Here is a 57,671-nt window from a genome sequence, read left to right on the forward strand (position 1 = left end):
TCGAGAGAGCCGGGCCACCGCCGTTTTCCGGTGATCGTGCGCCGGTACGCTCGGGGCCGCCCTGATCTGGCACCGAAGGCGGAGGTGGTCGCTTCATGAGTCTCCTGGTTCCGAGCGCCGACCACGCCCGGCGGGTGGCTGCTGTGGTGCTGGCCCTGGCCGCGCTGCTGGCGGCCGCCTGCTCCGGGGCGGGGGAGGGGCTTGACGCGGAGGCCACCGGGGGGAGTAGCGGGTCGCCTATCCGGTTCACGGAAGTGGCCGAGCGGGTGGGGATCACCCACGTCCAGCAGCCGCTGGCCTTCACCCCCGACACCTGCTTGTACCCCGCCCCGCCCGAGGTCGGCTACGGCAACTGCGTGGAGGAGCGCATGAGTGGCGGGGTGGCGGCCGGGGACTACGACGGCGACGGGGATGTCGATCTGTACTTCACCCGGCTCCGCTCAGCCGGGGTGCTCTACCGCAACGACGGCACCGGTCAGTTCACCGACGTGAGCGCCGAGGCCGGCCTCGACCGCCAGCCCCTCAACGGCAACGGGGCGGCGTGGGCCGACATCGACAACGACGGCTGGGTCGATCTCTACGTCACCACCCTGGCCGAGGAACGCTTCTACCTGTTCCACAACAACGGCGACGGCACCTTCACCGAGCAGGCCCTCGAGCGAGGCGCCGCCCTCGCCGACGAAGCACCCCGGGGTGGCACGAGCGTGGCGGTGGGCGACTTCGACAACGACGGGTGGGTCGACCTGCACATCTGCGAGTGGCTGAACAGCTTCCGCATGCCCTCGGGACCGAGCACCCACGCCCGCCTGCTGCGCAACCTCGGCCCCGGGAACCCCGGGCACTTCGAGGACGTGACGGAGCGGGCAGGGGTGGGCCTCGGCCAGCCTGGGGTGATCCGACCCCTGTCGCTCATCCCGCCGCGGCTGCAGGGCCAGTGGCTGACGCTCGCCTTCGGCTCCACCTTCGTCGACCTCGACGGCGACGGCTGGCAGGACCTGGCGGTGGCCTCGGACTTCCGCACCTCGCAGCTGTTCTGGAACAACGGCGACGGCACCTTCACCGAGGGCACCCAGGCCGCGGCGGTGGCCACCGAGGGCAACGCCATGGGCTCCACCTTCGGTGACATCGACGGCGACGGCGATCTGGACTGGTTCGTCACCGCCATCCAGGAGCACGACCAGGGCTCGCCCGACCGTCCGGCCATGCCGGTGGAGGGTTACGACGGCAACCGGCTCTACCGCAACGACGGCAACCGGCACTTCACCGACGTCACCGACGAATACGGGGTGCGCGACGGGGCCTGGGGCTGGGGGGCCGCCTTCGCCGACTTCGACGACGACGGACTGCTCGACCTGGTCATGGAGAACGGCATGGACCTCGGCTACTACGACCAGCTCAACAAGGAGGAGTTCCGCCAGACCCCGATGCGGCTCTGGCGCGGCAGCCGCGAGCTCCCCTGGGCCGAGATCGCCGCCCAGGCGGGCCTGGTCACGCTGGCCGAGGGCAAGGGTCTGGCGGTGGCCGACCTCGACGGTGACGGAGACCTCGACGTGGTGGTGGCCAATACCGGTGCTCGGCCGTCGATCCTGCGCAACGAATCACCCGGCGCCGGCCGGGCGGTGCGCATCGACGTGTCGGGCACCACCTCGGCCCGCGACGCCCCTGGCGCGGTGGTGACCGTCACTCTGCCGGGCGGCGCCACCCAGACCTACCAGGTGGGGGTGGGCACCCACTTCCTGGGCCAGAGCGAGCACACGGTCCACGCCGGGATCGGCGATGTGCAGGCGGTGGACGTGTCGGTCCGCTGGCCGGTGACCGGCCGGACCCTGACCCTGACGGGGGTGGCGGTGGGCTCCCGGGTGCGAGCGGTCGAGCCGCCGGCCTAGCTCGCCGCCGGGAGAGGCCCGGGGGCGGAGCTGGTGGTGGCGCCCCTCACCGGCGCACTGGCCCCACCGGAACGTGGGGTGGCTAAGCTGTCCGGTCCGCGGGCCGTTAGCTCAGTTGGCTAGAGCACTTGCATGACGCGCAAGGGGTCGGGGGTTCGAATCCCTCACGGCCCACCCCGCCACCTCCCGGTACCCTCCCCCGCCCGCGCTCAGCGGGCCGCGAGCTGGCTGAGCAGCAATCGCACCGCGGCCACGATCCGCTCGCAGGAGACCCCGAGCGGCTCCACGCCGGTCACCCAGGTCATCATCGGCTGGTACAGCAGCATGCCCATGATCGCCACCGCGGTGGCCTCGAGGTCGAGGTCGGCTCGCAGCCGGCCCTCGGCCTGGTAGTGGCGCAGCCAGTCCACGACGAGCTGCTGGCCCCGGCGGAACCACTCCCGCTCGGCCCGGGTCATGAGCTGGGGGAACTGAGGGAGGTCGCGCAGGATGATCGCCAGGAGTGGCATCTCGGCCGCGAGCTGTTCGACGGCGCCGCGGGCCAGCGCCTCGGCCGCTTCGCCCAGCTCGGCGGGGGGTGGTCCCACCGGGGTGGTGGCGGCGCGGCTCTCGGCGATCGCCTGGTCCACCACCGCCTCGAGGATCGCGTACTTGGAGCTGAAGTGGCGGTAGAGCCCACCCGCACCGGGTGACAGGCCCGCCGCCTTCTCGATGGCGGTCACCGGGGTGCGGTCGTAGCCCTCGGCGGCGAAGAGGCGGGTTGCGCACTGGATGATCCGCTGGCGGGTGCTGGTCGCGTTCGGGGACGCGCCCGGGGGAGCGTCCCTGCCCCGGCGCTGTTCGCTTCGCACGCCCGTGGTGCTCACGGTGCCGTGCCCGCGGGCTCGCCGTCGCCCCACCCGTTAGCGGGCGGGGTGGTGACCTCGACCTCGGCGGGCTCGCCGTGGCCGATGAAGAGGAACGCCGCGGCGACCCGGACCGTGCACCGCACCGAGGGGGTGCCGCACCACAGGGTCCGGCTGGTCCCTCCGATCTGTTCGCTCTCGATCGCGAAGCTCTCGCCGCCGTCGCGTGAGATCCAGATCGAGTAGCGTTGAAGGGCCGGGTCCGGGTACATCCCGCGTTCGGGAACCGACCAGGTGACCTCGACGAACCCGGCGCCGTCCCCGGTGAGGGGCGTGGCCGTCAGGTCCCGCACGGGTGAGGGCCGGCCCCGGTCGGTCTCCACGATCGTGAGCTGGTGGTTCCCCCCCTTCACGCTCAGGGCGGGGTCGCCCCAGACCTGCACCTGCAGGTCGAGGGTCTCCAAGAGGGCCTCGACCGTGGTGTCGCCGTGGATCCGCAATGGCAGGTTCCGAGCGGTCTGGCCGGCGGGGATCCAGATCATCTCGGGCCTGGCCACCACGTCGTCGAACGCGACATCTTCGTGGTACGGAGTGGGGGGTACCTCGCGAGGGTACGCGGGCGCCCAGTACACCGAGACGGGCTCCGCCAACGGCGCGGACAGCACCACGGGGACCCACGCCGTGACGGTTCCGGCGTCTCCTTCGACCACCAGCACCCGGCCGACGCTGAGGGTGGGTTGAGCGCCGGGGTCGCGGTCGTCGTCGAGGACGAACAGTTCGCCCGTGAGCCGACCCGGCTCGGCCCCCTCGACCGAGCGCACCCGCACCCAGGCGAGTTCGTCCTCCTCGGGCTCGCGATCACCCAGGATCTCGACCCGCACGTAGGACGAGGTCTTCCCGGCGGGGATGGTGACCGTGCGCGACCGGAGTCGGAAGTCCACCCCCGGCGTGGCCGCCACCTCCGGCGGCCAGCCGGCCTCGACATCGACCCGGACCACGACCGGATGGGTGGCCGGGCGGTCGAGCGTGACCGGGATCCGTGCTCCGTAGCTCCCCACGTTGCCCTCGGCCGTCCAGAGGCTGCCGATGCTCACCATCGGGAGCTCGCCGGCGGCGACGGCGGGGGAGCCGGCCCCGGGCGCGGTGAGGCTCCATGCGCCGGCCAGCGCCAGCGCCAGCACGATCCTGAGCGCCCGGGCCGCCCGCCTGGGGCTGGCCTGCCGTGCACGGTGAAGGTCGTAGGTGCTCATGTCGGCCCCCACCTCCCGAGGTCGCGCCGCAAGTAATGACTTACTTACCTCCTTTTGACTATGCGTGACGCACCCGGTGCTGTCAACCGTTCGCGGTCCCGTCAGGCCCGGTGCTCGGCCAGCCAGGCGTCGCCGGCGGCGAACTCGGCGTCGAGCTGGTCCCGCACCATCCCCTTGGCCCAGTCGGCCAGCTTCCCGCCGATGAGGGGCACCTTCACCTCAACGTGCACGTCAACCCCGTAGGTGGTGCGCTCGCCGGCGGGGGTGAGGGTGGTCGAGGCCGAGATCCTCACCGGCGCACCCGCGGTGTCCACCTGCTGGGTGCCCCTGCAGGAGCCGTCGGGCAGGCGGTGCCAGTCGTCGGTGGTGGTCACGGTGTTGGTCGGCTTGAGCACCCGCCTGGCGAACCCCGGGAGGTCGACGTCGACCACCCGACGGATGACCAGATGGAACGAGTCGTCGCTCGCGCTCGACTCCAGCACCTCGATGTCGCGATGGCCCATGCCCTCGAACTTGCGGAGGTGGGACTGCGGGTCGCGGAACATGGCCCATACCTCGTCGATGGGCGCCTCGAAGGTGTGCTCGTCGTGGAAGTCCATCGGGCCACCCTACGTCCCGGTGCCGGTGCTCGAGCCGAGGGCGGCGGGGTGGGCACGCGGCGGGGCACCGCTCGGGGCAGCGCTGCATGACACCGCTGCGGGCCGGCGGTCGGGATGACATCGCCACCGCGCCGTGCTTCACTAGAACGCGTTCTCGTTTTCCAGCGTCCCCACTGCCAGCCGGAGGCCCGCATGTACATCGGACTGACCCCCGAGCACCAGCGACTCCGCGACGAGTTACGGGCCTACTACGAACGGCTGCTGACCCCCGAGATCCAGGAGGAGATCGCCCGCAGCGAAGGGGTTGGCCCGGTGCCCCGGCGGATCGTGAAGCAGATGGGCGCCGACGGCTGGCTGGGCATCGGCTGGCCGAAGGAGTACGGCGGCCAGGGCCGGGGTCCCATCGAGCAGTTCATCTTCTTCGACGAGTCGATGCGGGCCGGCGCCCCGGTGCCGATGCTCACCATCAACTCGGTGGCCCCCACGATCATGCAGTACGGCAGCCAGGAGCAGAAGGACTTCTACCTCCCCAAGATCCTCGCCGGGGAGATCCATTTCTGCATCGGCTACACCGAACCCGACGCCGGCACCGACCTGGCCTCGCTCACCACCCGGGCGGTGCGCGACGGCGACGAGTACGTCATCAACGGCCAGAAGATCTTCACCAGCCTGGCCACCGACGCCGACTACGTGTGGCTGGCGGTGCGCACCAACCCCGAGGCCAAGAAGCACAAGGGTATCTCGATCATCATCGTCCCCACCGACACCCCCGGGTTCAAGGTCACGCCCATCGTCAACATGGGAGAGTTCAACACCAACCTCACCTTCTACGAGGACGTGCGGGTCCCGGTCGGCAACCTGGTGGGAGAGGAGAACCAGGGCTGGCAGCTCATCACCAACCAGCTCAACCACGAGCGGGTCACCATCTGCAGCTCCGGCATCATCGAGCGCCAGCTCGAAGACGTCACCCGCTGGGCGAAGCAGACCACCCTCCCCGGCGGTGGCCGGGTCATCGACGAGCCCCGGGTGCGCCAGCTGCTCGCCCGGGTGCACGCACGGCTCGAGTTCCTGCGGCTGGTCAACTTCAAGGTCGCCTGGGCCGCCGAGCAGGGCCAGCCACTCGACCCCGCCATGGCTTCGACGGTGAAGGTGTTCGGCACCGAGTTCTACATGGAGGCCGTGCGGCTGCTGATGGAGGTCGTGGGGCCGGCCTCGAGCCTTCGGGGCACGTCACCCGACGCCGTGCTGCGGGGCCGGCTGAACGGACTGCTGCGGGGCCTGCACGTGCTCACCTTCGGCGGGGGCACCAACGAGATGCAGCGCGACCTGATCGCGCTGTTCGGGCTGAACATGCCGCCCTCGCCCCGCTGATCCGACCGACCGCCCGAACCGCCCCGCCCACAGGGAGGAACCTCCGATGGACTTCTCGCTCACCGACGAGCAGACGACCCTGGTCGAGCTCGCCGACCAGATCCTCGGCGACCGCTGCACCCTGGAGCGGTTGAAGGAGGTCGGCGCCGGCGAGCGGCGCACCGATGTCGAGCTGTGGCGGGAGCTGGCCCGAGCGGACCTGGTCGGGGCCGCGCTACCGGCGGACGTCGGCGGGGGAGGGTTCGGGTTCCTCGAAGCCTGCCTGCTGCTGGAGCAGGTCGGGCGCCACGTGGCCCCGGTGCCCTACTGGGCGACGGTGGTGCTCGGCGGCCTGACCATCGCCGAGCACGGCGCCGGCGCGCTACGCCAGGAGCTGCTGGCCGGCGCCGTGGCGGGGGAGGTGATCCTCTCCGCCGCCCTGCAGGAGGAGTTGGCCGACCCCCGCTCGCCTGCCACCATCGCCCGGCCGGAAGGTGCCGGCTGGCGTCTGAACGGCGAGAAGATCCTCGTACCCTCCGCCCCCGACGCGGCGGTGATCGTGGTGCCCGCCCGGGCGGACGCCGGCGTGGGGCTCTTCCTGGTCGAGCCTGGCTCGAGTGGGGTCAGCCTGGTGGCCGAGGAGACGATGGGCCAATGGCCCTTGTACCGCTTGGTGTTCGAGGGGGTGGCCGTCGAGCCGGAGCGGGTGCTGGTGACCCCGGGTGGGGAAGGCCAGCGGGCGCTGGAGCGGCTGGTGGATCTGGCCACCGTCGGCCTGTGTGCCATCTCCGCCGGGGTCTGCGAGCGGGGTCTGCGCATCACCGCCGAGTACGCCAGCGAGCGCAAGCAGTTCGATCGCCCCATCGCCACCTTCCAGGCGGTGGGCCAGCGCCTCGCCGATGCGTTCATCGACACCGAGGCGGTGAGGTTGACGATGCTGAACGCGGCCTCGCTGCTCGACGCGGGCCTGCCCGCAAGCAAGGAGGTCGCCACCGCCAAGTTCTGGGCCAGCGATGGCGCCAGCCGGGTGGCTCATGCGCTGCTGCACGTACACGGCGGTATCAGCATCGATGTGGACTACCCGATCCACCGGTACTTCCTGTGGGCCAAGCAGATCGAGAACGACCTCGGCGCTTCCACCGTGCAGCTCCAGCGCCTCGGCGACCTCATCGCCACCGAGCCCTGAACCCCCCCTCTCTTCCCGTTCTGGCATGTCAAACGCGTGCTCTGGCCCGCGTTTTGCCTGCCGGTTCGGCGAGCGCGGTGCGCCCCGTGCGCCCCTCGCGTTCTGGCATGTCAAACGCGTGCTCTGGCACGCGTTTTGCCTGCCGGTTCGGTGAGCGCGGTGCGCCCCGTGCGCCCCTCGCGTTCTGGCATGTCAAACGCGTGCTCTGGCACGCGTTTTGCCTGCCGGTTCGGTGAGCGCGGTGCGCCCCGGCGCCGAGGACGATCAGCTCTCGCCGGATGCCGGCGGGCGCTCCCGCCGGGCGAACGCGTCGAGCACGTCCGGCAACGAGGGGAAGATCATGTCCTCGCCGATCCGATCGAGGACCCCCGTCGGTTCAAGGTCGTCGCGCAGGTCCTGCTTCAGCCGCGCCAGCCCGAGGCGGATGCCCCGGCGCGCCAGCTCAGCCCGTAGGGCCTCCAGCGCGTCGGCCCCGGTGATGTCCATCTCCACGTTGGCCTCCACGTTGAGCACGAACCACTCCACCGGTTCCGGGCTGGCCTCGATGGCGGCCAGGGCCCGCTGCCGGAAGTCCTCGGCATTGGCGAAGAACAGCGGCGCGTCGTACCGGTAGATCATGAGGCCGGGAACGGTCTGCGCTTGGGGGTAGTCGTCGATGTCGTGGAGGCTGCCCAGCCCCGGCACCTGTCCGAGCACCGCGTCGTGAGGCCGCGCGACCCGGCGCAGCAGGTCGAGCATCGACAGCGCGATCGCCACCAGCACCCCGTAGAGGATGTCGACCGCCAGCACCCCTACCGTGGTGGCCAGCGCCAGCACCAGCTCACTGCGCCGGAACCCCCACAGCCGCCGGAGCCCGTCGAGGTCGATGAGCCGGGTGGCGGCGTACACGATGATCGCTCCCAGCGCGGCAGTCGGGAACTCGGACAGCAGCGGCCGCAGGAACAGCAGTACCAGCACCACCGTGACCAGCGAGATCAGCCCCGCCAGCTGGGTGCGGCCACCGACCGCTTCGCCGAGCACCGTGCGGCTCCCGCTGCTGCTGACGGGGAATCCCTGGAAAAGGCCGGCTCCGGTGTTGGCGGCACCCAGGGCCAGCAGCTCCTGGTTGGCATCGATGACCTCGCCTCGCCGGGCCGCGAACGCCCGCCCGGTGAGGACGTTGTCGGAATAGCCCACCAGGGCGATGCCGAGCGCCGGGCCCACCAGGCCGGCCAGGTCGTCCCAGCTGACCTCGGGCAGCCGGGGCGCGGGTAGGCCGGCCGGGATGGTGCCGACCACGGCGATGCCATCATCGGTCAATCGGAACAGGGCCACCACCAGCGTGGAGGCCAGCACGGCCAGCAGGGGCCCGGGCAGGCGGGGCGCGAACCGCTGGGCCAGCACGAGGAAGGCGAGCACCCCCGCGGCCAGCGTGGTCGTGGGGCCGTCCAGCTCGGTGAGGTTGGCGACGAACGAACCGACCTGGGCGGTGAAGGTGGTGCCGTCGACGGGTACCCCTGTCACCCTGCCGAGCTGGCCGGCGATCATGATCAGCGCCACCCCTGCCAGGTATCCGACGAGGATCGGCTTGGACAGCAGGTCCGCGAGGAAGCCCAACCGGAAGCAGAAGGCGATCAGGCACGCGGCGCCCACCAGCAGCGCCAGGGTCGCCGCCATGGCGGCGTAGGCCGTCGGATCGTCCAGCGCCAGAGGTGCGAGGGCGGTCGCGGTCATCACCGCGGTGGTGGACTCCGGCCCCACCGACAGCTGTCGTGACGAGCCGAGCACCGCGTAGATGGCGAGGGCGGGGAGGATCGCCCACAGGCCCACCACCGCGGGCAGGCCGGCCAGCTCGCCGTAGGCCATGCACTGGGGTACGAGGTAGGCGGCCACGGTGATGCCGGCCACGACATCACCACGCAGCCAGGCTCGCTGGTAGCCCCGGGCGGTGGCCACCGCTGGGACGAAGCGCTCCACGGGGCCTTGCCTAGCACCATCGTCACCCGAGCCGGCGGTGGTCGGGCGCCTCAGGCGCGCTCAACTGCCACGAGCTCGAGGGGAGAGGTCGGACGACAGCGGGGTGACCGTGACAGGGATGCCGTTGAGCACCGCGTTGCCCGACAGCGGGTCGACCACCTCGCCGTCGGTCAGCACGTTCGAGTTCACGCCCGCGTGCTCCGCTGCCACCGACAGACGGCTGCCGGGTACGCCGTGGCCCCAGCCGTGCGGCAGGCTCACCACCCCGGGACGGATGGCGTCGGTGATCTCCACCGGCGCCACCACCGCGCCCACCCGGGACCGGACCTCCGCCGGGTCGCCGTCCCCGAGCCCCAGCCGGGCCGCGTCGTCGGGGTGGATTTGCAATGTGCAGCGAGGCTTGCCCTTGACCAAGGGAGCGACGTTGTGCATCCACGAGTTGTTCGAGCGCAGATGCCGGCGCCCGATGAGCACCAGGCCCGAGCCGTCCACGCCCTCCGAGCCGCCCGCCCCGATCGCTGCCTCGCGACAGGACGCCAGCAGCCGGGGGATGTCGGCGGCGATCGGGTCGGGCACCAGCTCGATGGTGCCGCTCGGCGTGCGCAGCAGCTCGGGCAGGCGAGGCTGGAGCGGCCCGAGGTCGAGGCCGTGTTCGTGGACCGCCAGCGAGGCCAGCGACAGGCCGCCGGGCACCGCGCCGAACCAGTCGCCGTACGGGCCGGTGCGGATCATGGCATCGAGGACTCGATCGACCGCGCTGGGCCCGTCGAGGAGGGAAGCGAGCTCCTCCACCGTGCACCCGGCGATGGGTGAGTCCGCTGCTCCGATCGCGCCTTGCAGGATCCCGTCGACGAGCAGGTGCTCGACCAGCGCCGGGTCCGCCCCGGTTCCCTGACCAGAGGCGATCAAGGCCAGCTTGGCGAGGATCTCGTGCTCGGTGGGGCCGCTGGGTTCGAACAGGGGCGGGGACCACTGGGCCACGTTGCGCACCGACAGCCCGAAGAACGCCAGGTGGTACTCGCTGCGCTCGAGCGCGGAGGGCGGGGGCAGGATGAGGTGGGCGTAGCGGGTGGTCTCGTTGCGGTAGATGTCCACGCTCACCATGAGCTCCAAGCCGGCGAGGGCCCGGTCGAGGCTGGCCGCGTCGGGTGTCGACACCACCGGGTTGCCGGCCACGGTGATCAGCGCCCGAACCTGGCCTTCACCCGGGGTCTCGATCTCCTCCGCGAGGGTGGCCACCGGCAGCTCGCCGTTCACCTCCGGGTAGCCTCGGACCCGGCTGTGGTGGCGCCCGGTGCGGTAGCCCCGCCCGGGCCCGGGGGTCCGGGGTCGCTCGTGGGCCGGAGCCGGGAACATCGCCCCGCCGGGGCGATCGAGGTTCCCGGTGAGCACGTTGAGCACGTCGACGGCCCAGGCGGCGAGGGTGCCGAAGGCCACGGTGTGGGTGCCGATCCGTCCGTACACCGCGGCGGTGGGAGCGGCCGCCAACTCCCGAGCCAGGCGCCGGATGGTGCCGGGGTCAATGCCGCAGGCCGCGCTGGCCGCCTCGGGGGTGATCGGCGCGAGCAACTCCTGCAGCTCGTCCAGGCCGCTGGTGAACGCTCGCAGCCTGCCCGGCTCGGCGAGTCCTTCGCCGAGCAGCACATTGGCCATCGCGGCCAACAGGTGGGCGTCGGTGCCGGGTCGGATGGCCACGTGCTCGTCGGCTTCTTCGGCGGTGCGGGTGCGGCGGGGGTCGACAACCACCACCTTGCCTCCGCGCTGGCGGATGCGCGCCAGTCGGCCCGGGAAGTCCGGCGCGGTGCACAGGCTCCCGTTCGACTCCCAGGGGTTCGCGCCCAGCATGAGGAGATGGTCGGTGCGGTCGAGGTCCGGCACGGGGATGAGGAGAGGGCCGCCGAAGAGCAGCCCGCTGGAGACGTGCTTGGGCATCTGGTCGACGGTGCTGGCCGAGTAGATGTTGCGGGTGCCGAGGGCCCGGGCCAGCGGCCGGTTGTACAGGACCCCGGCCAGCGAGTGGGCGGAGGGGTTGCCGAGGTACAGGGCCACCGCGTCACGCCCGTGGCGCTCGATGATCGGCAGCAGACGCCGCTCCACTTCGGCGAACGCCTCCTCCCAGCCGATCTCCTCGAACACCGCGGTGGCGGGGTCGTCGCCGCGGCGGATCAGCGGCCGGCGGAGGCGGTCGGGGTCGCTGTGGACGTGCTGGAGCACCGACCCCTTGGGGCAGATGAACCCCTGGCTGAAGGGGTTGTCCCGGTCGCCACGGATGCGGTGCACCCGGCCGTCGCGGACCGTGATCTCGAGTCCGCAGGTGGCCTCGCACAGCGGGCACGTGCGGAACTGGACCGTCTCGGTGGTCATCGATCGCACCCCCTTCCCCGGAGCCGATCGTAGGGCGATCGGCCGGCTCGTGACCGGCCCGGATACGCTCCGGTGGTGGCCGATGCCCACAGCGTGCCGCCGGCCTACCCCACCCGCTGGGAGACCGACGCGGTGCTCGCCGATGGTTCGGTGGTGCACGTGCGGCCGGTCCGCCCGGACGACGCGGCACGCATCGACGCGTTCCACGCCCGCCAGTCCCGCGAGAGCATCTACTTCCGCTACTTCACCCCGATGCCGAAGTTGTCGGCCCGTGAGCTCGAGCGGCTGACCAGCATCGACTACGTGACCCGGATGGCCTTCGTTGCTCTCGAGGGTGACGACATCGTGGCCATGGCCAGCTACGACGTGTGGCGGGCCGCCGACGAGGCGGAAGTGGCCTTCATCGTCGATGACGCCCACCAAGGGCGAGGGTTGGCCACCGTGCTGCTCGAGTACCTCATCGTCGCCGCTCGTGAGAACGGCTTGCGGGCGCTCACCGCGCAGGTGCTGCCGAGCAACCGGCGGATGCTGTCGGTGTTCCACAACGCGGGCTTCGCGGTGTCCAGCGAGTTCGACGAGGGCGTGATCAAACTCCGGTTGGGCCTGGAGCCCACGGAGCGGGCCACCGCGCTGATCGAGGAGCGCGAGCGGTTGTCGGAAGCCCGCTCGATCCAGCGGCTGCTGTTCCCCGGATCGGTGGCGGTCATCGGTGCCGGCCGCGAGCCCGGCGGCATCGGGCACGAGGTGTTCCGCAACCTGCTCACCTGTGGCTTCGAGGGTCCCGTCTATCCGGTCAACCCGAGCGGCGGTCACGTGTCGAGCGTGCGCAGCTACCCGAGCGTGCTCGACATCCCCGATGAGGTCGACCTCGCGGTGGTGTGTGTGCCCGCTCAGGCGGTCGAGCGAGCGGTGAAGGAGTGCGCGCGCAAGCGGGTGCGGGGTCTGGTGATCATGAGCGCGGGCTTCGAAGGGCTCGAGATCGAGGGGCGGCCCGCGGAGCGGGTGCTCGCCGAGCGGGCCTTGCGGGCCGGGATGCGCCTGATCGGGCCGGAGTCGATGGGGGTCATCAACACCGCGCCGTCGACCCGGCTGGTGGCGACCTTCGCCGACGTGCGGGTCGACGAAGGTCCGGTGGGGATGCTCACCCAGTCCGGCACGCTCGGCATCGCCGCGCTCCGACGCGCCCACCGGATGGGGATCGGGGTCTCGGTGTTCGTCGACATCGGCAGCCGGCCCGACGTGAGCGGCAACGACCTGCTCCAGTTCTGGAGCAGCGACGACCGCACGAAGCTCGCGCTGCTGTACCTGGAGTCCTTCGGAAACCCGCGCAAGTTCACCCGCATCGCCCGGCGGATGGCCAGGGAGAAGCCCATCGTGGCGGTCAAGGCGGGCCGCACCGGGCGCACCGACCCGGACGCCGACCGCCTGGGGCTCGGTCCCTGGTGGCCGGCCGACGCCACGGTCGATGCGCTGCTGTCGCAGTCGGGGGTGATCCGCGTCGACACTCCCGCCCGGCTGTTCGACGTGGCCCGGGTGCTGGTCAACCAGCCGGTACCCCGGGGCCGGCGGGTGGCGGTGGTCAGCAATTCGCGGGGATCCACGTTGCTGACGGTCGACGCCTGCTTGCACTCGGGACTCGAGCTGGCCCCGATCGACCCCACCACCCAGGCCGCGTTGGCGGCGCTGCTGCCGGCAGGAGCCGAGGTGGCCAACCCCGTCGAGCTGACCTGGCAGGCCGATGCCAGCCACTACGAGGCTGCGGTGCGGGCCGTGCTCCAGGCGGACGGCGTCGACGCGGCCCTGGTGGTGTACGCCCCCGCCGTGGAGGAGCACCGGGCGAAGGTGGCCCGCGCGCTGGGGTTGGCCGCCCGGGCGTCGGCGGGCAAGCCGGTGCTGGCGGCGTTCCTGAGCTCGGAGGTCGGCGTCCCGCTGATCGGCGGTGAGCACCCCATCCCGCTGTTCGAGTTCCCCGACGAGGCGGCAGCGGTACTCGGCACGGTCGTCGACTACGGGGCGTGGTTGGCGGAAGATCCGGGCACGGTCCCGGTGTTCGAGGATCTCGACCTCGACGCGATCCGGGCGTGCACGACCGAACTTCTCGGCGAAGGCGACGGCGGCGGGCGGTGGCTCGATCGTGCCGACGCGATGCGGCTCCTCGCGCTGGCCGGCCTGCCGGTGGCCCGGGAGCGCTCGGTGGGGTCGGTCGAAGAAGCCGTTGCCGCTGCGGCGGAGATCGGGTTCCCGGTGGCGCTCAAGGCCTCCGGGGTGCCTCGCTACCAGCCGGGCGAAGCTGGCGGGGTGGCCCTCGATCTCCACGATGAGGGCGCACTGCGGGCTGCCTACCAGCGCATGTGCGAGCACCTCGGGGAGGCGATGCGCCCGGCGCTGGTCCAGCAGCAGGTGCCGACCGGCGCCGGGGTGATGGTGGGCGGGCACCAGCACGCGGCGTTCGGTGCGGTGATCGCGCTGGGCATCGGCGGCGCGATGTCGGCGGCCCGCAGCGAGGTGTCGGTGCGGGTGCTGCCGCTCACCGACGCGGACGCCGACCGGCTGATCGCCGCGTCGCCCGTGGCCTCGCTGCTCGAGGGCGCACCGGGCGAGGCCGCGGGGTCGCCCGGTGCGAGCTGCCGGGGGTTCCTGCTGCGCCTGGCGGCGGTGCTCGAGGCGGTCCCCGAGATCGCCGACGTGGTGCTCAACCCTCTCATCGTCGGTGCCGAGGGGGCCTGGGTGGTGGACGCCTCGGTGCGGGTGGCGCCGTACCGCTGGGACCCGGCACCGCCGGTGCGGCGGGTCACCTGAGCTGGCCTTCACCCTCGCGCTGCGTGCTTCCCGGGCGGGATGGTCAGTCGAGCTTGTGCAGCAGCGCCCGGGCGTCGCTCACGATGCGGAAGCGCTCGGCGTGGAACGCCTGCACGTCCTCGGGTGCGTGGCGGTGGCGGTCGGGGTGGTGGCGCTTGACCAGTCGCCGGTACTGCGCCTCGACCTGCTCCATCGTCGCGTCGGCGGGCAACTCCAGCGCCGCATACGCTGCGTGGATGTCGGTGGGAGCGGGCCGCTCCAGCGCTGCTTGCTGCTCCACCCGCTTGCTCTCCCGGTACACCTGTGCGGGATCCCAGTAGGAGTGGGTCCGGCCCGGACGGTGGGTGCCGTCGGCTTCGGCGATGGTCTGCCGGGCCGAGCGGCGCTTCTCCCGCAGGCGCTCGGCCCACGCCGAGTACCGTTCGGCGTGCTCGCCATGGGGGTCCGGTCCGCCGAGGACGTCGGCCAGGGAACAGAGCAGATCCTCGTCGCCGGCACCTACCGGCTCGGGGTCTGACCGCGTGGTGCCCGGCCGGTCTGCCTGCTCGGCTGTGCCGGCGCCGTCCGCCGGCCGAGCGCGTCGCCATCGTGGCCGTGACGGCTTCGGCACGGCACCCCTCCCTCCGCCGGGAGCCACCTGTGACGGGGCTCGCCCTCCCGGTGGACCACAGGATAGGGCACAGGGTCGGTGGGGGGTGTTCCCGGCCGCTCAGCGGGACTCGGTGTGCGCGGCCCGCGGTTCGCGCGGCAGCCGGAGGAGGCGTTCGGCGAGGATGTTGCGCAGGATCTGGGTGGTGCCGCCCATGATGGTGTACCCGGGGGCGTAGCACAGGTTGCGGGCCACCCGGCCCCACACCAGCGCGTCGGCACCGGCCACTCTGGCGCAGAAGGCCGCCACCCGTTGTTCCAGCTCGGTGCAGAACGTCTTGGTCGCCGCCGAGAACCCGGGTGGCGCTTGGCCTAGCACCTCTCGCAGCACCAGGTGCCGGCCGATGGTGTAGCCGGTCTCGATCGCGGCCACCTCCTGGCGGACCCGCGGGTCGGTGAGGTCCGCTCGCGGGCGCAGCTCGTCGTAGAGGGCCCGGTTGCTGACCAGCCGGTCGATGCCGCCCCGCTCGTGCTCCATCTGGCGCATCACCTGCCGGAAGCTGCCGTTCTCCTCGCCGACAAGCAGCTCGCCCGGTACCCGCACCCCGTCGAAGTGCACCTCGCAGAAGTGCCGGTTGCCGGTCATGTCGGTGATGGGGGTGACGGACACGCCCGGCAGGCGCATGTCGACGATCAGCTCCGAGAGCCCGGCGTGGGCCGGCGCGTCGGGGTCGGTGCGGGCCACCAGGTAGCACCAGTCGGCGTCCGCCGCCCCGCTGGTCCAGATCTTCGTGCCCTCCACCACCCAGCAGTCGCCGTCCCGCCGGGCCCGGGTGCGGATGGACGCCACGTCCGAGCCGGCATCGGGCTCGCTCATGCCGATGCACCACGCGGAGCGACCGGCCACGATCTCGGGCAGGAACCGCTTGCGCTGCTCGGGGGTGCCGAACTGCAGCAGGGTGGGGCCGATCTGGCGGTCGGCGAACCAGGAGGTGGCGATGGGCGCACCGCCCGCGATGAGTGCCTCGAAGACCACGAACCGCTCCAGCGGGCTGCGCCCGTGCCCGCCTTCTTCCACGGGCCAGGTCATGCCCAGCCAACCCCGCTCGCCCAGCTCGAGGGACAGCTCGCGGGAGGTGCCCACGATCCAGGAGTCCTCGGGCACCTCCACCCTCGCCCGCCACTCGGCTGCCAGCCGGCGGGCCTCGTCCTGGAGGGGCAGCAGCTCGGCGGGGAGCGCGAAGTCCATGCAGGCATGCTGGCACGGCCCGCCCACCCTGCCGGGCGTTCCGAGCCCGCCGGGGGTGCCGAGCGGCGCTGCCGGCCGGTGACCCCGCTAAGGTCGCCGGCCGTGCGTGCTGTCGTGCTCGAGTGCTATGGGGGGCCCGACGTCCTCACCGTCCGCGAGGTGCCCGACCCGGTGCCCGGCCCCGAGGAGGTGGTGGTCGAGGTCGTGGCCACCGCGCTGAACCGTGCCGACCTCCTGCAGCGCCGGGGGCGCTACCCCGGCCCGCCGATGGCCTACGAGATCCCGGGCATGGAGCTGAGCGGGCGGGTGTCGGTGCTCGGGGAGCGGGTGACCATGTGGCGGCCGGGCGACGAGGTGATGGGCATCGTCGGCGGCGGGGCCTACGCCGAGCGGATCGCGGTGCACGAGCGACAGCTCATGGCCGTGCCCCGCTCGGTGGGCGTGGCCGACGCCGCGGCCATCCCCGAGGTGTGGATCACCGCCTACGACGCGCTCGTCGCCCAAGGCGGGCTCACGTCCGGCCGCACTGCGCTGGTCCACGCCGGGGCATCCGGTGTGGGCACCGCCGCCATCCAGATCGCCAAGGCCATCGGGGCCAGGGTGATCGTCACCGCCTCGGCGGGCAAGCTGGCGAGCTGCCTGGCGCTGGGCGCCGACGCGGCGGTCGACTACCGCAGCGAGGACTTCGTCGCCCGTTGCCGGGAGCTGACCGGCGGGCACGGCGTCGACGTGGTGCTCGACGTGATCGGCGGCGACTACGTGAACCGGAACCTCGACGCCCTCCGCACGGGTGGGCGCATCGTGCAGGTGGGCGTGATGGCCGGTGGGGTGGTCGAGCTGGACGTGGGCAAGATGCTGCCCAAGCGGGCCAGCCTCATCGGCACCGTGCTGCGCCCCCGCCCGCTGGAGGAGAAGATCGCGCTGACCCAGCGGTTCGCGGCGGAGATCCTCCCGCTGTTCGACGACGGGCGGTGCCGGCCGGTGATCGACTCGCGTTTCCCGCTGGCCGAGATCGCCGCCGCGCACGAACGCATGGAGGCCAACGCCAACATCGGCAAGATCGTCATCGACGTGGCCCCGGAGGCCTGACTCAGGCGCGATCGGCGCCGGCCCGCCGGGCGCGCGAGCTGGGTCGGGACCGTGGCGGCAGGGCCACGTCGGTCAGCCGGGCCTTGAACACCGTCACCGCCTGGCCGCCGAGCTTCACCCGCTCACCTCGCAACCCGACCCGGACCACCCCACCCCGGGCCGACGCCTGGTGGGCGAGCAGGTCCTCCTTGCCGAGGCGCGGCGCCCAGTACGTGGCCAGCGTGCAGTGCGCGGAGCCCGTGACCGGGTCCTCGGGGATGCCGTAGCGGGGCGCGAAGTAGCGGGACACCATGTCGTAGAGCCCTTCTCCCACCGACGTGACCACCACGCTGGCCGCGTCGGCCGCCCGGAGCGCCTCCATGTCGGGTCGCACCGCCCGCACGTGCTCGGGCGAGGCCAACTCGACGACCACGTTGTGGCTGCCCACCGCCGACCCGACCACCTCCCCGTGGTCGAGCCCGAGCGCCTCCACGACCCCGGCCGGCGGCGGAGCAGGGCGGGTGGGGTCGGCCGGGAAGTCGAGCTCGATCCAACCGTCCGCGGTGCGGGTGGCGGTGACCTCGCCGGAACGGGTGGCGAAGCGCAGCAGCGGCCGATCGACGCTGCGGTGCTCGTAGAGGTAGTGGGCGGCGGCGAGGGTGGCGTGGCCGCACAGGTCGACCTCCACCGTGGGGGTGAACCACCGCAGGCTCCATCCCGGCTCACCGTCGGGCAGCTCGAACGGCACCAGGTACGCGGTCTCGGAGAGGTTCATCTCGAGCGCCAGCTCCTGCATCCACTCGTCACCGGGGGCTCGGTCGAGCAGGCAGATCGCGGCGGGGTTGCCGCGGAAGGCGCGATCGCAGAAGGCGTCGATCTGGACCAGCTCGGGCCTCAAGCGGAGGCCTTGCGCTGGTCCATCGGCACGTAGTCGCGGACCGGCTCGCCGTCGTAGAGCTGGCGGGGCCTGGCGATGCGCTCGTTGCGGTCGAGCAGCTCGATCCAGTGCGCCAGCCAGCCAGACATGCGGGGGATGGCGAACAGCACCGTGAACATCTCGATGGGGAAGCCCATCGCCTGGTAGATGAGGCCGGAGTAGAAGTCGACGTTCGGGTAGAGCCGCCGGCTGGTGAAGTACTCGTCGGACAGGGCCACCTCTTCGAGCTTGAGTGCGATGTCGAGCAGCGGGTTCTTGCCGGTGACCTCGAAGACCTTGTCCGCGGTCTCCTTGATGATCTTGGCCCGGGGGTCGTAGTTCTTGTAGACCCGGTGCCCGAATCCCTGCAGGCGGCCCTTGCCGGCCTTGACGTCCTCGATGAAGGGCAGGACGTTGTCCATCGAGCCGATGCGGGTGAGCATCCGGATCACCGCCTCGTTGGCGCCGCCGTGGCGGGGACCGTAGAGAGCGGTGGCCGCGGCCGCGGCGCAGCTGTAGGGATCGGCGTGCGCGCTGCCGGCGACCCGCATCGCGGTCGTGCCGCAGTTCTGCTCGTGGTCGGCGTGCAGGATGAACAGGATGTCGAGGGCCCTGGCCAGCACCGGATCGGCCTCGTAGCGGGGCTCGGCCACCTTCCACATCATCGACAGGAAGTTCGAGGTGAAGTCGAGGCTGTTGTCGGGGTAGACGAAGGGCATGCCCACGCTGTGGCGATGGGCGCCGGCGGCGAGGGTGGGCATCTTGGCGATGAGGCGGATCACCTGCTTGTAGCGGGACTGCTCGTCGAAGATGTCCTTGGCGTCCGGGTAGAAGGTGGAGAGCGCGGCGAGGGTGGAGACCAGGATGCCCATGGGGTGGGCGTCGTGGTGGAAGCCCTCCATGAACCGCTTGCGCACGTTCTCGTGGATGAACGTGTGGTAGGTGATGTCGTGCTTCCACACCTCGTACTGTTCGGGTGTCGGCAGCTCCCCGTGGATGAGCAGGTACGCCACCTCGAGGTAGGTCGACTGCTCTGCTAGCTGCTCGATCGGGTAGCCCCGGTAGCGGAGGATGCCGGCTTCGCCGTCGAGCTCGGTGATGGCGCTCGCCGCGGCGGCCGTGGTGCTGAAGGAGGGGTCGTAGAACCAGATCCCCGGTAGCAGCTTCGACCACTCGGTGGCATCCACCCCGCCGTTCACGATCGGGATCTCGATCGACTCGCCGGTGCGGTTGTCGATGATGGTCACGCTGTCGGCCACGGCGGCTCCTCGGCTCCTTCGGTCGTGGTGGGTGTTCTCGGCAGGGCTCTCCTGTCGTTCTCCTTTACCTGGCAGCCTACCGGCCCGGATCACAAGGGGCCGTTGTCGTGGGCCCGGGAGACGATCCGTTCCCGCTTGCTGGCGAGCAGCTCGAGCGCCGCGGCCAACTCCCGGCGGGTGTGAGCCGGGTCGATGACCGCGTCGATGAAGCCCCGCTCCGCAGCCACGTAGGGGTTGAGCAGGCGGGCCTCGTAGTCGGCCTCGAGCTCCGCTCGCCGCTGCGGGTCGGTCTCCCGCCGGTGGAGGATCTCGACGGCCCCCCGGGCGCCCATCACCGCGATCTGGGCGCTCGGCCACGCGAGGGCGATGTCGTTGCCCATGCGTTTGGAGTCCATGACGATGTAGGCGCCGCCGTAGGACTTGCGGAGGGTGACCGACACCCGGGGGACGGTGGCCCGGGCGTAGGCGAAGGCGAGCTGCGCGCCCTTCCGGATCATGCCCCGCCACTCGAGGTCCTTGCCCGGGTAGAAGCCGGGGGTGTCCACCAGCGTGACGATCGGCAGGTTGAACGCGTCACAGAAGGCCACGAAGCGGGCGCCCTTCTGCGAGGCGAGGATGTCGAGGGTGCCGGCGATCATGGACGGCTGGTTGGCCACGATCCCCACCGGCCGCCCACCGATCGACCCCAGCGCGGTGACGAGGTTCGCCGCCCAGCCGGCGCGCAGCTCGAGCAGCTCGCCGTCGTCGAGCAGGGCTCGGGCCAGCTCCCGCACGTCGTAGCTGCCGGTGGGCGAGGCAGGGATGAGCGCGGCCACCCCGGCCGCCGGGCGGTCGGTCGGGTCGCCGGTGGGCAGCAGCGGCGGCAGCTCGTCGGTGCTCGACGGCAGGTACCAGAGCAGCTCCTCGATGGCGTTGATGGCGGCTGCCCGGTCCGGGACCACGAGGGAGGCCACGCCGCTGGAGCGGGCGTGCGTCCCGGGCCCGCCGAGGGCGTCGACGGTGATCGGCACCCCGGTGAACTCCCGGACCATCCGCGGGCCGCTCACGAACGCGTACGCCTCGCTGGTCATGACCACCTGGTCGGCGAGGCCGAGCAGCAGCGCCGGGCCCGACACCGCGGGGCCGGTGACCACGAACAGCAGGGGCACGATCCCTGAGCAGGCGACCACGGCCCGGGCGGCCCGCCCCCAGCCCGCGAGCGCCGCCACTCCCTCGTGCACGTCCGCCCCGCTGGAGGCGACCACCAGCACCAGCGGGAGTCGCTGGTCGAGGGCCATGCGGGCCGCCACCTCGATGGTCTCGCCGTCGGCGGACCCGAGGGCGCCGCGGCGGTGGGAGCCGTCGAGCTCGCAGAGGATCACGGCCCGGTCCCCGAGGGTCTCCCGGCGGGCGTGCGCCACCCCGGGCACGCGGGCGCGCAGCGAAAACGGGGGAGCCGGGGGCACGGGACAGTGGACCCCGCGGTCCTCGGCCCGGTTACCGCTACCGGTCGGTAACGTCGGCGTGTATGCCGGGCTGCTTCGGGCCCTCGGTGCGGACCACCTCGAGCACCACGTCTCGCAGCGCTCTGGCTGGAGCCGAGAGCATCCCCTTGCGGCGGGTGGCCAGACCGACCGATCGGCCCTCGAGACCGTCGATGGGCACGCGCTTCCATTCGCCGCCCACCCAGCTCGGGGCTGCGCTGGCCGGCAGCAGTGCGGCCCCGAAGCCCTGGAAGGCGAGCGAGGCGAGCAGGCGCATGCCGTCCACCTCGGCCTGTGGCTCGAGCTCGATGCCCGCCTGCCGGCACTGCTCGTCCAGATGGTCCCGGAACCCGGTGCCTTTGGGCTCGAGCAGCAGCGGTTCGCCGTCGAGGTCCGCCAGCGTGAGCCGGTCGCGCCCGTAGAGCGGGTGACCGGCGGGCACCACCAAAAGGCGGTCCTCGTCGAAGAGGTGATCGGTGCGGATCTCAGGGTCGCTGAGCGGGAGGTTCACCACCGCCAGGTCGAGCAGCCCCGAGGTGAGCTGGAGGGCGAGGGAGGTGGTGGTGGCGTCGACGACCACCACCCGGACCCTGGGGTGGCGGGCTCGCATCGCGTCGACCAGCCGGGGCACCAGCCACCGGGCGGTGGTGCCGATGACCCCGATGCGGGCCGTGCCGGCCACCTCGTCGTGCAGGCTGGCGAGGTCCGCGACCAGGGCGTCGAGCTCGGCCCGCACTCGCCGAGCCCGGGCCGCAACCAGCTCACCCTCTTCGGTGAGCCTGCCGGTGGCGCGGTCGATGAGCACCGAGCCCAGCTCCTTCTCCAGCCGGGCCACGTGCGTGCTGACGTTGGACTGCACCGTGTGCAGGGCTCGGGCGGCAGCCGAGAACGAGCCGGTGTCGGCCACGGCGAGCAGGGCGTTGAGCTGCCGGAGATCCATCACTAGCCATGATGGCACGTATCGCCAAGAACTGTTGGACAGATCATGTGCGAGCATTCACAATGGACCTCGCAACACTCGCCGAGGGCACAGCTCGTTCCCCCCCACGAGCGACCTCGAGCAGGTTTTGAGCGCCGATCCCCCTCGGCCTCGAAACCAGTCAACCGGAGCCGGCCTTCCCCCGAGGCCGGCTCCGCCCGTTTTCCCTCCTCCCGATTCTCCCCGTTTGTCTCGAACTGTTCATGGATTCGCGGCCTGGAACCGCGTGACGCTGAACAGTTCGAGTCAAGAGGAGGAGGCTGACCCGGGGAGCCAGCGAGGGTACGGTGCGCCCATGGCGAACGAGGCAGCCATCTTCGACCTCGACCGCACGCTTCTCGCCGGGGCCAGCGGGCCCGTCATCTCTCGCGCGTTGCGCACCGTCGGCCTGTTGCCGGATCGCAGCCTGCCCGGTGAGGACCTGGTCTTCCGGCTGTTCGACGTGGTGGGCGAGAACTGGCCGTCGATGGTCCTCACCCGCCAGGGGGCCCGCCTGGCCGCGGGCTGGGACCGTGACGCGACTCGCCGGGCTGGCCAGATCGCGGCGGAGGTGCTCGCCGCCCAGGTCCAGCCCTACGCCCGGGTGCTGATCGAGGAGCACCGTGCGGCGGGGCGGCTGGTGGTGGTGGCCACCACGACGCCGCGGGACATGGTCGAGCCCCTCGCGGAGCGGATCGGGCTCGACGGCGTGATCGCCACCACCTACGAGGTTCGCGACGGGCACTACACGGGCCGGATCGACGGCGAGTTCGTGTGGTGGCGGGGCAAGCTCCGAGCCGTGCGGGCCTGGGCCGGCGACCACGGGGTCGCGCTCGACCGCAGCTACGCCTACTCCGACAGCTGGTACGACGTGCCGCTGCTGTCCGCGGTGGGCCATCCCTTCGCGGTGAACCCCGATCCGCGCCTGCGGGCGTACGCGATCGTCCGCCGCTGGCCCGTGCTGTTCCTCGACGTGCCCCCCGGGGTCCCGAAGTTCCTGGGGCTCGAGCCCCAGACCGCCATCTTCCCCTTCGCCCGCCCGGAACTGCTGCCCTTCGCTCGCATCCACCTCGAAGGAACCGAGCACATCCCCGCCGAGGGGCCGGCGATCATCTGCGGCAACCACCGCAGCTACTTCGACCCGCTGGCGGTCGGCTACGCCATCGCCCAGCGGGGCCGCCCGGTGCGCTTCCTCGGCAAGAAGGAGGTGTTCGACGCGCCGATCGTCGGGGACGTGGCCCGGGCGCTGGGGGGCATCCGCGTCGACCGGGGCACCGGTTCCGACGAGCCCTTGAAGGAGGCGGCCGCCGCGCTGGAAGCCGGCGAGTTGGTGGCCCTCATGCCCCAGGGCACGATCCCCCGGGGGCGGGCCTTCTTCGACCCGGTGCTCAAGGGCCGCTGGGGGGCGGCCAGGCTGGCGGCGATGACCCGGGCTCCGGTGATCCCGCTCGGGCTCTGGGGGACCGAGAAGGTCTGGCCCCGCAACGCCCGGTTGCCGAACGTCACCAACGTGCTGCACCCGCCCGAGGTGCTGGTGCGGGTGGGCGAGCCGGTCGAGCTCGGCTACCAGGACCTCGACGCCGACACGGAGCGGATCATGTCGGCCATCGTCGACCTGCTGCCGCCGGAGGCTCGCCAGCGCTGCGAGCCCACCCCCGAGGAGCTGGCGAGCACCCTGCCGCCCGGGTACCAGGGCGACCCCGAAGGGGAGCACGAGGCGCTGCGCCGGCCCGGTCGCGACTGACCGCGGCGAGCTGCCGCGGCCGAGACGACCCGTGCCGGCCCGGCGAGACCGCCGAGCGGTGATCGGCTCAGCGCGAACGCTGGCGGATGATGTTCAGCGCCCCACCGGCCTTGAACCACTCGATCTGCTCCTCGTTCATCGAGTGCAGGCAGCGGAACTCAACCACGGTGCCGTCGGGCTTCTCGATCCGGCAGGACACCGGCTGGTCGGGGGCCAGCTCGGCCAGCCCGAGGATCGAGATGCGGTCGTCCTCGTCGATCAGGTCGTAGGTGTGAGGATCGGCGAAGGTGAGCGGCAACACACCTTGCTTCTTCAGGTTCGTCTCGTGGATCCGGGCGAAGCTGCGTACGATGATGGCCTTGGCGTTGCGGTAGCGGGGCTCCATCGCCGCGTGCTCCCGTGAGGAGCCTTCGCCGTAGTTCTCGTCGCCGACCGCCACCCAGCCGACGCCCGCCTGGTGGTAGTGCTTGGCGATCTCGGGGAACGGCTTGGTCTGCCCGTCGAGCTGGTCCTTGCCGGTACCGGTCTCGCCAGTGAAGGCGTTGACCGCACCGAGGAACAGGTTGCCGCTGATGTTCTCCAGGTGGCCCCGGTAGCGCAGCCACGGACCGGCGGCGGAGATGTGGTCGGTGGTGCACTTGCCCTTGGCCTTGACCAGCACCGGCAGCGAGAGGAAGTCCTGCCCGTCCCACGCCGGGAACGGCTCGAGCAGCTGCAGCCGGTCGGAGTTGGGGTCGACCTTGACCTCGACCCCGGAGGGATCGTCCGGCGGGGCGATGAAGCCGCTCTCGCCGGACTCGAAGCCCCGAGCGGGGAGCTCTTCGCCCGCGGGCACCTCGAGGCGTACCTCCTCCCCGGCATCGTTGACGAGCGTGCCGGTGCGGGGGTCGAAGTCGATGCGGCCCGCGAGTGCCAGGGCCACCACCGTCTCCGGCGAGGTCACGAAGGCCAGCGTGGAGGCCAGGCCGTCGTTCCGCTTGGGGAAGTTGCGATTGTAGGAGGTGACGATGACGTTGACATCGCCCTCGTGCACGTCGGATCGGGCCCACTGGCCGATGCAGGGTCCGCAGGCGTTGGCCAGCACGGTGGCGCCGATGGCCTCGAGGTCACCGAGGAGACCGTCCCGCTCGATGGTGGCCCGCACCCGCTCCGAGCCGGGGGTGACCATCAAGGCGGTGCGGGCCTTGAGCCCCCGGGCCTTGGCGGCCCGGGCGATGGCTGCGGCGCGGCTGATGTCCTCGTAGCTCGAGTTGGTGCACGAGCCCACCAGGGCCGCGCTGATCACCAGCGGCCAGCCTTCCCGCTCGGCCTCATGCCCCAGCTGACTCACCGGGCGGGCCCGGTCCGGGGTGTGGGGGCCGTTGATCAGCGGCTCGAGGTCGCGCAGGTCGATCTCGATGACCTGGTCGAAGAACCCGTTCGGATCGTCGTACACCTCGGGATCGGCGCGCAGCTCGTGGGCTACGGGGGCTGCCGCGGCGGCGATCTCCTCCCGCCCGGTCGCCTCGAGGTAGCGGGCCATGGCCGCGTCGTACGCGAAGAGCGAGGTGGTGGCGCCGATCTCAGCGCCCATGTTGCAGATCGTGGCCTTGCCGGTGCAGCTCAACGACTCAGCTCCCGGACCGAAGTACTCGACGATGGCGCCGGTGCCGCCCTTGACGGTGAGGATCTCCGCCACCTTCAGGATCACGTCCTTCGGTGCTGACCAGCCGTCGAGCTCACCGGTGAGGTGCACCCCGATCAGCCTGGGCCAACGGACGTTGAACGGGTAACCGGTCATGACGTCGACCGCGTCGGCGCCGCCCACGCCGATGGCCACCATCCCGAGACCCCCCGCGTTGGGGGTGTGGCTATCGGTGCCGATCATCATCCCGCCCGGGAACGCGTACTGCTCGAGCACGACCTGGTGGATGATGCCCGAGCCGGGCTTCCAGAACCCGATGCCGTAGCGGGCGGACACCGACTCGAGGAAGTCGTAGACCTCGGTGTTGGTCTCGAGCGCGGCGAGCAGGTCGCGCTTGCCGTCCTCGCGGGCCTGGATGAGGTGGTCGCAGTGGACGGTGGTGGGCACTGCCACACGGGGGAGCCCGGCGGTCATGAACTGGAGCAGGGCCATCTGGGCGGTGGCGTCCTGCATGGCCACCCGATCCGGGTCGAGATCCGCGTAGGTGTGGCCGCGGACCAGCTCCTGGTGCTCGAGGTCGCGCAGGTGGTTGGCGAGCACCTTCTCGGCAAAGGTGAGCGGCCGCCCGAGGCGCTCGCGCACCAGCGCCACCCGGTCGGGAAGTCGGTCATAGACCGCTCGGACCAGCTCGATCGGGGTGCTCGCGGTGACTGCCATCTCGGGTCCTCCTGTCGTGCCGGGTGCCGGTGTGCGTCGTCTCGTGCCATCTGGCACCTGCTTGCGACCGACTGGAATGTATACAAGTATCGTACAAGTGCGCCAGCCTCGTTACCAGCGGATCGCCGACGAACTGCGCCGACGCATCGACCGCGGCGAGTACGCCTCGGGTCGCCTGCTGCCGAGCGAGGCCGAGCTCTCCGACATCTTCGATGCCAGCCGGGTCACGGTGCGGCGGGCGCTCGAGGTGCTCCGCGACGAGGGCCTGGTCGACTCCCGTCAGGGGTTCGGGTGGTTCGTTGCCACCGATCCGGTCCGCCAGAACCTGGCCCGCCTCGGCACCATCGAGAGCCAACTCGCCGAGGAGGGCATCGAGTCCACTCGACGGGTGCTCGACTTCCGCTTCACCAAGGCCCCGGCGCGGGTCCGCCAGGTCCTCGGGGTCGAGACCGTGCTACGGGTGCGCCGGCTCAACCTCGCCGATGGCGAGCCGTTCGCCCTGGTGACGGTGTGGTGTCCCGAGGAGCTCGGCGCCGAGTTGTCGAGGGCCGACGTGGAGCGCTCGCCGTTCTACGAGCTGATCCCGCTGCCGCTCGGCGGGGCGGTGCAGACCATCGGTGCCGCGGCCGCCTCTGCCGCCGAGGCCGAGCACCTGCGCGTGCCGGTCGGCTCACCGGTGCTGCGCTGCGAGCGCATCACCTGCGCGGCCGACGGTGGCCCGGTGCTGGTGAGCGAGCACGTGTTCCCGGCGCATCTCACCGAGTTCGTGGTGGACCTGCCCCACGCCGAGGCCTCCATCGCCCCCACCGGCTTGCGCCTGGTGGAGTGACCGCGCCCCTCCGGCCAGGCCGGGCCGGGGCGCAGGGACGCGGCGCCGAGGCCCGGCGCCGGCCGGCGATCAGCGGGTGGTGGTCGTGGTGGTGAGCTGGTTCTGCAGCTCTTGGACGAAGTCGGGGTTGGCGAGGAGGTACACCAGCCAGCCGACCGAAACGACCAGCCCGACGATCCCGCAGACCAACCCGGCGGTGGCCAGCCCGGAGCCGCCCAGCAGGCCCCCGCTGGTCGCGATCCTGCGCCGGGCCGCCACCGAGAGCCCGATCGCCACCGGCCCCAGCACGATCCCTAGGCAGCCCGCCAACCCGCACAGCAGGGAGAAGATGCCCACCACCAGGGCCGCCACGGCCATCGGCTCGTTCTGCGGGCGCGTCCACCCGCCAGCGCCGTAGGGCCCCGGGGACCAGGTGGGTGCCCCGGGAGCGCCGTGCGGCGAGGCGGCCGGCGGCCCCCACGCCCCCGCAGGCGCGGGCGGCGGGCCGGCGGTCGCACCCTGCCCGTAGTCGGGCACCCACTGGCCGGAGCGAGCGGGGCTCGACGGCTGCGCCCAACCCGGCCGGGTGGGGTCCGCGGCGTCGGGCGTCCCGGCCCCCGGGGCTGACGGCGTCGGGGTCGCGCCTGGCGCCGGAGCGCCGGGGACGTCCTGGTCAGGTTCGCGATCGGGGTCTCGCGGCCACCAGCTGTCGGGCCGCTCCTGCTCGGTCATGTGACCCGCCAGGCTACCGGCGGGGCGGGGTGCGGGTGGCCGTCCGCTCACCGGCGAGCAGGAGCACCCCGAGCAGCGCCACCGCCGGGACGACCACGACCAGCACCTCGACCCACGACGGCAGGGCGGGACGGGTCGCGAGCAGCGCCAGCGCCGCGAGGGCCATGAACAGCCCGTTGCGAGCCACGGCCAACCACGACAGCGGCCGGGTGGCCACGTCACCGAAGCAGTTGCAGGGCGCAGCGACACCGGCCCGCAGGCGCCGGACCAGGAAGGTGGTGAAGAACACCAGCAGCACCAGCGCGATCAAGCCGCCGGCGGCGGGCACCACCAGCAGCAGCACCACCGTCGCCAGCTCCGGGAGGGGCAGGATCCGCCCGGTAGCGGGTGCGTTCGGCACTCCGAGCGCTTCGAAGGACTCGACCGTGGACTCGGGGTCGCGCAGCTTGGCCACCGCGGCCAGGGCGAAGAATGCGGCGAGGGTCACCGCCGCCGTGTAGCCGATCCCATCAGGGGTCATCGGCCCCATGATTGCAGGGCCGGCCCGGTGCTCAGGCGGTGGCCACCCGGCGGGCCGCGCCGGCGGTGATGCGCTCCACCCGCTCCCGGGGCACGATGTGCCACAGGTGCTCGATCGCCGACTCCCAGCCGTCGAGCAGGTCCTGACCCCGGAGCGAGCCGGTGAGCGACACGTGGCGCTCCACCAGCCAGCGCAGCTCCTCCACGTCGTCGTGGTCGGGCCGGAGCACCTCCACCAGGTCCTGGTTGACCCGGGTCATCACCCGCTCGGGCATCGGGTCCCACACGAACGCCTCGCCCCCGGTCATCCCCGCGCCAAGGTTGTAGCCGATGCGGCCCAGCACCACGACCGTCCCACCGGTCATGTACTCGCAGCAGTGGTCGCCGACCGCCTCGACCACCGCCAGCGCGCCCGAGTTGCGCACAGCGAACCGCTCGCCCGCGGCCCCCGCCACGAACAGCTCGCCACCCGTCGCGCCGTACAGACAGGTGTTGCCGGCCATGACGGTGGAGGATCCGGTCTGGCGCCGCTCCACCACCAGCGAGTCGTTGGCCGCGCCGAGCAGGTCGAGCTCCACCCCGTGGGTGAGGAAGGCACCGAAGCTCTGGCCGGCGGTGCCCTCGAAGCGCACGTGCGCGGTGCCCCGTGGCGGCAGGGAGCCGAACTCGAGGGCGATGGCTCCGGACAGGGCGGTGCCGACGGCCCGGTCCGCGTTGGTGATCGGGTAGGAGAGCGACAGCTCGTCGCCGTCCCACACGCCGCGGAACGCGTCCGCCAGCAGGCGGTCGCCGAGCTCTGAGCGGGGATGCTGCAGCGCCACCCGCTCCACGAAGCGCCTCGGCTCGTCCGGGTGCTCGGGTGGTGCCAGCACCGGGGTGAGGTCGAACGCGTCAGCCCGGGGATCACCCGTGGTGCGCTGCCGCAGCAGCTCGACCCGGCCGATCACCTCGTCGAGCGATCGGGCGCCGAGGCGCGCCAGGTGGCGGCGGACGTCCTCCGCGACGAAGAGCAGGTAGGCCGCGACGCCCTCCGGCGTGCCGCTGAAGTTGGCCCGCAGGTGCGGGCGTTGCGTGGCCACGCCCGGCTTGCAGGTGTCCCGGTGGCAGGCCCGGAGCATGATGCACCCCTCGGCGATCATCACCGCGGTGCCGAAGGAGTACTCGTCCGCGCCGAGCAGGGCGGCGATCACCACCTGCCGGCCGGTCTTGAAGCCGCCGTCGACCCGGACCCGGGCCCGGGAGCGCAGGCCGTTGTCGACCAGGGCCCGCTGGGTGTCCGCCAGGCCGATCTCCCAGGGCATCCCGGCGTGCTTGATGGATGAGAGCGGGCTGGCACCGGTGCCCCCGTTCGCGCCGGAGATGTGCACGACGTCGGCCAGCGCCTTCACCACCCCGGCCGCGATGGTCCCCACCCCGTCCTCGGCCACCAGCTTCACGGAGACTTCCGCCGCGTTCACCTGTTTGAGGTCGTAGATGAGCTGGGCCAGGTCCTCGATGGAGTAGATGTCGTGGTGCGGTGGCGGTGAGATGAGCCCCACGCCGGGCTGCGTGTAGCGCAGGCGGGCGATCTCCGGGGAGACCTTGTGGCCGGGCAGCTGTCCCCCCTCACCGGGTTTCGAGCCCTGCGCGATCTTGATCTGCACCTCGTCGGCGAAGGCCAGGTACTCGGGGGTGACCCCGAACCGCCCGGAGGCCACCTGCTTGATGCGGGAGTTCTTGTCCAGCCGGCCGAGGCCCCGGGTGCGGTAGCGCTCGGGGTCCTCACCGCCCTCCCCGCAGTTCGAGCGGGCGCCGAGCAGGTTCATGGCCTGCGCCAGGGTCTCGTGCGCCTCCTTGGACAGTGCGCCGTGCGACATGGCCCCGGTCGAGAACCGCCGCACGATCGCGGAGGCCGGCTCGACCTCCTCGAGGGGTACGGGATCACCCAGCGGGACCGCCTCCAGCAGGTCGTGCAGCTCGATGGGATCCCGCTCGTCCACCAGCCGGGCGAACTGCTCGTACAGGCCGTCGTCCTCGCCCCGGATGGCTCGCTGCAGAAGGTGGGCAGCGGCCATGTCGGCCACCATCGGGTCCGCCTCGACGAGGGGCGGGGTCTCCTGCACCAGGGTGAGGTCGTTGAGGGCCTGCACGACCTCCTTGGAGTGGGCGTGGGGCTCGCCGCCCTTGCGGACCCGGAAGAACCCGGGGGAGTCCAGCTCCACCTGCTCCGTGCCGTAGGCCTTGGCGTGCAGGGCCAGCACGTCACGTCCCAGCTCTTCCCACCCGATGCCGCCCACGATCGAGGGCGTGCCCCGGAAGCACACCTCCACCACCTCCGGGCCGAGTCCGAGCACCTCGAAGATCTGCGCGCCCCGGTAGGAGTCGACGGTGCTGATCCCCATCTTGGAGAGGATCTTCAGCACCCCGGCCTCCAGGGCTGCCCGCAGGCGGTCCTGGGCCTCGGAGCCGACCAGGGACTCGCTGTCGTCCGCGTCGGCCTCGGCGGCCACGGTGGCCAGTGCCAGGCGCGGGCAGACCGCGTCCGCGCCGTAGCCGATCAGCGCCGCCACCGCGTGCACGTCGCGGGCGTCGTCCGCGATCACCACGATGCTGGTGTCGGCTCGGCGGCGCTCCTCGACCAGGCGGTGCTGCACCGCTCCGCAGGCCAGCAGGGAGGGGATCGGCGCCCGCTCGGGACCGACGCGGTCCTGGTCGATGATGAGGATCCCCGCTCCGTCGGCGACCGCCCGGGCCGCCCGGTCGGCGAGCCCCCGCACACCGGCCTCCAAGCCGGCCGGGCCGTCGGCGGCGGCGAAGGTGGCGTCGAGCACCGCGGTGGTGAACGGGTTGCGCTCGGGGTCGTGCAGCCAGTCGATGGCCGAGGGGAACAGGAAGAACGAGTCGAGCGCGAGCAACCGGGCACGCTCGGGGCGCTCCTCGAGCAGCGGCCCCCGGGGTCCGAGCAGGGCCCGCAGGCTCATGACCAACCGTTCCCGGAGGGGATCGATGGGCGGGTTGGTCACCTGCGCGAAACGCTGCCGCAGGAAGTGGTGCACCGGCCGGGGCCGGCCGGCGATGGGGGGCAGCGGCGAGTCGTCGCCCATGGCGAAGGTCGGCTCGTGCCCTTCATGGGCCATGGGCTTGAGCACCATGGCCAGCTCTTCCTTGTTGTAGCCGTGGGCGGCCTGGCGGCGGAGCAGGTCGGGTAGCGGGTCCACCATCGGAGCGCCCGCCCGGACCCGCCGGAACCCCTCCGCCGCCCACTGCGCGTACGGCGCGTTGCGTGCCAGGACGTGCTTGAGGGCGTGGTTGCGCACCACCCCGTGCTCGGGGGTCACGAACAGCATGTGTCCCGGCCCCAGCCGGCCGCGCTCCACGCTGCCTCGCCCGCTCAGGTCGACCGCTCCGACCTCCGAGGCGCACACCACCAGCCCGTCCTCGCAGATCTCGTAGCGCAGCGGCCGCAAGCCGTTGCGGTCGAGCAGTGCCCCGACGCCTTCGCCGTCGGTGAAGATCACCCCCGCGGGCCCGTCCCAGGGCTCCATCAGCGCGGAGTGGTACTCGTAGAAGCCGCGCACCTCGGGGTCGAGGTCCCGGGTCTCCTCCCACGCCTCGGGCACCAGCATGGCCATGGCATGGCAGATGTGGCGGCCACCCCGCAGGAGCAACTCGGCGGCCTCGTCGAGCTTGGCGGAGTCCGAGCCCCGCGGGTCCAGCACGGGGACGAACAGCTCCTCGTCACCCAGCCCCGCCCGGTCCGTGCCGAGCCGCCCCCGGCCACGCATCCGCATCTCGTTGCCCTGGAGGGTGTTGATCTCGCCGTTGTGGCAGAGCAGGCGGAACGGCTGGGCCCGCTCCCAGGTGGGAAGGGTGTTGGTGGAGAACCGCTGGTGGAACACGACGAACGGCGAGGCGTACCGCTCGTCGTGAAGGTCCAGGTAGAAGTCGGCCAGGTGGTCCGCGGCGACCAGGCCCTTGTAGACGATCGTGCGGAACGAGCACGACACGACGTACGCGTCGGCGACGGTACGCTCGATCCGGCGCCGGAAGCGGTAGGCCTGGCGTTCGAGGTCTCCGGGGTCTTCGCCTGTTCCGCCAGCCGGGCCGTCCTGGGGGGCGCGCTCGACGATCGCGTGGAGGATCTCGGGCCGGGTGGCTCGGGCCATGGCGCCGAGCACCGAGTCGTCGGTTGGCGGGGTCCGCCAGTCGACGACCACCAGGCCTTCGTCGCGTGCCGCCTGCTCGACCGCCCGCTGCGGCAGCTCACCGCGGCAGAACAGCACCAGCACCCCTCGGCCCTCGCCGAACAGGGCCGGGGGGATGGCGGTGAGCACCCCGGTACCGTCCGAGGTGAGCGCGTCGGCGGCGACCGCGCCCCGGTGCTTCACGTGGGCCAGGCCCGACAGGCCGGCCTCGACGATCGATCGGTCGGTTCGCCCTGCGGCATCGGCTACGAAGCCGATGCCGCAGGCATCGAGCTCTCGCATGGGTTCACGTCCTTCGCGCGCGACCAGTGGGAGTGTGCGTGCCGGACGATCGGGGGTGCGTCCGTCGCAGCTGCGTCGGCGTCTATGCCGGTCTGGCTGCGGTGCCATGCCTCGCTGCACTGGCGGAACGCGGCGCCGTTGCCCGTGAGCCCCGATGGTGGCCCGCTCGACTGTACCCCTCTCCCCGCCAGGTCGTCGCTCGGCTTTCCGGCTCATCACCTCGGCGTGGACCCCCGGCTATCGTTGGCGCGGGAGGGGGAGTTCCATGGCACAGATGTCCCGGTTCCGCACATGCGCGGTGCTCGTCGCCGTCGGGCTGTCGGCCGGGTGCGGGTCGTCGTCGACGAGCGGGCCGAACCGCAGCGAGATCATCCAGGAGCTGCAGGACGCGGGGCTGAGCAAGCCGCTCGCGGAGTGCGTCTACGACGAGGCGAACGACCGGCTGGACTTCGGGAAGCTCGAGCGGGAGGGACCCGACAGCTTCCAGGGTGACGAGCAGCAGGTCTTCGCCGAGGTGGCTGCCAAGTGTCTCAGCGCCACCGCCTCCGGTAGCTGATCGATCGGCTCCGGTGGGCTGATCTCCGTCGTCGGCCAGCGGGCAGCCCTCGCCACGGCCGTGCTCGTTCAGCCCAGGTCGGGCCAGGCCGGGCGGCGGCGCTGCTTGGGGCCGCGCTCGCCGAGGGCCCACGCCCTCCGCCACGCGCCCACCCCAGGGCCTTGCAGCGACGGGGTGGCTCCGGCGTGCGCCCGGCGGCGGGCCTGCCACCAGTCGGTGGTGGCCTCGTCGGCCAGCTCGGCCACCGTGCGCTCGATGCGGGTCGCGAAGGCTCGGGAGTCCTCCTCCTCGTCGGGCCGCAGCGGCCACCCGAAGGTCACCGTGGTGGGGGAGGGTCGGGGGATGGACGAGCCCTTGCGGAGGATGCGCCCGGTGCCCTCGACGTGCACCGGCACCACCGGCACCTCACAGCGCAGCGACAGGTACGCGGCCCCGCCGCGGAACGGCTGGCCCCACCCGTCGGGGCTGCGGCCGCCCTCGGGGAAGATGAGCATGCTCCACCCGTGGTTGATGAGCTCGGCGGCTTGCTGGGCCGAGGTGCGGCTGACCTTGGTGCGCTCGATGGGGATGGCGCCGATGACCAGCGCGGAGAGCGCGCTGGTGACCCGGTTGCCGAAGAAGTAGTCGGCCGCAGCGCCGATGAACAGGTGATGCCGCCATGGCTCGGGGATCACCGACAGCAGCAGCGGGGTGTCGACGTGGCTGTGGTGGTTGGCCGCGAACACCACCGGGCCCTCGAGCGAGCTGAGCCGGTCCACGCCCCGCACCTGTGGCCGGGCGAGAGCTTCCATCGCCGGGCGCACCACGCCCTCGACGAGCAGCACCCGCGCCGCCCGAGCCGGGTAGGAGCGGGCCCACTCGGTGTCGTAGTTGGCGCCGACCTTGCTTTCGCGCCTCGGCGGCTCGATGCCCACCGGCACGCTCGCCGGGGCGAGGGGGAACGGGAGCTTGCGCACCAGCGCGGAGGCGCTCGGCCGGGCCAGGCGGGCTACCGCGCGGGCATTGACCGGTAGCCGCTCGGCGAGCTTGCCCCTGCTGACCGGCATCGACCTCGGCCCCCTGACCGGGCGCGACCGCTCGGCGCTCGCCATGTCAGCTCACGTCCGCCATCAGGATCGGCGGGTTGTGGACGTGGGTGATGGTGGCGTCGCGGCCCACCACGTCGCTCGCCATCTCCAGCGCGTCCTGCATCGTCGACGCGGGGCGGAAGCCGAGCCGGTGCACCGCCCTCGGGTCGCCCCCGACCACGATCACCTGCCCCAGGTGTGCCAGCGCGTGGCTTCCCCAGTACCACATGTAGAACGGGTGCACCCCGTGGTAGGCGTACGACGTGCGGTACAGGTGTCGGTACCACTCGTCTTCCGCGTACTGCTTCTCGTAGCGGGACTCGATCTCCACCGGGTCGGTGGTCTCGGCCAGCACCTGCTCGAAGAAGTCGATGTAGCTCGGGTGGTGCACCGGGTGGAACTCCCACGGCGTCGGGTGACTCATGATGAGCACGCCGCCCTCGCGCACCAGCGGCCGCCCCCGGTAGAGGTTGAAGAAGTACCCGAGCCCCAGGCACATGACCAGGATGGGGTTCATGATCGAGTTCACGTTGTAGGGGCAGATGTAGGGCAGGCCCATGGTGAGGATGTCGGTCTGGCCCTCGACCGCCACCAGGTGCTGCCGGTACACGTTCTCGGTGGTGACCTGGTGCACCGCTTCGACCTCGCCCGCCTGCACGGAGGTCATGGCGTGCGGAGCCTTCCAGGAGTGGAAGATCTGGCGCCGGGTCCTCGCCGGTAGCCGCTCGAGGCTCTTCTGCATCGCCAGGAACGTGAAGCGGTCGCGGGCGTTCCACTCCCACTCCCGCTTCTGCAGCACGCTCATCGGCCCCTCGGTGCCGAACACGTCGTTGTTGATCGTCGTCTCGATCTGGAAGATCTTCACTCCTGCATCGCGCAGCACCTTGCCCATCCGCCAGTTCGACGAGTGCAGCTCGCTGCGATGCTGATCCATGAAGGAGCGGCTGTGCCGGAGAGTCCGGACGTTGTGGTGGTGGCGCAGGCTGCGGTAGCTGGCGAGACCGGTGGCGGTGCTCTTCCAGCCGCCGTCCATCGAGACGATGTTGATGTTGACGTACACCAGCAGGTCGCTCTCCGCTGCCCGCTTGTTGATCTCGACCTCTTCACCCTTGTCGGTGGTGCCCAGGTAGGCGAGGTTGTCGGGGTCCTCCGCGTCGTGGTTGGTGAGCAGGCCGTGCGGGGCGAACGCGTCGTAGACCCGGTCACCGACCGCGTGGCGCAGCTCGGCTTCGGTCATGCGGCGGTGCAGCGCCAGCGCCGCGATGAGCGCCACGTCGTCGACCCCGGCGGCCGCGGCCATGTCGAGGACCTGCTCGATGATCCGCTGGCGGATGTCGGGGCGGCGCATCGGCGGCAGCGGCAGCGAGACGTCGTCGAAGGCGATGGTGAGCTTCATCCCCGGCCTGAGCAGCGCGGGGAGGGGAGGCGAGTCGCCGAGCGGGTTGAGCAGCGCGTGGCGGATGGCCGCGTCAGGGTGTTCGATCGGCTCCAGCGGCTCGGCCGGGTAGATGACCCGAGTCCGCCCCGGTGGGAGCTTCTCGAGGCGGAACCCCTCACCGTGGTGGAACAGGATCGGCGGGGTGTTGCGGTCGACCTCGAGGACGAAGCCAGGTCTGGTCATAGCCGCGTGCGCTCCTTCTCGTTGCGGAGGTCGAAAGCGATCTTCACCGCGCCACGGCGGCCGGCTGACGCCGCGTGGGCGATGGCATCCTGGTAGCGGGCCAGGGGGTAGGTGGCGCTCACCAGCCGCCCCAGGTCGGCCGCTCGCACCAACTCGAACGCCAGGTCGAAGGTGCGCCGCCGCTCGCCTGACGGGAGCTCCTCGGTGCCGTAGGCGTAGGCGCCGGCGAGCACGATCTCCCGTTGCCACAGGCCGGTGAGATCGACGTGCACGTGGCCCGGCATGCCCACCAGGGTCACCCGCCCCTTCGGGCGCACGGCGGCAAGCGCATCGGCGAGGCTCGCGGCGGAGCCGACGCAGTCGATGACGTGGTCGGCGCCGCCGGTCAAGCGAGTGATCCGCCCGTCGCCGAGGGCCATGGTGCCAGTGAGGCGGCGCACGGCGCGCAGCACCTCGTCCGGTTCGGCCAGCAGGTCGGCGCCGAGGGCCCGGGCCAGCTCGCGTTGGGTGGGGTGCTTGGCCACGGCGAGGATCGAACCTGCCGGGGTGAAGTGGCGCAGCGCGGCGGTGACCAGCAGGCCAAGGGTGCCCGTGCCGAGCACCACCACCGAGTCGCCTTCTCGGATGCCCGCGGTGAGCGCGGCGTGCACCGCGCACGCGGTGGGCTCCACCATCACCGCGGCCTCGTCGCTCATCGATGCCGGCACCGGGTGCAGCTGGCTCGGGTGGGCGACCATCAACGTCGACCAGCCGCCGCCGGTGTCGTGGCAGAACCCACTCTGCAGACCGGGGGCCAACGCGCCGAACGCGATGTGCTCGCAGTTGCCAAGATCACCGCGACCGCACGCCGCGCACGGCGGGTCGATGCCCCGGGTGACGCAGCCGAGCACCGGCTCGACCACCACCCGGTCCGAGCCGTCGGAGCCGGTGCGGTCGGCCACCACCTCGTGCCCCGGCACGAACGGGAAGGACACGATCGGCTCGAAGTAGCGGGAGGCGTGGCCGTCGATGGTCGACAGGTCGCTGCCACAGATACCCGCCAGTCGGGGGCGGATCACCACCCAGTCGGGGCCAGGCAGCTCCGGTGGGTCGAGGTCACGCAGGCGCAGCGGCCCGACCTTGGCTCCGGCGCCCGGGGTGAGACGCCCCGCGGCGGCCGCGGCCGCGTAGCGGGCCGGGCGGGCCTCGAACTGCAGCGCCTTCACCGGCGCCGCCCGGTAGCCGCCACGCCGCCCGTGTGGCGGGGGGCGATGGGGATCAGCACTCGGGGGGCGCCGGGGGCCTTCCCGAAGTGTTCGATGAGCCAACCCCGCTTGCGGGCCAGGGAGGCCAGCCGGGTCTCGGGGTTGACCGCCACCGGGAACCCCACCGCCTCCAGCATGGGCAGGTCGCTGGTGGAGTCGGCATAGGCGACCGATTCGCGCAGGTCGACACCGGTCGCCGCGGCGTAGTCGAACAGCGCCTGGGCCCGGCTCTCGCCGGTGGGGGGGACGCTGGCGAGCTCCCCCACGTAGGTGCCGCGCTCGGTGCGCATGGTGGCGGCGACGATGTCGTCGAACAGCGGCCGCAGCGGGTTCACCACGAAGTCCAGGGCCCCGGTGATCAGCACCGTGCGATGGCCGAGGCGGCGGTGCTCGCGCACCCGGCGGATCGCGGCCGGGAAGGACTTGGCCAGGATGAGGGCGGAGAACATCTCCGCCGTGTCCTCGTCGATCTGCTCGACGGGTGCGCCGTCGTAGCGGCGGTAGAAGAGGCGCAGGAAGTCGCTGCGGTCCTTGCGGTCGAGGGCGAGCAGCGACGGGGCCTCGGCCAGGGTGCGGGCCACGAAGCGGAGCCGGTCGTCGCGGGGGAGGCGGCGGGTGGCGAGCCAGGCGTAGGAGGCGACCACGTTCGACGCGATCAGCGTGTTCTCCAGGTCGAAGGCCGCCATCTGCCGTTGGGGGGAGAGCACCTGGGCTCGCAGGCGCTCGTCACGGCTGGGCCCGGTGCGCCCTCCCGGGGTGGTGCGCACCCGGGCGTGCTTCACGACCGACGGCAGGTGGATCTCGGTGACGTAGCGCTCCCAGTCGATCACCCGGGGGTCGAAGCAGAAGTCCCGGCGGTCCTCGTCGGTCTGTCGCTCCCACATGGCCAGCAGCCGGTCGAGCCCGTACACCGCCTCGCACTCCGCGTACGCGCCGTACAGCTCGACGTAGGACAGGGCACGCTCGGCCTCCTCTCGTTTCTCCTCGATCGTGGCTCCGAGCTCGGCCTGCTTGCCTCGTAGGGGCAGCGCGCCGAGCACCCGTTCGGCCTTCTCCAGCGTCTTCTTGGCCTTGGTGAGCTGGCCCTGCACTTTGCCCCGGCCGGGGAACGACCACTTGGGCACCACGATCGGCTGGCCCTTGGCGTCGTAGAGCGGATGCTCCGCGAACCAGTCGCTCACCAGGTCGACGAGACGGCGGTACCGCAGCGGGTTCTGCGATCCGGACGCCACCTGGACCACGTTCGGTTCGGGGCCCGGCCCTTCCGCGGCCACGGCGATGATCGCCGCGGTCACCAGGTCGACGGGGATCACGTCCACGATCCCCTCGGGCACGCCGGGGAACTGCTTGAGCAGGCCCCGGGCATAGGAGATGATCACCGGCTCGGCCATCCGGAAGCCGCGGATCCAACCCGGGCGGGGCTCGGCCAGCGCGGACTCGATGATCGACGGCCGCACGATGCTCACCGGCACCGCCCCCCGGGTCTCGACGAGCGCCCGCTCACCGAGGGCCTTGGTGTAGGCGTAGGCGTCAGGCCAGCCGAGGGAGGCGGCCCGGGCCCTTCCCGCTTCGACCATGCGGTCGGACACCCATCGCTGGCGGAGCTGCTCGGTCTTCTCCGCCAGCAGGGGACCTCCGGCCGCACCCAGCTCGGCCCGGGCCCGGGCGCGCAGCTCGGCCAGGCGCTGCGGGGTGCGGCTCTCGGCCTCCGCGTCCTGGCGGGCGCGGCGGGCGCCGTCGACCTCGCGCCGCCAGTCCACGTCGACGAAGAAGGGGCTCTCGTGGACGAGCTGCTCGGGCGCGGCCCCTCGCCGGTTGCCCGCCACGTAGCAGGTCGACACCGCGATCAGGTGGGGGGTGGCGCCGAGCTCGCCGAGTACGGCCGCGAGGCGCGCCGGCCCGAGGAGGTTGACCTCGACCGCGGTGTCGAGCGGCGAGTCGAACGAGACCGTGGCCGCCGAGTGGATGACGGTGTCGCAGCTCGCCAGGATCGCCCGGCCCTCCTCGTCGAGACCCAGACCATCCCGCCCGACGTCGCCGGCCACCGCTCGGACCCGGCGGGCGGTCATCTCGGCGAACCCGTCCCGGCCCAGCTCGGCTCGCAGCCGGTCGAAGGCGTCGTTCTTGAGGATCTCCCGCTGCACCCGCTGGTCGACCGACGAGCGCTTGCCGGGACGCACCAGCAGCACCACCTCGCACTCGGGCACCGAGCGCAGCAGCCGCTCGAGCACGTTGGTGCCGAGGAACCCGGTGGTCCCGGTGAGGAAGAGGCGCCGACCGGCGAGCGCGTCGCGGATCACGGGGCCATTGTCTACCATTTGGTAAGTGACGGCCAAAGCCCCGGTGGTGACACCTCCCGGCACTCGCGGCGAGAGCACCCGTGAACGGGTGCTCGATGCTGCTCTGGCCTCGTTCGGCACCAAGGGCTACGAGGCGACCTCCCTCGATCATCTGGCCGTGGATCTCGGGGTGCGCAAGCAGACCATCCTCTACTACTTCCCCGCCAAGGCCGATCTGCTCGACGCGGTGGTGGACCGCGCGGCTGATGACCTGGCGAGCGCGCTCGAGGCGGCTGTGGCGGACGCGGGTGACGGGTTCGCCCGGGTGGAGGCGATCGTGCGGTCCGTGTTCCGCTTGGCCATGCGCCGGCCCGAGCTGCTGGGCCTGCTTCGGGAGGTCAGCCGCCTCGGCTCACCGGTCGCCACCCGGCTGACGGAGCGCTTCGAGCCCCTCGTCGCCCGGGCCACCGCCTTCCTCGAGGCCGAGATGGCCGCGGGCCGGGTCCGCACCTGCGACGCCCGGTTGCTGCTGCTCTCCGTGTACTCCACCGTGCTCGGGGTGGCGACGGAGGTCGAGGTCCTGCGGGCGGTGGGGATCGAGCCGACGTTGCGGTCGATGGCGGTCCGGCGCCGGGAGCTGCTGCGGTTCCTGCACTCGGCGCTGGCGACCGACGGCTGATCACCGAGAGCAACCGCGCGAGGGGCAGACTGTCGCCCGTATGGCCGAGCAGCCCGCAGCGACCGGACCCGGAGACGGTGCGTCCGGCGTGACGGACCTGGCCAGGTCCCAGGAGCGCTCCCGCCTCGCCCGGGCCCGGGCCGCGGCTCGTGACCGGGCGGCGCTCTACGCGGACATCGCCAACCGCCGGTGGCCGGCCGTGGTCATGCTGGCCGACCTCTGGCGGCGCTACCGGCGGCTGAACGGCACCGCCCTGGCCGGGAACCTGGCTTTCCGGATCTTCGTGTGGTTGCTGCCGGTGACCCTCATGATCGTCGCCCTGCTAGCGGTGGCCAACGACGGTGGTGTCGAGGTCGAGGAGCAGGTCGGCAACCGGCTCGGGGACGCCTTCCGGCAGGCGGTCAGCACCTCGATCGCCGACGGCCGCACCTCGAAGTGGCAGGCGGCTGGCGTGGCCCTGGTCGGCTTGGTGCTCGCGTCGTCGGGTCTGCTCTCGGCGTTCCACTACGCGGCGCTCCAGCTCTGGGAGCTGCCACCGGGCCCGCCTCCTCGCCGAGCGGCTCGGGCCGCGAAGCTGGCGGGTGCGCTCACCTTCACCGTGGTCGTGCTGGCGGTGCTCGGCGCGGTGCGCAGCAGCGGGATCGTCGTCGGGCTGATGGCCGTGGCCGTGAACGCCGTGTTCACGGCGGGCCTGCTCGTGGCGCTGTTCTGGATGATGCCCCGCCGAGCCACCTCCTGGCCGTGGCTGGTGCCAGGGGCGCTGGCAGGCGCGGCGGCGGTGGTCGTGCTGCAGGCGTACACCGCGTTCTGGTTGCCCCGGCACGTGGCGTCGCTGTCGACCACCTACGGGACCTTCGGCATCGCCGCGGCCGCACTCGGCTACCTGTTCCTCAACGGGCTCATCATCGTGGTCGCGATGCTGGTGAACGTCGTGTGGTGGGACTACCACCAAGCCCGTGATCAGCTCTCCAGCCCGTAGAGCAGCCGACGTCGACCCGCCTCCGTGTTCCCGTCCCCCGTGCGTGTGCGAGCCCCTGTTCGCGTTCTGGCATGTCAAACGCGTGCGGTGGCACGCGTTTGACATGCCGGTTGGTGGGGCGGGGAGTTGGAGCGAGCGCGGCGGGTGGTGGTCAGGTCGGGCCGGGCACGTCGACCCGGGTGGCCTCGATGTGGCCGGAGCGCAGCTCGGCGGTGCGGGCGGGGTTCGACGACTCGGCCGTGCACACGTAGAGCGTGCGCCCGTCCGACCCGCCGAGGACGCACGCGTAGGCGCCCCGGTCGCCCGTCGATCGCCAGTCGACCGCGCCGGCACCCTCCACGACCCGCATCACCCCCTTGTTCACCGGGTCCGCCACCCAGATCGCACCTTCGGCGTCGATGCAGATGCCATCCGGCACGTTCGGGCGCAGGTCCGCCCAGATCCGGCTGTTGGCCAGTGAGCCGTCGGGGCAGATGTCGTAGGCCGACAGGCGCTGGCCGAACGACTCCGCCACGATCAGCGTGCGGCCATCGGCGGTGACCACCGAGCCGTTCGGGAACAGCAGCTCCTCGATGACCACCCACGCGTCGCCGTCAGGGGTGACGCAGACCATGTTGGCGCCCGTGAACTCCTCGCCGGCGTCGAGGTCGAAGCCGAAGTTGCCGACGTACGCGTGGCCGGCGGCGTCTACCACCATGTCGTTGCAATGGAAGGTGGCGAACGGGCTGAGATCGGCGACCTCGTGCAAGCCGTCGGCGTCGAGGCGCAGGAGCCGGCGGTCGGTCATCGACACCACGAGCATCGTGCCGTCCGGCCACCACCCCAGGCCGGCGGGTTGGCCGGGCACCTCGCACACCAGCTCGGTCTGGCCTTGTTCCGTCATGGCCCAGACCTTGCGGTCGTGCATGTCGGAGAACCACAGGCGCCCCTCGTGCCATCGGGGGCACTCCGGGAAGACGAGCTGGTCGAGCAAGGTGGTGAACTCGGACAAGGTGGCTCTCAGCTCTCCTCGGGTCGGGCGGCTCGCGGCCGGGATCGTGACGCTCGATCAGGGTTCGATCAGGACGTACGCCGCTTGGCGGCCCTGCGAGCGTACCGTTCGAGCGCGAGCCGGATCAGCTCATCGATGAGCGCTCCGTAGCCCAGCCCCGATGCCTCCCACAGCTTCGGGTACATCGAGATCGGGGTGAATCCCGGGATGGTGTTGACCTCGTTGACCAGCAGGCCGCGGCCCGCCTCTTCGTAGAAGAAGTCGACCCGGGCCATGCCTTCGCAGCGCAGGGCGGTGAACGCTCGCAGGGCCAGCTGCCGCGCCTGCGCGGACACCGGCTCGGGGAGGTCGGCCGGGATGACCGTCCGCGCGGCACCGTCGAGGTACTTGTCCTCGTAGTCGTAGAACTCCGCGCCGGGCACGATCTCCCCGACGACCGATGCGCGGGGGTCGAGGTTGCCGAGCACCGCGCACTCCAGCTCGCGCCCGTCGATGGCCTCCTCGACCACCAGCCACTCGTCGTAGCGCGCCGCGCTCGCCAAGGCCCGACCGAGTGAGAGCGTGTCCTTCGCCTTCGAGACACCAACCGACGAGCCCATGTTCGCTGGCTTCACGAACACCGGCAGGCCGAGCTGGTCGACGAGCTCCTCCACCAGCTCGTCGCCGATGGCCCGCTCGTGGACTGCCCGGAAGCGGGCTTGTGGCAGCCCGTTGGCGGAGAAGAGCTCCTTGGCCTTGGCCTTGTCCATGGCCAGCGCGCTGGCGAGCACGCCACAGCCGGCGTAAGGGACGCCGGCGAGCTCCAGCAGTCCCTGGACCGTGCCGTCCTCACCCAGTGGACCGTGCAAGAGCGGGAGCACCACCAACCGCTCGCCCGCCGCCGGCTCGAGCAACGCGAAGGGGCTCACCTCGGGGCCCGAGGTGGGCAGCTCCTCGGGCAGCGCATCGGGACCGGCGGCCAGCGCGCCGGCCACCTCCTCGGCGAACACCCACCGGCCGGTCGTCGTGATGGCCACCGGTTGGACGTCGTAACGCTCGAGGTCGGTCGCGGCGAGGACGTGGCGAGCGGTGACCAACGAGATCTCGTGCTCGGCGGACTGGCCCCCGAACAGCACGACCAGGCGGATGCGCTCCACAGCCCGGACCGTAGCCTGCGCCGGCCGCTGCGACGGCTGAGGGGCGCGCGGTGCGTGCCCCTCGTGTGGCCGGGTCCCACCAGTATCGTGCGGGCGCGTGAGGTTCCCCGTGTCAGAAGTGGCGGCCGCGGTGTCCGGCACCGTGGTCGGTACCGCCGGTGACGAGGCCACCGTCGACGGTGCGGCGATCGACAGCCGCGAGATGCTGGGCGGGGAACTCTTCGTGCCGATCATGGGCGTGCGCGACGGTCACGACTTCATCACGGCCGCGGTCGAGCGCGGTGCGGCGGCCTACCTGACGAGCCGAGCGGCGGAGGCCATGGCCACGGCCGAGGTGCCGGCCGTGGTGGTGGACGACACCGCCGCCGCGCTCAGCACCCTGGGCGGGCTGGCCCGGTCGCGGCTGGCGGGACCGGTGGTGGGTATCACCGGCTCGGTCGGCAAGACCACCACCAAGGACCTGCTCACCGCGGTGCTCGGGCATCGCTACCGGACCCATGCCAGCCTCCGCAGCTTCAACAACGAGTTGGGCGTGCCGCTCACGCTGGTCAACGCACCCGACGACACGGAGGCCACCGTGGTGGAGATGGGGGCCCGCGGTCACGGGCACATCGCGGAGCTCTGCCAGGTGGCGCGTCCCACCGTCGGGGTGGTCACGACCGTCGAGCTGGTCCACACCGAGATGTTCGGTGACCTCGAGTCGGTGGCCGCGGCGAAGGGTGAGCTGATCGAGTCGCTGCCCGACGAGGGGGTGGCGGTGCTCAACGCCGACAACCCGTTCGTGGCGGAGATGGCGGCGCGCACCAGCGCCCGGGTGGTGACCATCGGCAAGAGGGGAGAGGTGCACGCCGCTGCCGTCGAGGTCGACGGCGATCTGCGTACCCGCTTCGAACTGCGCTCGCCGTGGGGGAGCACCGAGGTGGTGCTCGCGGTGCGCGGCGCGCACAACGTGCACAACGCGCTGGCCGCGGCGGCGGTGGGCCTGGTCTGCGGGGTCGACCTGGCAGCGGTGGCCGAGGGCCTGGGCCAGGCGGAGGGGTCGCCGTGGCGGATGGACCTTCGGCGGGCCCCGAGCGGTCTGCAGGTGCTGAACGACGCCTACAACGCCGGGCCGGCCTCGATGGAGGCCGCGCTGCATGCGCTGGCCCGCCTCGACGCCGACCGCCGCATCGCGGTGCTCGGGCCGATGGCCGAGCTCGGTGACCACCACGAGGCCGCCCACCGGCGGGTGGCCGAGCTGGCGGTCGCGCTGGGCATCGAGGTGCTGGCGGTGGGGACCGACGACTACGGCGTGGCCTCGGTGCCCGACGCCGATGCGGCGCTCGAGTCGCTGGGCCCACTCGGCGAGGGCGACGCCGTGCTGGTCAAAGGCAGCCGGGTGGCGGGGCTGGAACACCTCGCCCATCTGCTCCACGGCGCCTGAACGACTCCCGCGATCGGGACCGGTCGTGGCCGGTGGCGGGGTCATGCCACGCGAGGTCGGCGATCGGTACCATCGTTCGGTTCGCCCCTCGACCCGACCACCGGGATGGTGATGCGTGACCACGGACGAATCCTCCGAGTTCGATGTGCGGCAGGTCGCAGGAGCGCTCCGCCGGCACATGGTGCTCGTGGTCGTCATCACCCTGGTCGCCGTCGTGATCGGGCTCGCCACCTCCTTCCTCTCACCGACCTTGTATGCCTCCACCGCCCAGGTCCGCATCGTCGATCCGGGTGCGGAGGCCGTGTCGTCGGCCGCGGCGAACCGGGTGGACCGCGAGCGTGAGGTGCAGACCCAGGTGTTGATCCTCAAGTCGAGGGAGCTGCAGGACGCGGTCGCTGAGCGGCTCGGCGCCTCGGCGAGCGAGATCGACGGCGTGTCCATCTCCGCGGTGGGCAACAGCGACGTGATCGCCATCAGGGTTGCCAGCCGTTCACCGGAGGTCGCGCAGGAAGCGGCCAATGCCTACGCCGAGCTGTACGTGCAGAAGCGCCGCGACGACGTGGCGGCGGTGTTCTCCGACCGGGCGGAGCGCCTGCGGGCCAGCGCGGATGAGCTGCAGACCCGCATCTCCCAGGTGAACGTCGAGCTCGCGGCCGGGCCCGGCGCGCTCGAGGCCCAGCGCCTGCAGGCCGAGCGCGACTCGTTGATCGTGCAGCAGGCGGAGATCCAGCGGCAGGCCGGCGATCTCGAGGTCCAAGCCGCGACCCGCACGGGCAGCGTCACCATCGTGCAGTCCGCCGAGCTCCCCTCGGCGCCGTTCTCTCCGACCACCGAGCGCAACGTGGTGATCTGGACGGCGCTGGGGCTGCTCGTGGGCTGCGGTGCGGCGCTGCTGCGCGACCGCTTCGACGATCGGGTCTCCGCGAGCACACAACCCGAGATGCTGGGCGTGCCCGTCATCGGCTCCATACCCGAGATCGGTTCCCGCCGGCGGCTCGGTCGACCACGCACGACCCCCCGGACGGTCGTGGACCCGACCTCACCGATCGCGGAGGCGTTCCGCACGCTGGCGACCAGCGTCCGCTTCTCCGCCGTCGGTCAGGATCACCATGTCCTCGCGATCACGAGTGCCGAGCGCGGTGAGGGGAAGTCGACGATCGCGGCGAACCTGGCCGTCGCGCTCGCCGACATGGGCATGAAGGTCGTGCTGGTCTCGGCGGACCTCCGAGCCCCGGTGCTGGGCGAGATCTTCCGGCTCGACGAGAGCGAGCGCGGCCTCACCTCGGTCCTGCTCGGCGATGCACCGCTCGCCGAGTGCTTCCGACCGATCACCTTGCGCACCGGACGATCCTTCTACCTGCTGCCGGCCGGTCCGATGCCGGGCAACCCGCACGAGCTGCTGTCGTCGAGCCGGATGGCTGAACTGATGGCCTCGCTCACGGCCACCGGCGCGGACTTCATCCTCATCGACTGCCCGCCCGTGTTGCCCGTGGGTGACACGCTGGCCCTGGCTCACCTCACCGACGGCATGGCGGTCATCGCGACCGTCGGATCGACTCGTCGCGGGGCCTTCGAACAGACGGTCGATCGCCTGCAGACGGTCAACGGCAAGGTCGTGGGTGCGATCCTCAACCGCACGGAGGGGGCCAGCCGGTACGGCGAGTACGGCTACGGGTACGGCACTCGCACATCCACGGTGCCCCGACACCAGTCCCGACACGTGCATGATGTCAGTGGATCGACCCGGGTGGGCGACGTGCCAGCGCGCGATGGCAGCCCGGTGAGCACCTGACGAAGCGGCCACGATGTCGCCTCGGGGGATCACGCCAGCGCGAAGGGATCGCGGGCGATGACGGTGCTCAGCGCGCTGCTCCTGCTCGGGTTGCTCTGGGTGATCTACCGCCAGTGGTCACGGTGGCCACTCGACATCGTGGCGATCTTCTGCGTCGGCTTCCTGCTGTTCTACGGCTTCCGTGCCGTGGTGGTCGCAGCGGGTGTCGATCCCCTTTACCCCGACTACCTCTTCGGGGCCAACTCCGCGATGCTCGCCGGCCGCACCAACCTGCTGCTCTGCTTGTTCCTCGGCGGGGTGATCGGTGGCCTCACCCTGTCGAGCAGGATCGGGCTGCGACTGCCTCGATGGATGTTCCCGGACATCGTGAGCCACCCGAAAGGGTCGCGGTACTTCTCGGTGGTGGTCGTGCTGACCGCGGTCTCGACGGTCATCACGCTCGTGCTCCTGGCCCGCTACGACGGCTTCAGCGGCGTGGTCCAGGCCTCCAAGTACGACCGGGACCTGACCGGCACGAACATCCTGCGGGTGTTCCCGAGCATCGGGTCGCTCGTGGCGGTGGCCTCCGCGCTCGACGTCGCCAGGCGCTACCGGGGTCGGTTCACCGCCGGCCAGCGCCAGCGCCTGGTCGTCAGCGTGGCCTGCGCGGTGCTCGACGGCTACTTCGTGTTCGTGTGGGGGCAGCGGTCGATCCTGGCCATCGTCGTGTTCGGCCTGATCGCCGGGCTCGTGGCCTTCCGGCCATCGCCTCGTGGGTCCAGGGCCTCTTCGTTGCGCATCTGGGGCGGCATCGCGGTCGCGGTCATCGTCTGCGTCGTCACCGTCGTGGGGCTGCGGTTCCTCCGGGACACGGCCGCGACCGGCGACTTGAGCCCGAACCTCAAGAACGAGACCCTCATCCGGCAGTTCTCGGTGGCCTCGAACTCCACGTCGTACGACGCGCTGGTGCTGGCTCGCCGCGACTGGCCGTCCACCTTCGAGTTCCGTGGGGGGCAGGACTTCGCGGCCGGGGTGGGAGCCGCGGTCCCGCGGTTCCTGCTCCCGGACAAGCCCACCTCGATCTCCACCGGCGCCTGGTTCCGGCGGGTGTACGAGCCGGACACGGTCAACGGCTGGCCTCCGGGGGCGGTGGGCGAGTGGTACCTCAACTTCGGCGTCCTCGGCGTGGGGTTCGGAGGCGTGCTCTCCGGTGTGGTCTTGGGGATGCTCAGGTTCGCGCTGCGCTCTTCCCGTGAGCATCCCCTCGCGTTCGTCACCTCGGCCGTGGTCGCGTTGCAGGTGATCCAGCTCGGCGTGGGCATCGAGACCCCCCTCGAGTGGGTGCGCTGGTGCATCCCCCTGGTGATCGTGTCGGCCGTGCTGGGGGCGACCAGGAGGGGCCGCGAGGGGCTCGACGGCGACGTCGTGGCGCCAGCAGGTGTCACCCCGGTGGCGCCGGCATGACGGCGACGGTTCGCAGCCGGTTCGCCCGTGGGGTTCGGCGCAGCGCGCCGGCCACCTGGGCGCTGGGGTCGCGGGTGGCGGGACTCGTCGCCTCCACAGCGATCGCCGTGGTGTTGGCCCGCTCGCTGGGCACCGACGACTTCGGTCGCTTCTCGGTCGCGTCGAGCATCGCGGTGGGTGGCAGCATCGCGGTGGCGGGTGGCTTGAACCGGGCGGCGCTGCGGGACGTGGCCTCGCTGCTGGCGCACGGGGACCGGGGGGCGGCGCGCTCGGTGATCGTCTCCGCGTTCGGGGCGTTCGGGCTCGTCGCCCCGCTCGGGGTCCTCGGCACGGTGCTCACCGGATCGGTGGTGATCGGTTGGAGCCGCACGGTGGTGCTGACGGCGGCCCTGGCGCTGCTGTTGGGCCTGCTGCTCGTGCTGGCCGATGTCATCCGGGCGCTGGGCGAGTACCGGGTCGCCAACGTGGCGTCGGGGCCGAGCGGCGGCGCAGCGGTGGCTCTCGGGTTCCTGGTGTTGAGCGCGTGGTCGTTGTTCCGGCCTCGAACGGCCGATGCCGCGCTGGTGTTGAACCTCGTCGCCGCCGCCCTGGCGTGCGTGCTGGCCGTGACGGTGTTCATGGCCCGGGCCCGGGAGGTGACCCCGAGGGCGACCACCACGTCTCCTTCGGCCAACCCGAAGCACTTGGTCGTAGCCGGCTTCCCGTTCATGGTGACCCAGGTGGCGCTCTTCCTGAGCCTCCAGGTCGACCTGTGGATCGCGGGGGCGACGCTGTCCGAAGGCGACACCGGGCTCTACGCCGGCGCGCTGCGACTGATGAACGTGGTCCGGGTGCCACTCACCGCCGCGCAGTTCACGCTGCTCGCGGCCATCCCGGCACTGCACGCGCTGGGTCGGATGGAGGAGCTGGAGCGGCGAGTGCGGCGAGCGGGCACGATCGTGACGATCCCCTCGGTGGGTGCCCTGTTGGTCTGTGTCTTCTTCGCCGGCCCGATGCTGGCGCTGGTGCTGGGTGAGAGCTATCGGGCTGCGGCGCCGCTACTCGTGACCCTGGCGCTGGGGCAGCTGGTGATCGTGGCCCTCGGGCTGAGCGGCAACGTGTTGAACTTGTGTGGCTTCGAGCGCCTGATGTTGGTGTTCAGCGTCGGCTCATTGGCATCGTCGGTGGTCGCGGATCTCGTGGCAGCCCGGCTCTGGGGGGTGGAGGCGCTGGCCATCGCTTCCGCCTCGACCACCGCCGGCAGCTTCGTGGTGCTGTGGTGGCTCGCCCACCGTCAGTTGGGCATCTGGACCCATCCGTTCCTGCCCTCGAGACGGAACCTGCTGCCGTCGGCCGCCATCTCGGTCCCGGCCGACGCGCCCGGCTGAGGTGCCGGGCCGACCCGCTCGGCACTCATCGCAGCGTCGCGGTCACCAGCTCGGCGAAGCGGTCGCCGAGCGCGTCGACCCCGAAGTGGGTGAAGGCCAGGCGTCGCGCGCTCGCCCCCATCTGCGCCCGCTGCTCGGCTCCGAGCGAGAGCATCCGCCGCAGCCCTGCTCGCAGCGCACCGGGGTCGCCGGTGCGAACCATCACCCCGTCGATGCCGTCGCGGTAGTGGGGTGGTTCGCCGCTGCAGTCGGTGAACACCACTGGGCAGCCCGCGGCCATGGCCTCCATCACCGCCAGCGAGGAGCCCTCCCAGCGGGCGGCGTGCACGTAGCCGTCCGAGGCCCGCAGCAAGTCGGGCACGTCGTCGCGCCAGCCGGCGAAGCGCACCGTGCGCTCGAGGCCGGCCCGCCGGATGCGGTCGTGCAGCGAGCGGACGAACTCCTGGTTGCGCCGGGGTGTGCCGGGTCCTCCACCGTCGCCGACGATCACCAACTGCAGGTGCTCGACGAGATCGGGCGCCTCGGTGAGAGCCTCCACGAGGATGTCGTGGCCCTTCTGCGGGTCGAGACGGCCCACGCTGAGCACCAGCAGCCGATCGGGGTCCGCCCCGAGCTCGTGGCGCAGACGTTCCCGTTCCCTGTCGGCCACCGCCGGACGGAAGGGCTCCAGGTCGATGCCGTTGGGGAGCACGACCGTGCGATCGACCGGCACCCCCTGCGCGAGTACCTCCCGGCGGACCACCTCGGAGGTGCACACGGCCAGCGTCGTGAGCCGGGCGACCGAGCGCCCGTAGACCGCCTGCTTCAGTGCTGCCACGGGCGTCGGGCCGTGGAACCGGTGCTGGTTCTGGACCATCAGGATGCCCGGTACCCCCAGGCACCGGGCCGCGAGCAGCGCCGGCACCCGGTCCCGCTGGTTCACGCCGATGATGCAGGATGCCCCGGCGGCCTGCGCGTGGCGAGCGAGGTCGCGAGCCTGCAGCGGGTTCCACGGTTGCTCCATGCGGCGGCACGGCACGGTGCTCACGCCCACCTCCGCGAAGTCGCCGATGATCGAGGGCGCGCCTGCGGGCATCGCCCCGTGCAGCACGGTCACCCGGTGGCCGGCTCGGCACAGCGCCCGGGCGTAGCCGAGAGCCATGCGGGCGGCGCCGGTGCGGTCCGGGCGGCGCAGCGTCATCACGATGCGATGGCTCCGCTCATCTCCGGCCACGCGCCGCTGTTCGGGGTCGGTTCGCGCTGCGCTCATGACCAGGTCCCGACCACCAGCTCCACGAAGCGGTCCGCGATGTCGTCGATCGCGTAGTGCTCGCCGATCAGCGTCGAGCCCCTCGCACCCATGGCCCGCCGATCGTCCTCGCTCATGGCGGCGACGCGAGCGAGTGCTTCCGCCAGCGCGCCAGAGTCGCCAGCGCGGACCATGAGACCGTCCAGGCCCTCCTCGAACCATGGGGGTGGACCGGAGCAGTCGGTGAAGATCGTGGGGAGCCCGGCAGCCATGGCCTCCATCACCGCCAGCGGCAGGGCCGGGCCCTCCCAGCGGGCGGCGTGCACGTACCCGTCGGCGGCGGCCAGGACGTCGGCGACGTCGCTGCGCCACCCGGTGAAGCGGATCGTGGTGTCCAGCCCCGTGTTGCGGACTCGATCCCGCAGCTCGTCCGGCCAGCGGGCCCGGAGCTGATCGCCGGTGCCGCCGGCGCCGACGATCGCCAGCTGCGCCCGCTCGGCCAGCGCGGGGGTGCGTGCGAAGGCGTCGATGAGCAGGTCGTGGCCCTTCTGCGGGTCGAGGCGACCGACCGACACGAACACGAATCGGCGGTCGTCGAGGCCGAGGTCGTCGAGCAGCTGGCGACGGCGCCGGGGGTCGAGGGGTGGGCGCGCCGGCGCGGGCTCGATGCCGTTGGGCAAGACCACGGTCCTCGCGTCCGGGACCCCGAAGCGCACGATCTGGGACCTCACCACCTCTGAGGTGCACACGGCCAGCGTGGTGTAGCGCCCGACCGTCTGCCGGTAGGCGACCCGCTTGGCTCGGGACACCAACCCGCTGCCCCAGAAGTGGTGCTGGTTCTGCACCATCACGACGGCGGGGATGCGGGCCCGCGCCGCGGCCAGCACCGCGGGGAGCCGGTCGCGCTGGTTCACGCCGACGATCGCGCGCGCCCCGGCGCGCCTGGCCCGACCCGCGAGGTCGGACACGAGCAGCGGGCTCCAGGGTCGGTCGAGGCGCTTCTCCGCGACGGTGGTGGCGCCGATCTCGTAGAAGTCGGGGACGATCGACGGCTCGCCCGGGGGGAGCGGCCCGTGGACCAGCGTGACCCCGTGACCACGCCGGCGGAAGGCGCGGGCCACCTGGAGGGCCATCTGCGCCGCGCCGGTGCGATCGGGCAGCCGGAGCGTGAACAGGACGTTCGCCGGCTCCGAGGTCACGGCGTGCCGTCCCTCCGGACCGTTCGCCACGACGACAGGTCCACTGCCAGGAGCGTCTCCAGCCGGGCGATGTCGTCGGCGAAGCCGGCGACGAGACGTTCTCTCGTCTCGGGACGGTAGGAACCCCGCACCACGTTGTGGCGCCCCACCAGGGAGCGGAGCTTGGCCCGGGCGCCCGATGGCACGATGCGACCGAGTACCCGCTTGGCCGGGTGCGGGGTGTTCACCATCCGGCTCAGGGTTTTGAACCGCGGCTCTCCTGAACGGTGCGGCTCAGGGGTGACGGTGGGGGCGATCGGCTCGACCCCGAGGAATCGGTAGGTCCGCTCGAGCACCACCTCCGGCTGGCGCGCGAACTCGTCGTAGAGGAGCACCAACACCTGATCGCGGGGGAACATCTCGAACAGCCGTGCGAGCTGCTCGGCGTAGCGACCCATGGCCTGGTAGTGCCAGATGTGGTGCCAGCCGGCTGCGATGCGGCGTGGCTCGTCGTCGAGAGCCCGCTCGAACTGCTCACAGGGCTCGAAGGTCCGGGTGCGCATGAAGCTGTAGGCGGAGAAGGCTCGGTCGGAGGGATCCCGCAGGATGCAGATGACGCGGGCTGCGGGGTTGTGCTCGTGCAGGCGCCGGGGCGCGTCCTGGGCGTAGAGCGTGGACACCGACGCCTCCCCCCGCAGCGAGCCGGGAGCAGCTCGCTCGTACAGGGCGAGGTATCGCTCACGGTCGGTGACCGATAGCCGGTTGATGGTCCGGTCGTCGCCCGGGCCGGTGAACGCTGGGCGAGAACCCGCCAGCGCGAAGTAGTGCGGCTCCTTGGGATCGGTGAGGAACAGCCGAGGGTGCTCTGAGAGGTACTGGTAGAGCGCGGTGGTCCCCGATTTGGCCGCGCCGGCGATGACGAAATCGGGTGGCGGCGCGGTGCTCACGGCCGATGCACCCACGACGGGGCATCCTCACCGAGGAGCTCGGCCAGCTCGCGGCGCTCGGGCGCGTAGAGCGCGTCGAGCATCGGGCGGGTCTCGCCGGGCAGGTCCATCCGCTCGAGGTTCGTGCGGCGGACCCACTCGCGCAACCTGAACGGCACGACCGTGCGCACCAGCGCCCGGGGGCCTTCGTGGCGGCGCAGCCAGTTCATGGCCCCGGTGAGGGCCCGGCTCTGCGGCCGACCGCTGACGTTGACCTCCGCACCGAGATCCTCGATGCCGTGCTGGTCCAGCCCCAGGAACGCGAAGACCTCGCTGAGTCCGGAGGCGGGCTGCGCCACCAGGTCCTCGTAGCCGATGACGAGCACCCGATCCCGACCGAACGCGTCGATGAATGGCGCGAGCTGGCGTGTGTAGAAGCCCATCCGGGTGTAGTGCCACAGGTGATGCCAGCCGCTCGCCCGGCGTTGCTCCTCGAGCTCCAGCGCCCGCTCGAAGCTCTCCGTCTCCCACCCCCTACCGACCAGGTAGCTGTAGGCGGAGAAGGCCCGCTCCACCGGGTCGCGGAGCAGCGCGATCAGCTTCACCTCGGGGCAGCAGCGCCGGATGTTCTCGATCGCGGCCTCGGGGTGGTAGAGCGTCGACACCGACCCCTCCCCGCGCTGGCGGTGGCCTGCTCCCGGCTCGAAGAGCGCCCGCCACCTCGCCTCGTCGGTGACGGCGAAGCGGTTGATCGAATCGGCGTCGCCCGGCCCCTGGAAGTCGAGGCGCTGGCCGGCGAAGGCCAGGAAGTGGGGTTCCTTCGGGTCGGTTAGGAAGACGTCGGGGTGACGGTTCAGCACGTGGCAGAGCAGCGTCGTGCCGCTCCTGGCCGCCCCGATGACGAGGAACGTGGGCCCGGCGTCGCTCGACGGGTCGTTCACCTCGCCTCACTCCGTCGAGCCTCCAGGAGGCGCAGCGCGGCAGCGGTCACCGCCTCCACGGAGCGCTGCTCGGACAGCTCGCGCTCCACTCGCCGGCGTCCGGCGAGCCCTTCCCGCTCACAGCGAGCGGGATCGTCGAGGCGCGCGGCCAGCTCCTCGGCGAAGCGGGTGGTGTCACCCAGCGGCACCGCGGCCCCGCAGTCGCGGATCTGGGTGCCCATGCCCGACATGTCGAAGGTGACCACGGGGCGGCCGGTGGACCACGCTTCGATGGTGGCGAAGCTGATGCCCGCCTCCCACCGCGACGACACTGCGGCGACGTCGGCGGCGGTGAGCCAACGGTGCACGTCGGAGCGATCACCGGCGAAGACCACCTGTGGCGGCGCGGTCGCCCGCAGCGCCGGGCCGTCGGGTCCGTCTCCGACCAGCACCAGGTGCGCATCGGGCACCCGATCGAGCACCCGGGGCCAGGCGTCGAACAGCAGGTCCTGCCCCTTCTGCTCGCACAGCCGGCCGACGCACACCGCGATCGGGGTGTCCGCCAGCCCCAGGTCTCGGCGGGCCTGGGTGCGTGCCGTGGCGTTGCTGAACGGGAACGCCTCGGGATCGACCCCGTGGGGGATGGTCACGTAGTGGCCGCGCACGCCGACCTCCCGGCCCTGGGCGGCCTCGGTCTCGCTCACCATGACGAACAGGTCCACCCATCGCGACGCCACCCGTTCCCAGATCCTGGCCAGCGGCTGGAAGGGCCCGGAGGGGTGGAACGACCAGGCGTTGGGTTCGAACAAGGTGGGGATCCGCCGGCGCACGGCGAGTCGTCCGGCCAGGCCGGCCTTGGCCGAGTGCAGGTAGACGAGGTCGGGCGCCACCTCGCGGATGATGGGCGTGAGGTGCCGCACCTCGGCGAGCAGGCTCGGGCCGGGGTTGCGGGTAGCTGCCCAGGTGACGACCTCGACGCCCACGGCCCGCAGCTCCGAGGCGAGCCAGCCGTCGGCCGGGCAGGCGACGGTGACGTCCCAGCCGATGCGGTGCTGGTAGCGGGCCACGTTGCGCACGAACACCGCCACACCGGCGATGGTGGGCTGGGCGACGTGCAGGATGCGCGGCGGGCGCGGATGGTCGTTCATGAGGGAGCGGTGTGCTCAGTAGGCGCCGCGAGCGGCGAGCACTGCAGGCACCGTACGGGCCAGCAGCACTAGGTCGAGCGCCGGCGTCCAGCAGCGTACATACTGCCGGTCGAGCTCCGCGCGTTCCTTGTGGGTGAGCGAGCTTCGCCCGCTCACCTGCCACAGTCCGGTCATGCCCGGTTTCACCGCGAAGTACAGGTCGATGTCGTCGCCGTAGAGGGCTTCGGCCTGGTCGAGCAGGACCGGACGAGGGCCTACCAGGCTCATGGTCCCGAGCACGACGTTGATGAGCTGTGGCAGCTCGTCGAGGCTGGTGCGGCGCAGGAACCGACCGACGGGCGTGACCCGGGGGTCGCGGTCGAGTGGCAACTTGTAGCCGTTGGCCACGAACTCCTCGTAGAGGGCCGGATCGGCGAACAGGACGTCTTCCGCGTCGACCCGCATGGTGCGGAGCTTGTAGATCGTGAAGGTCTCACCGCCTCGTCCCGGGCGCCGCTGGCGGAACAGCGCCGGCCCCGGTGTGCTCAGCCGCACCGCCACGACGAGCAGGGCCAGCAGGGGCAGCGAGAGTACGAGCAGCGGGATGCCGATGAGCAGGTCGAAGCATCGCTTGGCCGCCCGACCGCCGCGGGACTCGACCCGGAGTGGGGTGGTGGCGCGCTCGAGGTCTCGGGTCGGACCTGCCGGTAGCGAGGGGCCCGCCCGGCGGACAGGGTCCGGAGCGAGCCCACTGTGCACCGCCGCAGTGGCCTCAGCGGTCGTCATCTCGCGCGCAACCCTCCCTCCAACAACGTGTCCGCCCGTTGCCCCGGACCCGGCACGCTAGCGAACCGTGGCCGCTTCCTCGCGGACCGTGGTGTCCGGGTCCGGATCCACCGCCGCAGCCGGCCGCTTCCTCCATCGGTCCCCGCACTCCCGCCGTTGAGGTGGCGGGCCCTCGTCGGGCAGAAATGAGCCGGACGGCTCACGCAGCCGTTTCAGGAGTCTCAGGTCGAACGATGGAGGGAGTTCGTGATTGACGCGGGGTCACGTAGGTTGGCGAAGGGCACCAGCAGCGCGGCCGTCGCCACGCCCACCAGCACCACCACCGTGACCGAGGTGGCGTCGATGATCGGGCCCGCGATCAGCCCTCCGATGGGCACTGTGCCACCGAAGGCCATGATCCACAGCGCCATCACCCGGCCCCGGACCCGGTCGTCGAGGCGGTTCTGGAGCACGGTCGACAGCGACGTCACGGTGGCGAAGTAGCAGAAGCCCACGATGAGCGCGACCGGGTACGCGGGGGCGGGGTCGCGCAGCAGCCCGAACGCGCACAACGAGACCGCGAACCCGCCGAGCCCGATGCGCACGATGACCTCCAGCGACCGGCCGGCGAGGAAGGTGCCGATGGACAGCGCGCCCATCACCGCTCCGAGCCCGAAGCAGGCATAGAGCACCCCGAACGCTCCGCTGCGGGGGGCGATGCCGAAGCTGTCGGCTGCCAGCCGTTGGATGTGCACCACGAAGGGCAGGCAGAAGAACGAGAACAGCGCCATGGTCGCGAGGCACCGCCCCACCACCCGGTCCCGGCGGGCCACCTGGATCCCTTCACCGATCCGTCGCAGGCCGGTGGGCTCGCCAGCTGCCCGGGGGGTGGCCGGTGGCAGCTTGACCAGTTGCAGGGCACCGATGATGAACAGGTACGTGACGGCGTTGCCGACGAACACCCACGACGCGCCCACCCGGGCGTACACGAGTGCCCCGATCGCCGGCCCCACCACCCGCGACAGGTTCATGCTGGCGGAGTTGAGCGACACCGCACCGGGGAGGTCCCGCCGGCGCACGAGCAACGGCAGCAGCGCCGAGTAGGTGGGTGCGTAGATCGCCTGGCCGACCCCGATCACGAAGGTGACCAGCACCAGTCCGCTCAGCGAGGGCTCGTTGCCTCGCGCGAGCCATGCGAGCACGAGCGAGAAGAGCAGTTGCTGCCAGGAGACCATCACGAGCAGCCGCTTGCGGTCGATGATGTCGGCCAGGGCTCCGCCGGCGAGGGAGAAGAGCAGCAGTGGTCCGAGCTGCGCGAACGCGATCCAGCTCACGTAGGTGGACGAACCGGTGAGGTCGAGCGCGAAGGCGCCGAGTACCACGTTCTGCATCCACGAGCCGATGTTCGACAGCAGCGAGCCGATGTAGACGGTGCGGAAGGTGGGATAGGCGAGCGCGGCGCGGGCGGTGCCGGGCGCGAAGGTGCGGTCGCCTTCGAGGAGCGCGTCTTCGGCATCCTCGACGCTCAGCTCGGCGGCCTCTTCGGGGCGCGGTCGATCGGGTGCAGCGCGCTCGGTCACCGGGGGGAGGCTACGGCGGGCCTCGCGCCGGGGACGAACCGGTTGCGTACCGCGCCGGTATCGGTGTGCCTACCATCCCAGTGGTGCACGGCGGGAAGCGGGAGGCGGCGCCCCGCAGGGTGGTGTGGTGGCTCGCGGTCGCCCTGCTCGCGCTCGAAGGGTTGCCGGTGGGGGTCGACCCCGCGAGCGGTGCGAGCCTCGGGGTCGAGGCCGCACCCGAGCGGCCCAACGTCGTGGTCATCATGACCGACGATCAGACCCCCGAGATGCTCGATGCCATGCCCAAGACCAAGGAGCTGCTCGTCGAACGGGGCACGACGTTCCGCGACTCGGTGGTGGTCAACCCGCTGTGCTGCCCCTCGCACGCAGCCTTCCTGACCGGCCGCTCCTCACGGTCCACTCGCGTCTACAACAACACCCCGCCGCTCGGCGGCATGTTCGCCCTCGACCAAGGCAACACGCTGCCCGTGTGGCTCCAGGCCGCGGGCTACAGCACGGGCAAGATCGGCAAGGCCATGTTGGGCTACGCCCCGGCGATGGGAACACCACCGGGATGGGACAGCTGGGAAGCGAACGGGGGTGGGTACTACGACTACACGTTGATCGACGGGAGGCAGCTCGTCAGCTACGGCTCCGCGCCCGAGGACTACTCCACCGACGTGCTCGCCACCCGGTCCGCGAGCACCATCGAGCGCTTCGCCGGCGACCAGCGACCGTTCTTCTTGATGATCAACCCCTTCGCCCCCCATTACGCCACCGGCTCTCCGACCGCCACCCCCGCACCCAGACACATCGGAGCGTTCGCCGGCGCCCCGCTCCCTGCCGACCCCGCCATCAACGAAGCGGACGTGTCGGACAAGTCCCCGCAGGTGGCCGCGACCTCCCGGCTCTCCGCCACGGCTCTCGAGACCACCCGGGCCGGCTACCAGTCCCAGCTCGAGTCGCTGCTGGCGGTCGACGACCTGGTCGAGCGGGTGGTGTCGGCGCTGGATGCGACGGGCGAGCTGGACCACACGGTGATCGT

General features: G+C 71.8%; 43 protein-coding genes and 1 tRNA gene (1 of these 44 running past the window's edge). 16 read left to right on the forward strand and 28 right to left on the reverse strand.

The window, feature by feature from the left end:
* The first annotated feature begins 95 nt into the window (after positions 1–95).
* Both HZF19_RS12365 and HZF19_RS12370 read left to right on the forward strand, forming a co-directional pair.
* A complete protein-coding gene (locus tag HZF19_RS12365) occupies positions 96–1,886 on the forward strand; it encodes a CRTAC1 family protein (RefSeq protein WP_208029099.1) in 1,791 nt (596 codons plus the stop codon).
* Between the two features lie 100 nt (positions 1,887–1,986).
* Positions 1,987–2,060 (forward strand) — tRNA-Val (locus HZF19_RS12370).
* A gap of 35 nt (positions 2,061–2,095) precedes the next feature.
* Here HZF19_RS12370 and HZF19_RS17195 read toward each other — a convergent pair.
* The 3 genes from HZF19_RS17195 to HZF19_RS12385 form a co-directional block, all read right to left on the reverse strand.
* Entirely contained in the window at positions 2,096–2,737 is a 642-nt protein-coding gene (locus tag HZF19_RS17195; protein ID WP_208029100.1) for a TetR/AcrR family transcriptional regulator, read from the reverse strand.
* Between the two features lie 11 nt (positions 2,738–2,748).
* On the reverse strand, positions 2,749–3,981 hold the full coding sequence (locus HZF19_RS12380; RefSeq protein ID WP_208029101.1) for a hypothetical protein: 1,233 nt from the start codon (positions 3,979–3,981) through the stop codon (positions 2,749–2,751).
* 101 nt (positions 3,982–4,082) lie between these two features.
* On the reverse strand, positions 4,083–4,580 hold the full coding sequence (locus HZF19_RS12385; RefSeq protein ID WP_208029102.1) for a DUF2505 domain-containing protein: 498 nt from the start codon (positions 4,578–4,580) through the stop codon (positions 4,083–4,085).
* Between the two features lie 192 nt (positions 4,581–4,772).
* On the opposite strand from HZF19_RS12385, the gene HZF19_RS12390 reads away from it, so the two are divergent.
* Positions 4,773–5,951, forward strand: coding sequence for an acyl-CoA dehydrogenase family protein (locus tag HZF19_RS12390; protein WP_208029103.1), 1,179 nt, complete (start codon positions 4,773–4,775; stop codon positions 5,949–5,951).
* A gap of 46 nt (positions 5,952–5,997) precedes the next feature.
* Positions 5,998–7,116: an acyl-CoA dehydrogenase family protein gene (locus HZF19_RS12395; protein ID WP_208029104.1), complete on the forward strand. Its 1,119-nt coding sequence runs from the start codon at positions 5,998–6,000 to the stop codon at positions 7,114–7,116.
* A 264-nt stretch (positions 7,117–7,380) separates the two neighbouring features.
* Here the strand turns inward: HZF19_RS12395 and HZF19_RS12400 are convergent, their stop codons facing one another.
* Both HZF19_RS12400 and HZF19_RS12405 read right to left on the reverse strand, forming a co-directional pair.
* Complete coding sequence (locus HZF19_RS12400) at positions 7,381–9,072, reverse strand: SulP family inorganic anion transporter (RefSeq protein ID WP_208029105.1); 1,692 nt, start codon at positions 9,070–9,072, stop codon at positions 7,381–7,383.
* Positions 9,073–9,132: 60 nt separating this feature from the next.
* The gene (locus tag HZF19_RS12405; protein ID WP_208029106.1) at positions 9,133–11,436 is read right to left on the reverse strand and encodes a molybdopterin oxidoreductase family protein; all 2,304 of its coding nucleotides are present in this window, start codon (positions 11,434–11,436) and stop codon (positions 9,133–9,135) included.
* A gap of 75 nt (positions 11,437–11,511) precedes the next feature.
* On the opposite strand from HZF19_RS12405, the gene HZF19_RS17200 reads away from it, so the two are divergent.
* Complete coding sequence (locus tag HZF19_RS17200) at positions 11,512–14,235, forward strand: bifunctional acetate--CoA ligase family protein/GNAT family N-acetyltransferase (RefSeq protein ID WP_208029107.1); 2,724 nt, start codon at positions 11,512–11,514, stop codon at positions 14,233–14,235.
* A 43-nt stretch (positions 14,236–14,278) separates the two neighbouring features.
* Here HZF19_RS17200 and HZF19_RS17205 read toward each other — a convergent pair whose 3' ends face one another.
* A complete protein-coding gene (locus HZF19_RS17205) occupies positions 14,279–14,845 on the reverse strand; it encodes a J domain-containing protein (protein WP_208029108.1) in 567 nt (188 codons plus the stop codon).
* A gap of 99 nt (positions 14,846–14,944) precedes the next feature.
* Positions 14,945–16,072, reverse strand: a complete 1,128-nt coding sequence (locus HZF19_RS12420) for an acyl-CoA dehydrogenase family protein (protein ID WP_208029109.1) — start codon at positions 16,070–16,072, stop codon at positions 14,945–14,947.
* A 102-nt stretch (positions 16,073–16,174) separates the two neighbouring features.
* Between HZF19_RS12420 and HZF19_RS12425 the strand changes: the two genes are divergently transcribed.
* Entirely contained in the window at positions 16,175–17,161 is a 987-nt protein-coding gene (locus HZF19_RS12425; RefSeq protein WP_208029110.1) for an NAD(P)H-quinone oxidoreductase, read from the forward strand.
* A gap of 1 nt (position 17,162) precedes the next feature.
* On the opposite strand, the gene HZF19_RS12430 is transcribed toward HZF19_RS12425, so the two are convergent.
* The 4 genes from HZF19_RS12430 to HZF19_RS12445 all read right to left on the reverse strand — a co-directional run bounded on the left by HZF19_RS12430 (position 17,163) and on the right by HZF19_RS12445 (position 21,718).
* Positions 17,163–18,038: a PhzF family phenazine biosynthesis protein gene (locus tag HZF19_RS12430; protein ID WP_208029111.1), complete on the reverse strand. Its 876-nt coding sequence runs from the start codon at positions 18,036–18,038 to the stop codon at positions 17,163–17,165.
* Complete coding sequence (locus HZF19_RS12435) at positions 18,035–19,315, reverse strand: citrate synthase (RefSeq protein WP_208029112.1); 1,281 nt, start codon at positions 19,313–19,315, stop codon at positions 18,035–18,037. The genes HZF19_RS12430 and HZF19_RS12435 overlap by 4 nt, the downstream gene beginning before the upstream one ends.
* 89 nt (positions 19,316–19,404) lie before the next feature.
* A complete protein-coding gene (locus tag HZF19_RS12440; protein ID WP_208029113.1) occupies positions 19,405–20,724 on the reverse strand; it encodes an acyl-CoA carboxylase subunit beta in 1,320 nt (439 codons plus the stop codon).
* A gap of 73 nt (positions 20,725–20,797) precedes the next feature.
* Positions 20,798–21,718 (reverse strand): LysR family transcriptional regulator, encoded by a 921-nt coding sequence (locus tag HZF19_RS12445; protein WP_208029114.1) that lies wholly within the window; start codon positions 21,716–21,718, stop codon positions 20,798–20,800.
* Between the two features lie 334 nt (positions 21,719–22,052).
* On the opposite strand from HZF19_RS12445, the gene HZF19_RS12450 reads away from it, so the two are divergent.
* Positions 22,053–23,480 carry an HAD-IB family hydrolase gene (locus HZF19_RS12450; RefSeq protein ID WP_208029115.1) on the forward strand — a complete coding sequence of 476 codons (1,428 nt, stop codon included), beginning with the start codon at positions 22,053–22,055 and terminating at the stop codon, positions 23,478–23,480.
* Between the two features lie 67 nt (positions 23,481–23,547).
* Here the strand turns inward: HZF19_RS12450 and HZF19_RS12455 are convergent, their stop codons facing one another.
* Positions 23,548–25,821 (reverse strand): aconitate hydratase, encoded by a 2,274-nt coding sequence (locus HZF19_RS12455; RefSeq protein WP_208029116.1) that lies wholly within the window; start codon positions 25,819–25,821, stop codon positions 23,548–23,550.
* Positions 25,822–25,918: 97 nt separating this feature from the next.
* Between HZF19_RS12455 and HZF19_RS12460 the strand changes: the two genes are divergently transcribed.
* Complete coding sequence (locus HZF19_RS12460; protein ID WP_208029117.1) at positions 25,919–26,650, forward strand: GntR family transcriptional regulator; 732 nt, start codon at positions 25,919–25,921, stop codon at positions 26,648–26,650.
* Between the two features lie 69 nt (positions 26,651–26,719).
* Here the strand turns inward: HZF19_RS12460 and HZF19_RS12465 are convergent, their stop codons facing one another.
* The 3 genes from HZF19_RS12465 to HZF19_RS12475 form a co-directional block, all read right to left on the reverse strand.
* Positions 26,720–27,007 carry a DUF4190 domain-containing protein gene (locus HZF19_RS12465; RefSeq protein WP_208029118.1) on the reverse strand — a complete coding sequence of 96 codons (288 nt, stop codon included), beginning with the start codon at positions 27,005–27,007 and terminating at the stop codon, positions 26,720–26,722.
* A gap of 367 nt (positions 27,008–27,374) precedes the next feature.
* Positions 27,375–27,881, reverse strand: a complete 507-nt coding sequence (locus HZF19_RS12470) for a MauE/DoxX family redox-associated membrane protein (RefSeq protein ID WP_208029119.1) — start codon at positions 27,879–27,881, stop codon at positions 27,375–27,377.
* Between the two features lie 31 nt (positions 27,882–27,912).
* Positions 27,913–32,346, reverse strand: coding sequence for a glutamate synthase-related protein (locus HZF19_RS12475; protein WP_208029120.1), 4,434 nt, complete (start codon positions 32,344–32,346; stop codon positions 27,913–27,915).
* A gap of 274 nt (positions 32,347–32,620) precedes the next feature.
* Here HZF19_RS12475 and HZF19_RS12480 point away from each other — a divergent pair, with 274 nt between their 5' ends.
* A complete protein-coding gene (locus HZF19_RS12480) occupies positions 32,621–32,902 on the forward strand; it encodes a hypothetical protein (protein WP_208029121.1) in 282 nt (93 codons plus the stop codon).
* A 68-nt stretch (positions 32,903–32,970) separates the two neighbouring features.
* Here HZF19_RS12480 and HZF19_RS12485 read toward each other — a convergent pair whose 3' ends face one another.
* Genes HZF19_RS12485 through HZF19_RS12500 form a run of 4 tightly spaced genes read right to left on the reverse strand, consistent with a single transcriptional unit; the run spans position 32,971 to position 39,134 of the window.
* Complete coding sequence (locus tag HZF19_RS12485) at positions 32,971–33,948, reverse strand: lysophospholipid acyltransferase family protein (protein ID WP_208029122.1); 978 nt, start codon at positions 33,946–33,948, stop codon at positions 32,971–32,973.
* 46 nt (positions 33,949–33,994) lie between these two features.
* Positions 33,995–35,590: an NPN-dependent hydroxyacid isomerase, LarAH14/15/16 family gene (gene larAH / locus HZF19_RS12490; protein ID WP_208029123.1), complete on the reverse strand. Its 1,596-nt coding sequence runs from the start codon at positions 35,588–35,590 to the stop codon at positions 33,995–33,997.
* Positions 35,587–36,795, reverse strand: coding sequence for a zinc-dependent alcohol dehydrogenase (locus tag HZF19_RS12495; RefSeq protein WP_208029124.1), 1,209 nt, complete (start codon positions 36,793–36,795; stop codon positions 35,587–35,589). The genes larAH and HZF19_RS12495 overlap by 4 nt, the downstream gene beginning before the upstream one ends.
* The gene (locus HZF19_RS12500) at positions 36,792–39,134 is read right to left on the reverse strand and encodes an HAD-IB family hydrolase (RefSeq protein WP_208029125.1); all 2,343 of its coding nucleotides are present in this window, start codon (positions 39,132–39,134) and stop codon (positions 36,792–36,794) included. The genes HZF19_RS12495 and HZF19_RS12500 overlap by 4 nt, the downstream gene beginning before the upstream one ends.
* 25 nt (positions 39,135–39,159) lie before the next feature.
* Between HZF19_RS12500 and HZF19_RS12505 the strand changes: the two genes are divergently transcribed.
* Positions 39,160–39,792, forward strand: coding sequence for a TetR/AcrR family transcriptional regulator (locus HZF19_RS12505; protein WP_208029126.1), 633 nt, complete (start codon positions 39,160–39,162; stop codon positions 39,790–39,792).
* 88 nt (positions 39,793–39,880) lie between these two features.
* Complete coding sequence (locus HZF19_RS12510; protein WP_208029127.1) at positions 39,881–40,771, forward strand: YhjD/YihY/BrkB family envelope integrity protein; 891 nt, start codon at positions 39,881–39,883, stop codon at positions 40,769–40,771.
* A gap of 151 nt (positions 40,772–40,922) precedes the next feature.
* Here HZF19_RS12510 and HZF19_RS12515 read toward each other — a convergent pair whose 3' ends face one another.
* Positions 40,923–41,762 carry an SMP-30/gluconolactonase/LRE family protein gene (locus tag HZF19_RS12515; RefSeq protein WP_208029128.1) on the reverse strand — a complete coding sequence of 280 codons (840 nt, stop codon included), beginning with the start codon at positions 41,760–41,762 and terminating at the stop codon, positions 40,923–40,925.
* A gap of 68 nt (positions 41,763–41,830) precedes the next feature.
* On the reverse strand, positions 41,831–42,898 hold the full coding sequence (locus HZF19_RS12520; RefSeq protein ID WP_208029129.1) for a D-alanine--D-alanine ligase family protein: 1,068 nt from the start codon (positions 42,896–42,898) through the stop codon (positions 41,831–41,833).
* 97 nt (positions 42,899–42,995) lie between these two features.
* On the opposite strand from HZF19_RS12520, the gene HZF19_RS12525 reads away from it, so the two are divergent.
* The 4 genes from HZF19_RS12525 (at position 42,996) to HZF19_RS12540 (ending at position 48,923) form a co-directional block, all read left to right on the forward strand.
* Positions 42,996–44,321 (forward strand): UDP-N-acetylmuramoyl-tripeptide--D-alanyl-D-alanine ligase, encoded by a 1,326-nt coding sequence (locus HZF19_RS12525; RefSeq protein WP_208029130.1) that lies wholly within the window; start codon positions 42,996–42,998, stop codon positions 44,319–44,321.
* A 115-nt stretch (positions 44,322–44,436) separates the two neighbouring features.
* The gene (locus HZF19_RS17210) at positions 44,437–46,113 is read left to right on the forward strand and encodes a tyrosine-protein kinase domain-containing protein (RefSeq protein WP_208029131.1); all 1,677 of its coding nucleotides are present in this window, start codon (positions 44,437–44,439) and stop codon (positions 46,111–46,113) included.
* A gap of 57 nt (positions 46,114–46,170) precedes the next feature.
* The gene (locus HZF19_RS12535) at positions 46,171–47,556 is read left to right on the forward strand and encodes a hypothetical protein (protein WP_208029132.1); all 1,386 of its coding nucleotides are present in this window, start codon (positions 46,171–46,173) and stop codon (positions 47,554–47,556) included.
* Entirely contained in the window at positions 47,553–48,923 is a 1,371-nt protein-coding gene (locus tag HZF19_RS12540) for a lipopolysaccharide biosynthesis protein (RefSeq protein ID WP_208029133.1), read from the forward strand. Before HZF19_RS12535 ends, HZF19_RS12540 begins: the two co-directional genes overlap by 4 nt.
* A gap of 25 nt (positions 48,924–48,948) precedes the next feature.
* On the opposite strand, the gene HZF19_RS12545 is transcribed toward HZF19_RS12540, so the two are convergent.
* The 7 genes from HZF19_RS12545 to HZF19_RS12575 all read right to left on the reverse strand — a co-directional run bounded on the left by HZF19_RS12545 (position 48,949) and on the right by HZF19_RS12575 (position 56,647).
* A complete protein-coding gene (locus HZF19_RS12545) occupies positions 48,949–50,172 on the reverse strand; it encodes a glycosyltransferase family 4 protein (protein WP_208029134.1) in 1,224 nt (407 codons plus the stop codon).
* Complete coding sequence (locus HZF19_RS12550; RefSeq protein WP_208029135.1) at positions 50,169–51,350, reverse strand: glycosyltransferase family 4 protein; 1,182 nt, start codon at positions 51,348–51,350, stop codon at positions 50,169–50,171. The genes HZF19_RS12545 and HZF19_RS12550 overlap by 4 nt, the downstream gene beginning before the upstream one ends.
* Complete coding sequence (locus HZF19_RS12555; RefSeq protein WP_208029136.1) at positions 51,347–52,276, reverse strand: sulfotransferase domain-containing protein; 930 nt, start codon at positions 52,274–52,276, stop codon at positions 51,347–51,349. Before HZF19_RS12555 ends, HZF19_RS12550 begins: the two co-directional genes overlap by 4 nt.
* Complete coding sequence (locus HZF19_RS12560; RefSeq protein ID WP_208029137.1) at positions 52,273–53,196, reverse strand: sulfotransferase family protein; 924 nt, start codon at positions 53,194–53,196, stop codon at positions 52,273–52,275. Before HZF19_RS12560 ends, HZF19_RS12555 begins: the two co-directional genes overlap by 4 nt.
* On the reverse strand, positions 53,193–54,323 hold the full coding sequence (locus HZF19_RS12565) for a glycosyltransferase (RefSeq protein ID WP_208029138.1): 1,131 nt from the start codon (positions 54,321–54,323) through the stop codon (positions 53,193–53,195). The genes HZF19_RS12560 and HZF19_RS12565 overlap by 4 nt, the downstream gene beginning before the upstream one ends.
* Before the next feature lie 15 nt (positions 54,324–54,338).
* A complete protein-coding gene (locus HZF19_RS12570) occupies positions 54,339–55,088 on the reverse strand; it encodes a sugar transferase (RefSeq protein ID WP_208029139.1) in 750 nt (249 codons plus the stop codon).
* A 221-nt stretch (positions 55,089–55,309) separates the two neighbouring features.
* Positions 55,310–56,647 carry an MFS transporter gene (locus HZF19_RS12575; protein WP_208029140.1) on the reverse strand — a complete coding sequence of 446 codons (1,338 nt, stop codon included), beginning with the start codon at positions 56,645–56,647 and terminating at the stop codon, positions 55,310–55,312.
* 83 nt (positions 56,648–56,730) lie between these two features.
* Here HZF19_RS12575 and HZF19_RS12580 point away from each other — a divergent pair, with 83 nt between their 5' ends.
* On the forward strand, positions 56,731–57,671 hold the 5' portion of the coding sequence (locus HZF19_RS12580; RefSeq protein ID WP_208029141.1) for a sulfatase family protein. Its footprint extends 400 nt past the window's final position; 941 of the gene's 1,341 nt are visible here — the first part of the coding sequence; the start codon lies at positions 56,731–56,733; its stop codon lies off the right edge, out of view.

The sequence above is a fragment of the Rhabdothermincola sediminis genome (assembly GCF_014805525.1).
GTDB lineage: Bacteria > Actinomycetota > Acidimicrobiia > Acidimicrobiales > Acidimicrobilacustridaceae > Rhabdothermincola > Rhabdothermincola sediminis.

Excerpts from the sequence above, each read along its gene's own strand:
- HZF19_RS12540 (WP_208029133.1), top strand. The coding sequence starts at position 47,553 with ATGACGGCGACGGTTCGCAGCCGGTTCGCCCGTGGGGTTCGGCGCAGC.
- HZF19_RS12395 (WP_208029104.1), top strand. The coding sequence starts at position 5,998 with ATGGACTTCTCGCTCACCGACGAGCAGACGACCCTGGTCGAGCTCGCC.
- HZF19_RS12480 (WP_208029121.1), top strand. The coding sequence starts at position 32,621 with ATGTCCCGGTTCCGCACATGCGCGGTGCTCGTCGCCGTCGGGCTGTCG.
- HZF19_RS12570 (WP_208029139.1), bottom strand. The coding sequence starts at position 55,088 with ATGACGACCGCTGAGGCCACTGCGGCGGTGCACAGTGGGCTCGCTCCG.
- HZF19_RS12545 (WP_208029134.1), bottom strand. The coding sequence starts at position 50,172 with ATGAGCGCAGCGCGAACCGACCCCGAACAGCGGCGCGTGGCCGGAGAT.
- HZF19_RS12420 (WP_208029109.1), bottom strand. The coding sequence starts at position 16,072 with ATGGACTTCGCGCTCCCCGCCGAGCTGCTGCCCCTCCAGGACGAGGCC.
- HZF19_RS12470 (WP_208029119.1), bottom strand. The coding sequence starts at position 27,881 with ATGACCCCTGATGGGATCGGCTACACGGCGGCGGTGACCCTCGCCGCA.
- HZF19_RS12450 (WP_208029115.1), top strand. The coding sequence starts at position 22,053 with ATGGCGAACGAGGCAGCCATCTTCGACCTCGACCGCACGCTTCTCGCC.
- HZF19_RS12485 (WP_208029122.1), bottom strand. The coding sequence starts at position 33,948 with ATGCCGGTCAGCAGGGGCAAGCTCGCCGAGCGGCTACCGGTCAATGCC.
- HZF19_RS12455 (WP_208029116.1), bottom strand. The coding sequence starts at position 25,821 with ATGGCAGTCACCGCGAGCACCCCGATCGAGCTGGTCCGAGCGGTCTAT.
- HZF19_RS12380 (WP_208029101.1), bottom strand. The coding sequence starts at position 3,981 with ATGAGCACCTACGACCTTCACCGTGCACGGCAGGCCAGCCCCAGGCGG.
- HZF19_RS12565 (WP_208029138.1), bottom strand. The coding sequence starts at position 54,323 with ATGAACGACCATCCGCGCCCGCCGCGCATCCTGCACGTCGCCCAGCCC.
- HZF19_RS12365 (WP_208029099.1), top strand. The coding sequence starts at position 96 with ATGAGTCTCCTGGTTCCGAGCGCCGACCACGCCCGGCGGGTGGCTGCT.
- HZF19_RS12385 (WP_208029102.1), bottom strand. The coding sequence starts at position 4,580 with ATGGACTTCCACGACGAGCACACCTTCGAGGCGCCCATCGACGAGGTA.
- HZF19_RS12475 (WP_208029120.1), bottom strand. The coding sequence starts at position 32,346 with ATGCGAGAGCTCGATGCCTGCGGCATCGGCTTCGTAGCCGATGCCGCA.
- HZF19_RS12390 (WP_208029103.1), top strand. The coding sequence starts at position 4,773 with ATGTACATCGGACTGACCCCCGAGCACCAGCGACTCCGCGACGAGTTA.
- larAH (WP_208029123.1), bottom strand. The coding sequence starts at position 35,590 with ATGACCAGACCTGGCTTCGTCCTCGAGGTCGACCGCAACACCCCGCCG.
- HZF19_RS12445 (WP_208029114.1), bottom strand. The coding sequence starts at position 21,718 with ATGGATCTCCGGCAGCTCAACGCCCTGCTCGCCGTGGCCGACACCGGC.
- HZF19_RS12405 (WP_208029106.1), bottom strand. The coding sequence starts at position 11,436 with ATGACCACCGAGACGGTCCAGTTCCGCACGTGCCCGCTGTGCGAGGCC.
- HZF19_RS12535 (WP_208029132.1), top strand. The coding sequence starts at position 46,171 with ATGACGGTGCTCAGCGCGCTGCTCCTGCTCGGGTTGCTCTGGGTGATC.
- HZF19_RS12465 (WP_208029118.1), bottom strand. The coding sequence starts at position 27,007 with ATGGCCGTGGCGGCCCTGGTGGTGGGCATCTTCTCCCTGCTGTGCGGG.